Genomic DNA, 56,744 nt, shown 5'->3' with positions numbered 1-56,744 from the left:
TGGGGATTGACGGCAGCCCGCGGCCGACGATGGCGATTCCGCATCTGTTATCGCAAGAGTCCGCCTGTTCTTATCAGGGCTATCTGCTGGCGCTGATGGCCGTGGAGCAAACCCGGCAGTTTTTCCTTAAGCGCGACGGGTATCTCACCGATAACCCGGCCATCGGGCCCGATCTTGCCGCCCATTACTGGCATCCGGGCAATAGCGTCGCCCATGACGATACGCTCAGGAGCCTGACCGGGGAGGGATTTAATCCGCTGTATTTGGCGGCGGCCTGCAACCAGACGGTGGATCAGGCTTGGCGTCAGGCGCAGGAGACCATCGCGCGCGGGATGGCGCGGCCGCAGCCGGCCGCCGATTTTGCCCTGGACGCCGTCATCACCGTTATCGACGGCGAGCGGGTGCTGGCATCCAACGCGCAGGGCGATGAGCAGATGTGCCGGGAGTTTGCCGCGGCGATTCGTCAGGCGTATTGATCCGCGGGTAAGCCGCTGCGATCAGTTTTTATGATAAACCGGGCTGTAGCCTTCGATAGCCTGGTTTTTTTCCGGGGAAAAAACCTGGCGCGGGCAATTGCCGGCGGTACTGGCGGTGGTTTTATTGATGCAGGCGCTGTCCGCGCGCGGGTTGCGCGGCATATCCGGCAGCCGATAGGCGGGCAGGGCGTAAGCCGCAGCGCTGAGCATCACAAGCAGACTGGCAAGGATTGTACGTTTCATAATAATCACGCTGTAAATAATATCATATCGGATGCTTATGATACGCTTGTTACATGGATTTTACAGCCGTGATTATTGATAAATTGCATCAGTAAATTTGATGGACAGTGACCGGCGTGTCTTGACGGACAAAGCGGCCGCCGCCCTGGGGTTAACGCGCGGGGCGATCGTCCGGACGCACTTTATCAAAGCGCTGCTCGTCCGAAATGCCGTAATACGCGCTCGGCCCTCCGGCGCGCAGTATGGGATGCGCGGCGGCGGTTTGGTATACGCCCTGCTCATTAAACAGCTTTTTATCAATATGTACCGCTACGACTTCACCCAATATCAGCCAGCTTTCGATTAATCCGCCCTGGGCGTCCTGCAACTGGATGCATTGGGTTAACTGGCACTCAAAATTGACCGGGCTTTCGGCGACCCGGTGCGCGGCCACCCGCGTGCCCTTGATGGGCGTCAGGCCGGCAAAGCTGAATTCGTCTTGTCCCGCGGGCAGCGAGGCGGAGCTGTTATTCATCGCATCGGCCAGTTCGCGGGTCGCCAAATTCCAGACAAACTCCCCGGTGGCGGTGATATTGGCCACGCTGTCCTTCCAGCCGACGCTGCAAAATCCGATGATCGGCGGATGGTAGTTAAAACCGTTGAAAAAACTATACGGCGCCAGGTTGCGCTGCCCTTGCTTATCGACCGAGGCGATCCAGCCGATAGGCCGCGGACCGATAATAGCGTTAAACGGATCGTGCGGCAGGCCGTGCCCGTGACGCGGTTCATAATAATAACGGGAAGATGAACTCATGGTTTCTCCAACACTATGGACATTTACGCCGGCGACGGGCATCGGCTTCTGTGCCGCCGGTAGCGGGCTTCGCACCGTGGTTAACACGTGGGATCGCGTGGGAAAGGGCGGCAATCCCCGGCGTGGCGAGGTTGCAATAATAGTGTACTCAGGGAGCGCTCAGCGCAACTGGCTGTCTTTACTTCCCCGGCGGTTATAGCCACTGTGGGCCAGCTGTTTTTTATCTTGTTCGGACTGGCAATGCACGCACAGCTGCACACCGGGCAACGCCGCGCGCCGCGCCTGCGGAATAGGTTCGCCGCACTCCTGGCAATGATGGGCGCTTTCTCCTTGCAGCAGAGCGCTGCGCGCCCGCTGCACCGCGTCGTTGATGGTGGAATCGATTTGATCTTGTACCGCGCCTTCCGGCGCCCAGCCGCTTGCCATGGGATCGCTCCTCCCGTTAAGCCGGTGTGAAAAGTCAAAAAAGCCGGCAAGGTCATTACGCTGCCGGCTTTTGCTGCATTCAACTGATTAGCCGGCGCTAGTGCATCGCACCCACCGGCGAAGCAAGGTATTATTCGATATTAGACTCGATAAACCACAAGAATTTATCCAGATCGCGCGAAGCGGCGGTCAAGATATCAGCCGTATCTTCGTCGTCTTCTGCTTCGGAAATCGCCTTGCGGGTGTCGTTCGCCACCACGCCATAACGATCCGCCAGCGCTTTCAGATGATCCTGAACGCTGTGGATATTGGTCGGATAGCTGGTCAGCGGGGTCTTGTCATTGGTGACCTGTACGGTACCCAAGGCGACGCCGCCTAGCTGGACCACGCGTTCGGCGATGGTGTCCTGATGATCCTGGATAACGGTACGGAAACCATCAAGCATTTCGTGTACCGCGATAAAATTCGCGCCGCGCATGTTCCAATGGGCTTGCTTGGTGATCAGCGCCAGGTCGACATACTCGATCACCAGACGGTTTAACAGCGCGATACTGGAGACCTTGACCGACTCTTCCAGATCGTTACGCGTATAAATAAGTTCGGAAGATTTCGTTTTAACCAGTTTAGCGGTACTCATCATTAATCATCCTCTTAATTGATCATTATTAATTTCGTTCAGGCATAAAGTATAACAGCGTTTCGCAATCCTGCATCCTATCACTCATATCGCCGATACCTCTCAGTGTCGCCACCGCTGAACGCATTAAACAGCTTAGCAGGATAAAAGACATCAACCATGAGAGTACTCCCGGCATCACAACCGCGTTTTGTTGTTTCGGGCCGGTAATACAAATGGTTTTCATTTAAAATAATGCCTCTAATAATTATTATAGCAAAAAGTCTCTGGTTCAGCACAGCGTGCCGCAGAAACAGGCGCTGAAAATCAGGCAGAACGGCTTTGAAGGGAGATGCATTTAGTGTTCCAGAATGCCGTAATAACATAATTAAATAGTAGTGGCGGTTTTTATGAGCAGAAAATATGAGGGCGGCGACATGGGTTGTGAAAAAAAATCACGCGCATTGCACGATAGTGGTCTATTTTTTAGTCATTCAGTTCGGATTAATCTGGATATGTTGTAAGGATACGTAAAGTCTGATTTGTGACATATAGCACAAAACATAAGTAAAATGAATGGGATAGAAAGCTTTGAAAACTTATGTTACACGATACGTTTACTTGGACAACATTTATTAAGCAGAGTTTCGTGCTACTTTTTGTTATATTTTCATGGTTAGGACGTAAATTCACATTTGAGGTGGTTATGAACAAAATTGCATGTCTTTCAGCGTTAGCTTGTGTATTGGCAGTAGCGGCGGGTTCGGCGACTGCGGGCGAAAGCACCGTTTCCGCGGGTTATGCCCAAGGTGATATGCAGGGCGTCATCAACAAGGCATCGGGTTTTAACCTGAAGTACCGTTATGAAATGGATGATAGCGCGCCTTGGAGCATGATCAGCTCCTTCACCTACCTGGAAAAGAACCAGGCTGAACAAGGCACCTACGAAAAAGGCACTTACTACGGCATCACCGCCGGTCCGGCTTACCGCATTAACGATTGGGCCAGCGTATACGGCGTAGTCGGCATGGGCGTGGGCCAATTTACCGACAACGCGCAAGACGGCCGCGATTCACACCGCACCAGCGATGTTGGCGTAGCATACGGCGCAGGCTTGCAGTTCAACCCGATGGAAAATGTCGCGTTTGACGTTTCCTACGAACAAAGCCGCATCCGCAGCGTAGACGTTGGCACCTGGATCGCAGGCGTTGGTTACCGCTTCTAATTTCCCTTCTGCGATCGGGCGGCGCCGGTTTTCCGGTTAACGACCCCGGTGTGGACATGATAAGCATGGCTGAGCATTTCAGCCATGCTTTTTTTTTATCCCGGCCGCGCCCTCCCTGCTTGGACGGCGACACTTGTCCCGTATCGCCCATCCACCCTCCGGCCCGTATCAGGGCGCGCATGCTGTTTATCGAGCAGCTGCGTTTTTATATTCTTCCTGCCGCCAGAGCAGTATTTTAAAGAAGGGCAATGGTGAGCCGGGAATAATGGGCTATGGCATGCCACACCGCTATAGTGTCTCTCTTTTATCCTGCCTGACGGGACGCCCTTATTTATCGGTTATGCATTATTAGCGGTCGCCCTGGCGGGATGCTGGCGAAATGACACTGTATTTATCCTGCTCGGCGGGTAAATAAGGTATACCCTTATGATATGACAACCCTGATATTTATTGATGATGTTAATATGACAAAATATTAAATCAAATAATAATGCCTTATATTGGTTAGCGGGCCGAAAGAGGCGCGTAAGTTGCGGCCATCAGGGGCCGTTTTGCCGGCCGCGAACGCGGGCCGCGGTGCGCCAATCGGGCTCGGGGCCGCGTCGGGCACGCCAATTTTAATGCTTATGGCCATGGGTGCACACAGAGAGAGCAATTTTACAGCGGAGTGTGGCATAATGTGGTTAATGTCACGTTTTTAATGAAGAGTACCTCCTTTTGCTAATCTGTAACAACATCACCATGCAATTCGGTAGCAAACCGCTATTCGAAAATATTTCCGTAAAATTTGGCGGCGGCAATCGCTACGGCCTGATTGGCGCCAACGGCTGCGGTAAATCCACCCTGATGAAAATCCTGGGGGACGACCTGGTGCCCAGCGGCGGCCATGTCAGCCTTGACCCGAATGAACGCCTGGGCAAGCTGCGCCAGGATCAGTTTGCCTTTGAACAGTATACCGTGCTTGATACCGTCATCATGGGCCATGCCGAGCTCTGGGCGGTGAAAGAAGAGCGCGACGCCATCTACGCCATGGCCGAGATGAGCGAGCAGCAGGGCTATCGGGTTGCCGATCTCGAAGTTCTGTACGGCGAGATGGATGGTTATACCGCCGAGGCGCGCGCCGGTGAGCTTCTGTTGGGCGTCGGCATTCCTCTTGAGCAGCATTACGGTCCGATGAGCGAAGTGGCGCCTGGCTGGAAACTGCGCGTGCTGCTGGCGCAGGCGCTGTTCGCCAATCCGGATATTCTGCTGCTTGACGAACCTACCAATAACCTGGATATCAATACCATCCGCTGGCTGGAGCAGGTATTGAACGAGCGCAACAGCACCATGGTCATTATTTCCCATGACCGGCACTTCCTGAATATGGTCTGCACCCATATGGCGGATTTGGATTACGGTGAACTGCGCATCTATCCCGGCAATTACGACGATTATATGACCGCGTCCACCCAGGCGCGCGAACAGCTGATGTCCGGCAACGCCAAGAAAAAGGCGCAGATTGCCGAATTGCAGTCCTTTGTCAGCCGCTTTAGCGCCAATGCGTCCAAATCACGCCAGGCAACCTCCCGCGCCCGCCAGATTGAAAAAATCAAGCTGGACGAGGTGAAGGTGTCCAGTCGCCAGAATCCATTTATCCGCTTCGAGCAGGATAAAAAATTGTTCCGCAACGCCCTGGAAGTACAGCAGCTGACCCAGGGTTATGACGGCCAGCCGCCTCTGTTCAGTAAAATAAACCTGATGCTGGAAGTGGGCGAAAAGATGGCGGTGCTCGGTCCCAACGGCATCGGTAAAACCACCCTGCTGAAAAGCCTGGTGGGCGAGCTGCCGCCGGTGGGCGGCACCATCAAGTGGTCCGAGAACGTCAGCATCGGTTATTATGCCCAGGATCATTCCAGCGAGTTCACCGAAAACATTAACGTGTTTGACTGGATGAGCCAATGGAAACAGCCCAGCGACGACGAACAGGCGGTGCGCAGCATCCTTGGCCGGTTGCTGTTCAGCCAGGACGATATCAATAAACCGGTCAGCGTCTTATCCGGCGGCGAAAAGGGCCGCATGATGTTCGGCAAGCTGATGATGGAAAAACCCAATATCCTGCTGATGGACGAACCCACCAACCATTTGGATATGGAATCCATTGAGTCGCTGAACTCGGCGCTGGAACTGTACCAGGGGACGCTGATATTTGTGTCCCATGACCGCGAATTCGTCAGTTCGCTGGCGACGCGCATCCTGGAATTAACGCCGGAAAAAGCGATAGATTTCAGCGGTAACTATGAAGATTACCTGCGCAGCCAGGGTTTAAACTAAGCTGATGACGGTTTAAACGCCGTTTTAAGCGCCGGCCCTGGTTGCGCGGGGCCGTTCCATTTCTCCTATTGCCGCGCAGTGTTCGCCGGAGCAACGCCGCCCGCGCCAAACGCGATTTCCCTCTCAGCCGGGCGACGCCGTCCCACACACGGCGCAATGCGGATCCCGCGGCAGCACCATCTCCCGAAACTGCAGCGTCATGGCGTCATACATGACCAGCCGGCCGGCCGGCGGCTTGCCGAACCCTGTCAGCAGCTTGATAGTCTCCATGGCCTGCAACGAGCCGATAATGCCCACCAACGGCGCCATCACGCCGGATTCCGCGCAGGTGAGGCTGCCTGCGCCGAACAATCGGCTCAGGCAGCGATAGCAGGGTTCGCCGGGCTGGTAGGTAAAGACGCTGATTTGCCCCTCCATACGGATCGCCGCACCGGACACCAGCGGCGTCTGGCGGGTGAAACACAGCCGGTTGAGCTGCTCGCGCGTCGTCACGTTATCGGTGCAATCCACCACGACGTCATGCTGCGCGATAAGCTCGGTCAGCGACTCGTCGTCCAGGGCGGCGTTGCGCGTGGCGATAGTGACATGGGGGTTAACCGACGCCAGGGCAAGGGCGGCGGAATCGACTTTAGCCATGCCGATGCGCCGATCGTCGTGCAGTATCTGGCGTTGCAGATTGGACAGCGCCACAATGTCGAAATCCAGCAGGGTGAGCTGTCCTATGCCCGCGGCAGTGAGATACAGCGCCGCGGCGCAGCCCAGCCCGCCCAGGCCCACCACCAGCGCACCCGCGTTTTTCAGCCGTTCCTGGCCGTCAAAATCAAAGCCGCGCAGCATGATTTGCCGGTTGTAGCGCAGCATTTCCGCATGAGTTAATTCGTCCGCCACGGTCCGGCCCTATGATAACAACAGATGATTAAAGGGTTCGATATCCACCCATTCGCCCACGGCCACGTCATCCTGCTCGGCCGGCAGCACGATAAAACAGTTGGCGGCGCTGAAGGAGCTGAAAACATGGGATCCCTGCGCGCCGGTGCCGGCGACCTCGATATCGCCGCGGGGCGTGGTATGGAACACGCCGCGCTGAAAATCCATCCGGCCGGGCGTTTTTTTAAGCCGCGTCAGCGTTCTGGCGCGCAGCCGGGCGGGTAACCGCCAGTGCGCCCGCCCGGCGAGCCTGGCTATCAGCGGCTGCACCAACTGGTAAAACGTCACCGCCGCCGACACCGGATTGCCCGGCAGACCGCAGAACCAGGCGTGCTCCAGACGGCCGAAGGCAAAGGGTTTGCCGGGTTTCATCGCCAGTTTCCAGAAGCTGATTTCACCCAGTTCTTCAAGGATAGTTTTGGTATAGTCCGCTTCACCCACCGACACGCCGCCGCTGGTAATCACCAGGTCGGCCCGGCTGTCCGCCTGGCGGAATGCGGCGCGCAGGGCCTGGGCGTCATCGGCGATAATGCCCAGATCGATAACCTCGCAGCCCAGCTGGCGCAGCATCAGGCGTACGGCGAACCTATTGGTGTCGTGGATTTGCCCGGCGGCCAGGGGCGCCCCTATGGGCTGTAATTCGTCGCCGGTGGAAAACAGCGCCACCCGTGGCCGTCGCACCACGTTGATGTCCGCTATGCCCAGCGACGCCAGCAGCGGCAGCTCGCTCACCCCCAATGCGCGACCGGCGGACAGGACCTGGTCACCCAGGCGGATATCGTCGCCGATACGGCGAATATTCTGTCCCGGTTTTACCGGGGCGGTAAAACACACCCCATCGCCGGATAATTCGGCCTGCTCTTGCATTATTACCGCCTCCGTCCCGGGGGGAACGGGCGCGCCGGTCATGATGCGCACCACGCTCCCCGGCGGCCAATCGGCCGCGAAGGGCTTGCCGGCAAACGCTTTACCGGCTACCGGCAGCGGCGCGCCGGCGGCGATATCGGCCAGGCGCACCGCATACCCGTCCATGGCGGAATTATCAAACGGGGGAACGTTTACCGGGGAAATTACCGCGGCGGCGGTGATGCGCCCGGCGGCGTCGGTCAGCGCCAGCGTTTCGCGTTCGGCGAGCGGCCCGACCCGGGAAAGCATTTTTTCCAGCGCCTGTTCAAGCGTAAGCAGGGACGAATTCAAGGATGCCATATCAACTCCTGTAGCGTCGGCCGTTAATCCAGCGGCCGGAAGGGCAAGTATGCCGTGGCTTATTATGCCAGAAAACCTATGCCAAAAAATAAGGCGGGGAAGTAAATGCGCAAGGGATTGGCTTTGCCGCTTTTTAGCTAAGCTTAAGCGGCGATTTTACCTAACGAAAGGCCATTATTGTTGATGCCGTCAATAGTGACATTTCCGCTTTACACTGGCGGGCTGGGTTAATATAGTCAAAAATAATAACTAAATAGTTCTATGTCACATTTATTTAATTAACAACTAAAGATTGTCCGGGGCCTTCGCTGCTTCGCCAGCCGGACGCCCCGTCCCTTGACCACCGATTGCAGGGTACGTTATTTGATGAGCAAAGCAGTCATAGTTATCCATGGCGGCGCCGGCGCCATTGCGCGCCAGGCCATGAGCACCGAGAAAGAACAGCACTATCGCCAGGCGCTGGCCGGTATCGTCGAGCGCGGACAGGCTATCCTGGCGGCGGGCGGCGCCGCCCTCGACGCGGTGACCGAGGCTGTGCGCCTGCTTGAGGAGTGCCCTTTGTTCAACGCCGGCAAGGGCGCGGTGTTTACCCACCAGGGCGGTCATGAGCTCGATGCCAGCATTATGGACGGCCACACGCTTGCCGCCGGCGCCGTATGCGGCGTGACCCATATTCGTAATCCCATCCTCGCCGCCCGCGCGGTGATGGAGCACAGTGCGCATGTGATGTTTACCGGCGATGGCGCGGAAGCCTTTGCGTTTGCCCGCGGCCTGGAGCGGGTGGAACCGGAATTTTATTATACCGCCGAACGCTACGCCCAACTGCAGCGCGCCCTGGCCGATGACGCCGGCGCCATTCTCGATCATGATGCCCCGTCAGGCGGCGATCCCCTGGATCCGGACCGAAAATTCGGCACCGTGGGCGCGGTGGCCTGCGATAGTTTCGGCCATCTGGCGGCGGCCACCTCCACCGGCGGCATGACCAACAAACAGACCGGCCGGGTGGGAGACTCGCCGATTATCGGCGCCGGATGCTATGCCGATAACGCCACCGCCGCCATCTCCTGTACCGGCAGCGGTGAAGTGTTTATGCGCGGCGTGGCCGCTTATGACGTGAGTGCGCGCATGGCGTACGGCGGACTGTCGCTCCAGGAAGCCGCCGGGCAGGTGATTTTCGATAAGATCCTGGCTCTTGGCGGCTCCGGCGGGCTGATTGCGGTGGATGCTGCGGGCAACGTGGCGCTGCCGTTCAATAGCGAAGGTATGTACCGCGGCGTCGGTTATGTCGGCGCTACGCCCGATATCGGCATCTACCGCTGATGGTCGATCCTATGGCAACAGGACGCCATCCGGTTCCGTCACCGGCGGCAGCGCCCGGTTTACCGGAGGAACAGGTATTGTCGGTGCGTGACCTGAGCGTGCATTTTTCCCATGAAGGCCAGCGCATCGAGGCGGTGCGGCGTATTTCATTTACCATCAACCGCGGCGAGACCCTGGCGATTGTCGGCGAGTCCGGCTCCGGAAAGTCGGTCACCGCCTTATCGATTATGCGGCTGGTGGAGCTGGGCGGCGGCCGGGTGGACAGCGGCGTCATGCTGTTTCGTCGCCGTGGCGGCGAGGTGCTTGATCTGGCCCGGGCCGGACAATCCACGTTGCGGGGCCTGCGCGGCGCCGATATGGCGATGATTTTCCAGGAGCCGATGACGTCGCTGAATCCGGTGTTTCCGGTGGGCGAGCAGATAGCCGAATCCATCCGCCTGCATCAGGGCAAAGACCATCGCAGCGCCCGGCAGGAGGCGCTGCACATGCTGGATCTGGTGCGCATTCCCAACGCCGCAAGCATGCTCGATCGCTATCCCCATCAACTCTCCGGCGGCATGCGCCAGCGGGTGATGATTGCCATGGCGCTGTCGTGCAAGCCGGCGCTGCTGATTGCCGATGAGCCCACCACCGCCCTGGATGTGACTATCCAGGCGCAAATCCTGCAGTTGATCCGCACCCTGCAGCGTGAAATGCAAATGGGGGTGATGTTTATCACCCATGATATGGGCGTGGTGGCCGAAATGGCCGACCGGGTGCTGGTGATGTATCAGGGCAATGATGTGGAGTCGGCCCCGGTCGACACGCTGTTCGCCCACCCCCGTCACCGCTATACCCAGGCTTTGCTGGCGGCGGTGCCGAAGCTGGGTTCGATGGCCGACAGCGATTTCCCGGCGAAATTTCCGCTGCTCAACCCACAGGACGCCGCGCCTGCGGATATCGAGGCCGCGGCCAGGGCGCCGGATTCTCCCGCGCTAAGCGCGGCCAAGGGGCAAGATACCGTGCCGCCGCGCGCCGCGCCGATTTTGCAGGTCAAGGATTTGGTCACCGGTTTTGATATCCGCGGCGGTATTTTCAACCGTGTCCGGCGCCGGGTGCACGCGGTGGAAAAAGTCAGTTTCTCCTTGTATCCCGGCGAAACCCTGGCGCTGGTGGGCGAATCCGGCTGCGGAAAATCCACGACAGGCCGCTCGCTGCTGCGCCTGGTGGAGAGCCAGAGCGGCGATATTATTTTCAACGGCCGGTCGATTACCGCGCTCACGGGACATGAATTGCAGCATCTGCGCCGCGATATCCAGTTTATTTTCCAGGATCCGTACGCCTCGCTCGATCCCAGGCTCACCGTCGGTTATTCGATTATGGAACCGCTGCTGGTGCACGGCGTAGCGCAGGGCCAGGAAGCGCAACGGCGGGTGGAAACGTTACTGACGCGGGTAGGGCTGCTGCCCGAACATGCCCAGCGTTATCCCCACGAGTTTTCCGGCGGCCAGCGCCAGCGTATCTGTATCGCCAGGGCGCTGGCGCTTAATCCTAAGGTGGTGGTGGCCGATGAATCGGTCTCGGCGCTGGATGTCTCGATACAGGCGCAGATCATTAACCTGATGCTCGATTTGCAACGTGAATTCGGCATTGCCTTTTTGTTTATTTCCCACGATATGGCCGTGGTGGAGCGGGTCAGCCATCGGGTGGCGGTCATGTATCTGGGGCAAATCGTCGAGATCGGACCCCGTCGCCAGGTTTTCGCCAACCCGCAGCATCCTTATACCCGCAAATTAATGTCGGCGGTGCCTGTTCCCGATCCCACGCGCCGCCGGCCGGAACATGCTTTACTGGTAGATGAGATTCCCAGCCCCGTCAGGGCGCTGGGAGATGAACCAATCGTTGCGCCGTTGGTTAAGGTCGGGGAGGGGCACTATGTGGCCCGTCATCCGATCGGCGGCGCCTACTGACAGGGATATTCTTGGAGAGTGCAACCTTATGATAAAAAACACGGTTAAGCGTAATATGCTTATCGCCTCGGCGGTGATGGGCGCGTTGGCATCGGTACCGGCCTGGGCGGCCAAGGACGCGGTGATCGCGGTGGGTTCCAACTTTACCAGCCTGGACCCGTATGACGCCAATGATACCCTGTCGCAGGCGGTGGCCAAGTCGTTCTACCAGGGGCTGTTTGGCTTCGATAAGGATATGAAGCAGGTTAACGTATTGGCGGAAAGTTATCAGGCCAGCGCCGACGGCCTCACCTATACCATCAAGCTGCATAAAGGCGTGAAGTTCCAGGACGGCACTGATTTTAATGCCGAAGCGGTCAAGGTGAACCTGGATCGCGCCAGCAATCCGGACAACCATCTCAAGCGCTACAATCTGTTCAAAATGATCGACAAGACCGAGGTGGTCGACCCGTTAACGGTAAAAATCACGCTGAAAACGCCGTTCTCGCCGTTTATCAATAATTTGTCCCATCCGGCGGCGGCGATGATTTCCCCCGCGGCGCTGCAAAAATACGGCAAGGAAATCGGCTTTCATCCGGTGGGCACCGGCCCATACGAATTTGAGGTGTGGAACCAGACCGATTTTGTCAAAGTGAAGCGTTTTGACGGCTACTGGCAAAAAGACGCCGCCAAGCTCGACAGCATCACCTGGCGACCGGTGGTGGACAACAATACCCGCGCGGCGATGCTGCAAACCGGCGAAGCCAATTTTGCCTTCCCGGTCCCTTACGAACAGGCGGCCTTACTGGCAAAAAGCACGAAGCTGGATGTGGTGTCGGCGCCCTCCATCCTGCAGCGCTATATCAGCCTGAATGTAACGCAAAAGCCGTTTGACGACGTCAGGGTGCGCCAGGCCGTGAACTACGCCATTAATAAAGACGCGCTGATCAAGGTTGCCTATGCCGGTTATGCCGTGCCCGCCGAGGGGCCGCTGCCCGCAGGCATTGATTATGCGGTTAAATATAAACCCTGGCCCTACGATCCGGCCAAGGCGCGCGAACTGCTGAAGGAAGCCGGTTATCCGGACGGGTTCACCACCACTCTGTGGTCATCGCACAATACCAGCACCTTCCAGAAGGCGCTGCAGTTTACCCAGCAACAGCTGGCCCAGGTGGGGATCAAAACCACCGTTACCGCCATGGATGCCGGCCAGCGCGCGGCCCAGGTCGAGGCCAAAGGGGTGAACGAAACCGGCGTGCGCATGTTCTATACCGGCTGGTCCGCGTCCACCGGCGAGGCCGACTGGGCCCTGACGCCGCTGTTCGCCAGCACCTCCGCGCCGCCTGCCATCTTCAATACCGCCTTTTACAGTAATCCGCAGGTGGATAAAGATTTGACCGAGGCGTTGAAAACCACCGACCGCGCCGAGAAAACCCGGTTGTATAAAGACGCGCAGGATAAAATCTGGGCTGACGCCCCTTGGGTATTCCTGCTGACGGAAAAAATGCTGTACGCGCGCAGCAAGAATCTGACCGGTTTTTATGTCATGCCGGACAGTTCATTTGATTTCACCCACGCTGATATGAAATAACCCGGCAGAATGCTGAATTATTTTATTAAGCGCTTATTGGGGCTGATCCCGACCCTGCTGATCGTCGCGGTGCTGGTGTTCCTGTTTGTCCACCTGCTGCCGGGCGATCCGGCCAGGCTGGCGGCGGGGCCGAACGCCGATGCCTCGGTGGTGGCGCTGGTGCGCCAGGATTTGGGGCTGGACCGGCCCTTGCCGGAGCAGTTTGTCCATTTTATCGCCAATGCCGTACGCGGCAATTTCGGCACCTCGCTGGTGTCGAAACGGCCGGTCAGCGCCGAGATAAGTTCGCGGTTTATGCCCACATTCTGGCTGACCGTCGCCAGTATGGCGTGGGCGGTGATCCTGGGCATGGCGCTGGGCATCGTTTCGGCGGTATGGCGTAACCGCTGGCCGGACCGCATCGGCATGACGCTTGCGGTCTCGGGGATTTCTTTTCCCGCCTTTGCGCTGGGCATGCTGCTGATGCAGGTATTTTCCGTCGGTCTGGGCTGGCTGCCCACCGTGGGCGCGGACACGCCGCGGCATTATATCCTGCCCGCCATTACTCTCGGCGCGGCGGTGGCATCCATCATGGCGCGTTTTACCCGCGCCTCTTTTGTCGAGGTGATGCAGGAAGACTATATGCGCACCGCCCGGGCCAAGGGCGTGGGCGAATTCTGGGTGGTGGTAAAACATGGCCTGCGCAACGCCATGATTCCGGTGGTGACCATGATGGGCCTGCAGTTTGGTTTTCTGCTGGGCGGTTCGATCGTGGTGGAGGCGGTATTTAACTGGCCGGGACTGGGACGTTTGCTGGTGGATTCGGTGGAGATGCGCGATTATCCGGTGATACAGGCCGAGGTACTGCTGTTTTCGCTGGAATTTATCATTATTAATTTACTGGTGGACATGTTATATGCGGCAATTAATCCGTCTATCCGGTATCAATAGGGACCGGCGATGAAATTCTGGCGACGAAACGCCGCCCTGGCGGCGATGCCGGTGCTTAATCCTCATCGCGTGCGCACGCCGTGGAGCGAGTTCTGGCGGCGCTTTAAACAGCAGCCGCTGGCGCTGGCGGCCGGGGTATTTGTGCTGCTGCTGATTATCAGCGCGCTGCTGGCGCCCTGGCTGGCGCCGTTTGACGCGGAAAACTTTTTTGATTATGACCGGCTTAACGAAGGACCGTCGGCCATGCACTGGCTGGGGGTGGATTCCCTGGGGCGCGATATTTTCAGCCGCATCCTGATGGGCACGCGCATTTCGCTGGCGGCGGGCTTTTTTTCCGTCTTGCTCGGCATGGTCATCGGCACGGTGATGGGCCTGGTGGCCGGGTTTTATGAAGGCTGGTGGGACCGGCTGATTATGCGGATCTGCGACGTGCTGTTTGCCTTTCCGGGTATTTTGCTGGCTATCGCCGTGGTGGCGATTATGGGCAGCGGCATGGCGAATGTGATTATCGCCGTGGCGATTTTCAGCATTCCGGCGTTTGCCAGGCTGGTGCGCGGCAATACGCTGGTGCTCAAGCACCAGACCTTTATTGAATCGGCGCGCAGTATCGGCGCGTCGGACCGCACCATCCTGCTGCGCCATATTCTGCCGGGGACGATGTCTTCCATCGTGGTGTATTTTACCATGCGTATCGGCACCTCGATTATCACCGCCGCCAGTTTGTCATTTCTGGGGCTGGGGGCGCAGCCGCCGATGCCTGAATGGGGGGCGATGCTGAATGAGGCGCGGGCGGATATGGTGACGGCGCCGCATATTGCCATTTTCCCGAGCCTGGCGATTTTTTTGACGGTGCTGGCGTTTAATTTGCTGGGGGATGGGTTGAGGGATGCGCTGGATCCGAAGTTAAAGAATTAAGGAGAAGGGTGCCCCTGAGGGAATGTGCTTGCGTTTTTGGGGCGTGGGGGAGGCATTGATTGATTTTACCAAATTGGGATGTTTGCGGGTCAGGCAGCGATTTCGCTTGCCGGAGTGGGATGTCTGCGGGTGAGGTGGGGATTTCGCTTGCCGGAGTGGGATGTCTGCGGGTGAGGCGGGGATTTCGCTTGCCGGCGTGGGGATGTCAACGGGTGAGGTGGGGATTTCACTTGCCGCGGGCGGCGGTGTTTTATGGTGCCCCGTGCGGGCAAGCGACGAGGGGCCGGCAGTCGCCCCGGCCCCCTCGACCCCCGGGCTACCGGCAGATCGCACGCCGCTGCGCGGTGCCTTCCGTCCCGGCTCCCGCCCTGCGGCCCGCACGGCACGCGCTCCCGGCGCGGGCCTAAGCTCTCGCCGCATCCCTGCGGCTCGTCCGGTCGTGAACCGTGCCGTCAGCGTGCTTGATGCCGGTCCAACGTCAACGTCAAAATCAACGACCAAGTCAACGTCAAAATCAACGACCAAGTCAAAGTCAATGTCAAAATCAACGACCAAGTCAAAATCAAAATCAAAGTAAAAATCAAAGTGAAGGTGAAGGTCAAAAGCAGGTGGCAATAGAAAATGGCACTATCTATAGCAAGAGCCAGTGCCAAAAATAAATGCCATTGGCAGAAGCGACAGTCAATGATAAAAGCAACTGCCACGGACCATTACCCGCAGTGCCAATCCTTCCCTATTTCCCATCCCAGGCATCGATTCTCTCCTCCCTGATCTTCACCTTGCCCTCATCATTCACCTTAAAGTAATCCTGCGCCATGCCCCCCTCCCAATCGCCATAGCTGGGATTGGGCAGCACAATATATTTGCGCCCGAATTCCTCCTGGTGACGGTTAACAAAATCCCGCCGTTGGGTATTCAGTTTATGATAGGTCTCGCCGCTGAAATCATTCAGGTTATCGCCGACATACACCACGATATCATAGCCCTGTTTTTCCACCGCCGCGAAACGCTCAACCTTATTGGAGCTGCCGCCGGTAGGTTTCAGTAATACTGTTTGCGGGCTGACGTCGGCAAAACCCAACGCCTTGAGATTATCCACCGTGGCGGTGTAGTCAGCCTGCGCGCGGTTGGAGACATAAAAAATACGACCGCCGTGCTCCAGCACATAGTGGGAGAACTCCACCGCGCCCGGCAGCGCCTTGGCCTCGCGCGCCTGGTTCCATTTGCTCCAGGTAGCGTCGGTAAAGGGCTGGTGATGCTTGATCTGCCAGCCGGCATAGGCGCTGTTATCGATCATGGTTTCATCCAGATCCACCACCACCGCCTTCTTCAGGCCGGGGCGGGCCTTGGCTTGGATAAATGCCGTTTCGGCGGTATTAAAAGCCTGGTAGGACAGGGCGCTGATTTCGCCCGATTGCTGCATCCAGTTAACGGCAAATACCGTTTGTTCCGTGAGCTTTTGCTGTGCCGTCTCAGGCGCGGCGGCTTGCTGATGAGGAGCGCAGCCGCTTAGCAGCAGGCTGAGGGTCAAAGCGGCGAACCCGCATTTTACAGTATGCATTGTTTCTCCTTGTCGTATCCCGAAACTGTCTATAACTCAACCCATCGAAGCGGGTAATTTCAGTGTTGTCTGGCAGGGGGTATCAATTTTCAAGATAACTTAGTTATTTATAAATTAATAACATGCATTTTATTAATTATGAAACTAAAAACATCGTGCGATTGGACACGGGAACCACGCGAGGGAATAACGGTAATGTCAGTAAGTGTAAATCCGGCGGTGATTTATCGCGCAACCGGCGGGTCATTTCTACGCTTAAGGGGAACGATAAAATGGAGAGAACACCATGCGTTGGATAACACCTCTGCTGCTGTCGGCCGGCCTGGCGTTTTTCAGCGGCCGGCTCATGGCGGCGGAACTTCAGGTCACCCAATTGCTCACGGGTATGGATCACCCCTGGTCCCTGGCATTTTTGCCGCGGGACGGCGGTATGTTGATTACCGAACGACCGGGACGGCTACGCTACTGGCAGCCCGGCCAGCCCCTTTCGGCCCCCATCGCCGGCGTGCCAAAGGTCTACGCCCACGGCCAGGGCGGGCTGTTCGATGTGGTCCTGGCCCCGGATTTTGCACAGTCGCGGCGCATTTATCTTAGCTATGCCGAAGCGGGCAAAGACGACGCGGGGACGGCGGTCGGGTATGGCCGTTTATCGGAAAATAACCAGCAACTGACCGATTTTAAAGTGATTTTCCGCCAGCAGCCCAAACTGTCCAGCGGCGAGCATTTTGGCGGACGGCTGGTATTTGACCGGCAAGGGTTCCTGTTTATCAGCCTGGGCGAAAATAATCGCCGCCCCACGGCGCAGGATATGACCAAACACCAGGGCAAAATCGTCCGTTTAACCGCCGATGGCGAAATACCGCCGGATAATCCTTTTGTCCACGACGATAATGCCCGTCCGGAAATCTGGTCCCTGGGGCATCGCAATCCGCAGGGAATGGCATTAAATCCCTGGACCGGCATCATCTGGGAGAATGAACACGGCCCTCAGGGGGGCGATGAAGTGAATATCATCACCAAAGGCGCTAACTTTGGCTGGCCGATCGCCACTTACGGCATTAACTACTCGGGTTTGAAAATCCCCGAAGCGCAGGGCGGTGTGGTCGCGGGCACGGTGCAACCCGCCTGGTATTGGCAAAAATCGCCGGCGATAAGCGGTATGGCATTCTATAACGCCGATCGATTTCCGCAGTGGAAGAACTCGCTGTTTATCGGCGCATTAAAACAACAGGCGTTAATCAGACTGACGCTAAAGGGAGACGTTGTGAAGTCTGAACAACGCTTGCTGGAAGACCGCCATGAGCGCATCCGCGATGTGCGCGTGGGACCCGACGGCTTCGTCTACGCGCTCACCGACGAGCGGGACGGTAAATTGCTCAGGCTTGGGCTGGAATAACCACCGGCCTGATAGCCGATGGCTGGGGTCTTTTGAACGGCGTAACGCACGCATGACGGGCAACGGCCGCCACGGGGATCGGGCGCTTCCGGCCGGGCCCGCATCGCGTCATCATGCCGGGGGCGGCAGGCCCGGGTTAGCTCAGCGGCAGCATGACCCGCGTCTTGAAGGCATGACGGGAAGAAATGGCGTCATACCAGGTTTGCAGATGGGTACGTGGTTTGCGCTCGATATCAAGCGTAAACCAGTTATACGCCAGGCATCCGATGGGAATGTCGCCGATGCCGAATTTTTCCCCGGAAAAATAGGGGTGCTTTTCCAGAGCGGTTTCAGCGATATCCAATAATTCCTCGCATCGTTTAATGCCGTTTTCTATCAATTGTTTATCACGCTTGGCCGGTGGCGTGCGGATAAGATTGATATACACCGGCTGTAACGCCGGCGACAGGCTGGATAACGTCCAGTCCATCCATTTTTCGGAGGCGGCGCGTACCGCCGCATCCGCTAATAGCCACTGGTCCTGGCCGAATTTTGCCGCCATATAGCGTACGATGGTATTGGATTCCCAGAGCACCAAATCGTTATCATCATCCTGCAGGCAGGGCACCAGGCCGTTGGGATTTAACGCCAGGAACAGCGGATCCTTGTTTTTACCGTATTCGCCGCCAGCCGGTATTACGTTGAACGCCAGTTCAAGTTCCGCGGCGCACCACAGTACTTTTTTCACGTTCACTGAATTCTCACGACCCCAGATTGTCAACATTGCGCCTTCTCCGTTATATTTTTCTAAATAGTTGGGCAATCTTCAGCGTGGCCTAACAGGGGGTTATGCCGTAAAAAAACCGGTTTACCTGCTCCGCCTTTTATCGCCGTATTAAGCCTGATTTTAGCGCATAAAAAGAAAATGAGCTTTTCCCGGACATATCTTCATGGTTTAACCGGTCTTCATAAATTATAACCTGTAAACTATTGCGCTAATTGATAATTATCTAAACATGCATCTTTAAACGATATTTTGTTTCAAAAAAAAATAGCGCGGCAAGAATCCGCGATGTCCGCCTGGGAATTATGCTTTAATCTTGGGTTTTACGGCCATTGGCCGGGTCCATTCATTTAGGGAAAGGTATCGTTATGACAGTGATAAAAATCGTGCGCGCGGTTTTATCCGTAGGGCTGTTTGCCCTGGGGTTGCAATTGGCCCAGGCGAACAGCGATCCAAAAACCATTGTCTTCGGCGTCGCGCCGGGTCCTTATGGGGATATGGTGAAGCAGGCCATCAAGCCTGAGCTGGTAAAAAAAGGCTATACGGTGGAGGTGCGGGAGTTCAGCGACTATGTGCAGCCGAATATGGCATTGGCCAACGGCAGTATTGACGCCAATCTTTTCCAGCATACGCTGTATCTGGAAAAGTTTGCCGCCGACAAAAACCTGAAGGTGAGTAAACTTATCACCGTGCCCACCGCCAGCATGGGTTTCTATTCGCATAAAATCACCGCTATCCGCGAGCTCAAGAAGGGCGATATCATCACGCTATCAAATGATCCCACCAACCTGGCGCGCGGCCTGCGTTTTCTGGAAAAACTGGGTCTGATTAAAATCAAGGCGGATATCGACCCCACTAAAGCCTCCGAACGCGATATCGCCCTGAATCCGCGCGGCCTGGTATTCAAGCCGCTGGAGGCCGCCCAGTTGCCGCGCACCCTAGACAGCGCCAGCGGCGCGCTGGTCAACGGCAACTTTGCCATTGCCGCGGGCCTGAAGATGTCATCGGCCCTGGCGCTGGAAACGCTGGATGAAAATCTGAAAAATGTCATTGCGGTACGCACCGACGATTTGGATAAACCTTTTGTCAAAGACATCAAGGCCGCGGTGGAATCGCCGGCGTATGCTGCGGTGATTAACCAACCCGGCTCGATGTTCAGCCAATTCCAGAAACCCGAATGGATGCAGGCCGCCCCCCAGGTTAAACCCTGACCAAGCCCCTGCCGGCACTCTTGTCCGGCAGGCGGTTTTCCGCTTTGGATGTGATTTTGGAGTATGCGGATAATGATTCAGTTAGACCATATCAGCGTGGATTTCCCACAGGGAAAGCAACCGGGCGCCCGCGCGGTGGACGACGTCAGCCTGCGGATTAAACGCGGTGAAATCTACGGTATCGTCGGCGCCAGCGGGGCGGGCAAAAGCACGCTGCTGCGCACCATCAACCTGCTCCAGCGGCCAAGCGCCGGCGAGGTTATCGTTAACGACGTCCGGGTCAGTGCGCTTTCCGGCGGCGCGCTGCGCCGGCAACGGCAAAAAATCGGCATGATTTTCCAGCATTTTAACCTGATGCATACGCGCACGGTGGCGGCGAACGTCGCCTTCAGCCTGCGGGCGGCCGGCAAATCCTCCGGTGACATCGCCCGGCGGGTACCGGAAATCCTGGCGCTGGTGGGCCTGGCCGATAAGGCGGCGGCCTTCCCGGCACAGCTTAGCGGCGGGCAAAAACAGCGGGTCGGCATCGCGCGCGCCATCGCTAACCAGCCTGAGGTGTTGCTGTGTGACGAGCCGACCTCGGCGCTGGATCTGGAAACATCGGCATCGATACTGACACTGCTTAAGGAAATCAATGTCCGCCTCGGCATTACCATTGTATTGATTTCCCATGAAATGACGGTCATCAAGACCATCTGCGACCGCGTGGCGGTGATGACCGGGGGGAAAGTGGTGGAGGAAGGGGCGGTTTTTGACATTTTCGCCACGCCCCGGCACGAATTTACCCGGCAACTGGTTTCGCATACCTTTAATCTGGAGCTGCCGCCCCGCTTAATGCAGGATTTACGCGGTACCCTGTTGAAAATATTGTTTGTTGGCGCCTCCGCCGAGCAGCCGGTGCTGTCGGATGTCGCCACGCGTTTCGGCGTGTCGGTGAATATCCTGCACGGAAAAATTGAGTATATCGGCTACCGCGCGTTGGGCGTGCTGGTGGCGCTGTTAACCCATCCCACCCGGCCGGAACAGGTTGCCCTGGCGGTCACCTATATCCAGGAAAATACCGCGCGCGTGGAGGTGCTGCATGGCTGATTTATGGCTCGATCTTTTTGCCGCGTTTGGCGAAACCTTCCAGATGGTGGGGATCGCCACGCTGTTTGCCATTATCGGCGGCCTGCCGCTGGGCTTTCTCATCTATGTCACCGACCGCCATCTGTTCTGGCAAAACCGCGCCCTCTATCTTAGCGGCACGGTGCTGGTAAATATCATCCGTTCGATACCCTTTGTCATTCTGCTGGTGCTGCTGCTGCCGTTAACGCAATTGTTGCTGGGCAACACCATCGGGCCCATCGCCGCGGCCGTGCCGTTATCCGTGGCGGCCATCGCGTTTTATGCCCGTCTGGTGGATGGCGCGCTGCGCGAAGTGGATCCCGGCATTGTCGAGGCTGCCGAAGCCTTTGGCGCCAGCCCGATGCGCATCATCTGCACGGTGTTATTACCGGAGGCGCTGGCGGGTCTATTACGCGGGTTGACCATCACCCTGGTCAGCCTTATCGGCTATTCCGCCATGGCGGGGATTGTCGGCGGCGGCGGGGTGGGCGATCTGGCCATCCGTTTTGGTTATTACCGCTACGAAACCAACGTCATGATCATTACCGTGGTGGCGCTGGTTATTTTAGTCCAGATAGTCCAGGTGTTGGGCGACGCCCTGGCACAACGCGCCGACCGGCGCAGTAAACGCTAAACCGCCGCCCGCCGTCAGGCGGCGGTAAGATAAAAAAATGTAAAAAGAGCTGAAAATTGATCGCCGTTGCGGCAAAGTTGAACTGTTTCGCATAGACTTGATGTGTTTGCACGGCTGACAAACCAGCACACAAATTTAAAACGGGTATGATGATCAGGAACATCGCTATGTTTATGGTTTTGCCCATCATCCCAAGGTATGGCTTTGTCATCAAACTCTGTTGGGATCTCTACCGTGAGTAACGCGGTTACCATTGTTGAAGGGATACTCTGGCCACGCCATGAAGAATGACATTTTTCCACAAAAAAAAACCACCCTGACCCTGGGCGCACTGCTGGTGCTGGCCCTCATCCCCGCAGCCCGGGCCGATACGCCGCCCGCCGCGCCGGAAGTAAACGCCAAGGCGTTTATCCTGATGGATTATCAAAGCGGCAAAGTGCTGGCGGAGTCAAATGCCGATCTGCGTCTCGACCCCGCCAGCCTGACAAAAATCATGTCCAGCTATGTGATTGGGCAGTCCCTGAAGGCCAAAAAAATCACGGAGCAGGATAAAGTCACCATCGGCAAGGATGCCTGGGCCACGGGTAACCCGGTGCTGCGCGGATCGTCGCTGATGTTCCTGAAGCCCGGAGAGCAGGTCTCCGTGGCGGATCTGAACAACGGGGTGGTGATCCAGTCGGGCAACGATGCCAGTATCGCCCTCGCGGATTATGTCGCCGGCAGTCAGGATGCGTTTGTCAGCCTGATGAACAAATATGTCGACGTCATGGGATTGAAAAATACCCATTTCCTCACCGTGCATGGCCTGGATGCCGAAGGGCAATACAGCACCGCGCGGGATATGGCGATCATCAGCCAGGCGCTGATTCGGGATGTCCCGGACGAATATGCCCTGCATAAACAAAAAGAATTCACCTATAACAAGATTAAACAACTCAACCGCAACCGGCTGTTATGGAACAGCAATCTCACCGTGGACGGCATCAAGACCGGTTATACCGATGGCGCGGGCCATAACCTGGTGGCGTCGGCTATCACCCCTGGCGGCATGCGGCTGATTTCGGTGGTGCTGGGCGCGCCCACCGACGGGGTGCGTTTTCGCGAGAGCGAAAAAATCCTCACCTGGGGCTTCAATTTTTATGAAACGCTGACGCTGATTCCCGCCGGCAAACCCTTTACCCGCCAGCGTGTCTGGTTCGGCGATCGCAGTGAGGTGGACTTGGGCGTGGCGCAGGATGCGTCTGTTACCTTGCCTAAAGGCCAGATGAAAAACCTGAAGGCGTCATTTACCCTGGCGTCTCCTCATCTTGAGGCGCCGCTGGCTCGCCACCAGGTGGTAGGAACCATTGATTTTCAACTGGACGGCAAGGTTGTCGAACAACGCCCGCTTGTGGTGCTCGATGAAGTGCAGAAAGGCGGCTTTTTCCGCAACATCTGGGATTGGATCCTACAGACCATACACGGCTGGTTTGGCAAATAGGCCGTCTCGTCTTCCGTTATTATGATGCCTCCCAGCGGGAGGCATTATCCCACCTTATTCCAGCAGCTTATATAGAATCGCCGACAGCGCGATAAAGCCTATGGCCCAAACAAAATAATTGCTGGCCGCGCCGCGATAGCGGGCCATGGCCGGCACCTTGGCTATGGCATACATGGGCAGCAGAAAAAGCAGCATGGCGATAATCGGGCCGCCCAGCATTTCAATAATACCCAGGATGCTGGGGTTGATGGTCGCCACCAGCCATGTCGACGCCAGCATAAACAGCCCCGTCAGCCGGTGCAGTGTAACCTCATGGACGGTTCTGCCCGGCTTGCGCAGCGCCTTATCCAGCAGGCTGATAAAGCCCTCGCTGGCGCCGAGGTAATGGCCGAGGAAGGATTTGGTTATCGCGACAAACGCCACGACCGGCGCCAAAAAACCGATAAAGGGATTGTTGAAGTGATTGGCCAGGAAGGACAGGATGGAGATGTTTTGCGTTTTGGCGTGCGCCAGGTCCTGGGGCGAGAGGCTAAGGACGCAGCTGAAAACGAAAAACATCACCGTCAGCACCATCAGGATGTTGCTGTATAATAAAATGCGCGAGCATTTTTGCTCGGCGTTATCGCCGTATTCCTTTTTTTTCGACATGGCGAAGGCGGAAATGATGGGTGAATGGTTAAACGAGAATACCAGCACCGGCACCGCCAGCCACAGGGTATGCCATAACCCGCCGTTTCCTGTGCCGCGAAGCGGCAGGGCGGTATGGAAAATGTCGGTGCTCCAGTGGGGCATCAGGAACGCGCCCAGGAACAACAGCACCGCGACAAAGGGAAATACCAGCATACTCATGACCTTGACGATAATCTCTTTACCCAGGCGGATGACGGTCATCAGGCCCATGATCAAGATCAACGACAGCAGCGCGCGCGGCGGCGCGGTAAGGTGCAATTGATGGGTAATAAAACTGTCGACGGTATTGGTGATGGCGACGCCGTAGACCAGCAGAATGGGGTAAATGGCAAAAAAATAAAGCAGGGTAATCACCTGGCCCGCCCGGGCGCCGAAGTGTTGCTCAATCACATCGGTAATATCCCGGCACGCGCCGTCGCCCGACAACACCAGGCGGCATAAAGCGCGATGGGCGAAAAAGGTCATGGGGAACGCAATCAGCGCCATGATGATCAGCGGCACCAGGCCCCCGATACCCGCATTGATGGGCAAAAACAGCACCCCGGCGCCGATAGCCGTGCCATAAAGCCCCATCATCCAGACAGCATCCGTTTTGCTCCAGGATGCCGACGCGGTCCGATGGGCCAGTGTTTCCGTGGTGGCTTGAGTTGTATCCATTATATCTCCAAAAAACAAAGCGGAACGAATAATATATAAACTGCAAAGGCTTATTACATAGCCGCTTTTATTGCAATAGCAGTTACGAAAAACAGTAAGAGCGAGTCATCAGGTAAATAATATTGGGCGGTGAGATCAGATGGACATAATATAGAATTTGTTCGGGATATTCATGCGCAATGTTGATTTTTTTGATCTAAGTCGATTATTTAATGGTGCAGTACGGGTTAGGTTAATGCGTAATAATAATAATAACTCCTGCTATAATATTTGTAATGGTTCATTAACGTTAAAGTTATCTAACGCTTTAATATAATAATATTTTTTGGCATCGGCGGCGTTTTTTTCGACCTGCCGCCGTCATGAGATTAATGCCTGCCCAATAGCCTGCACCCCTATAACGCTATTATGCGGCCAAGCACCTAATGTCGGCATTTATTATTGCTGTTATTATGAATTATCTTTTAATTAATTTACTGTAATTGAATTAGTCATTTTTCGTGGAATAATAGGGGATAATACGGCCCCGGCCCAACGACCAGACTAAAAAATCGCTGTCCGGCCTGCAGGTGGCGGCGTCAGCGCAGGGGCGCAGGTTGTAGCGGGGAAACCGCCGCTCGATGCGCCAGGCAACCGTTATGACCGGGGGAATGGCGGACAATAAAAAACCCGAAAGTCTTGAACCTAATAGGCGGGACGATCGGGCTCCTCAATTTGGGGACATCAAAGAAAAGCAGTGGCACATATTCAGACTGCGGCCATAAGCGAAAGTTCTGCGTTAGATCAAAAAAATCTCATTTCCGACCGGCGCCATGAGCGCCGGGCTTATGCGTCGGCGCCCGCGCCGTACGGCAGCAGCCGGCAACGCGTACGGCCGGCGCGGCGCGCGCGGCCGGTGGCTGCTGTTTATGTAAAAAAATTAATGTAAGAGGGCGACGTGTCATCATAAGAAAAAACTGAAATTTTCATTTTATTGCGACGCCGCCATGGATAGAAAGGGTCTGATGGTGGCAAAAAGCGTTTCAGCGCCGCGCCCCGGGCAAAAAAAGAAATTATTTTATTTACCGTAAAAAAGTCAGGTTAATGACAAGGTTGGAAGCGTATCATCGGTTTTATATGTCCATCGGGGTGTGATTGTTCTCTCACAATGAATAACAAAATTTCATTCTTGCGTAACAAATCAGCCACCTTAATAAGCATGGACCATAACTTTATTGTTACCAGCAACTATTTGATAATTATGAGATTATCAAGTATATTCATTAGAATAAAATCTGAGAATACACCATTATTGCCGCCAGGGAAGCGTACCGGGATTTGACGGTTACCGGACGTTTGCCTTTGGCGTTGTTTTTCCCTTGTCGCCGGGAAAATATACGCCATTTTATCGCGGTAAACATTTTTCTGCCGATGACCGGCGGCCGGGATGAATTGGGCGGCATTCATCATCGGGAAACCGCGTTTTTTTTCTATGGCGTTTTGATCACAGCGTGAATTATGGGAGGCAAAAATGGCGCTCTACCGGCATTGGGCTGGAACCATAAGCAGTGCTGTACTGTTCGGCGTAATCTTTGCCAGCCAGGTCAGCGGCTTCGAAGTGATGAAGACCGGGGATCACGGCGCGGCATTTGGCCTGCTGCTGTTTTTACTGCCCGGCATCGTCGGCAGCCTGCTGTTGCATGAGAATAAAATCATCAATCCGATCGTGGGCGCCCTGATCGCTTCGCCTTTTTGCCTGCTGCTGTTTTACCTCGGACATGGTTTATCCATCAGCCTGTGGTATCAGCTTGCCTACATGTTAAGCGCGGTATTTTGGTGCGCCTGCGGCGCGCTGGGGTGTTACTTTGCCGGCGTGATATACAAAGGGGCGGCGCATTGACGGCGGCGTAAAAGAATAAAGCCAGCCCGGGCTGGCTTCCATCGCAGTGATGCAGTAATAAAGCAGTGCGGATTATTGCTGGTAAAGGCTGAGGTTTTCTTTCGCGTAAGCTTCAAAATCAGTGCAGCCGCCGATATGAACCTGATCGACGAAGATTTGCGGCACGGTTTCCACGGGTTTGCCGACGGTTTTCGACAGGTCGGCCTTGGATATGCCTTCCGCATGGATATCGACATAACGGAAAGAGAAGTCATCCCGTTCAGCGGTCAGTTTTTCAGCCAGCTCTTTAGCGCGCACACAATAAGGACAGCCCGGACGTCCAAAAATGACAGCAAACATATACACTCCTTAACGCATAAAAGAAAAAACGAAACGAATCTTTGCACTCGGTTATGCTTTTCGCTGTCAGCTACTATGCCTGTGACCTGCGTCAAAAAAAAGCAGAAAATACCTTTTAGTCCAATGCATCCCGCCTATCTGTTTCATACGCGTGCAAACCGTCTTTGGACGCTAAACTTTTCTCGACCCGCGCCCGCGGGCGGATTATTATGAGCCGGTCCACTATGATCAATCTGGGTAAACCGTGAAAATAGCCATTTTATCCCGGGACGGCACCCTGTTTTCCTGCAGGCGACTGCGGGAAGCGGCCGAATTCCGACGTCATAGCGTGGATATCATCGATCCGCTCTCCTGCTATATGAACATCAATTGCGACGCGCCCGCCATTCATTACCGCGGCAATCGCCTGGCGCATTACGATGCGGTTATCCCGCGGATCGGCACCGCCATCACCTTTTACGGCACCGCGGTCTTGCGCCAGTTTGAAATGCTGGGCAGCTATGCGCTCAACGGTTCTTCAGCCATTACCCGCGCCAGGGATAAACTGCATTCCCTTCAATTGCTGGCGAAAGAGGGCATCGATCTGCCGGTGACGGGCTTTGCCGATTCCCCGGACGATACCGGCGATCTGATTGCCATGGTGGGCGGGGCGCCCCTGGTGGTGAAACTGGTGGAAGGCACTCAGGGCATCGGCGTGGTGCTGGCTGAAACATCCCAGGCCGCCAAGAGTGTTATCGACGCCTTTCGCGGCTTGAAGGCGCAGTTTCTGGTGCAGGAATATATTCAGGAGGCGAAAGGCTGCGATATCCGGTGCCTGGTGGTGGGCAACCGGGTGGTGGCGGCTATCGAACGCCAGGCCGAAGCGGGAGATTTCCGCTCCAATCTTCATCGGGGCGGTTCGGCCCGCAAAATTGTCATTACCCCCCGGGAGAGGGCGGTGGCCATCAAGGCGGTTAGCACTTTGGGGCTTGATGTGGCCGGCGTCGATATCCTGCGGGCGCGGCGCGGGCCCTTGGTGATGGAGGTCAATGCCTCGCCGGGCCTGGAAGGGGTGGAAACCGCCACCGGCACCGATATTGCCGGAATGATGATTGAATACATCGAACAGCACGGCCAGAAAATGTTAAAACCGGGCAATACCTTGTAAATCCACCGTACCCGCGGCAAAAAGGGCATTTTCAGATTTTGTCCCGGGGGGCGGACATTGGTCTGACCTATGGTGATTAATGAGAAAGCTATCTATTAAAAATCAATATGATGTTGTTTGCCGCGCAATAGCGCGCCGCGCGCCGCTACGCCCGGATAACCGGCCGGGCCGACGGTTAAAATAATTTCCTGCGTTTGTCCATGGCACCTTTGACGATTATTCCGTAAGCTATGCCCCGTTTCGCATTTTTCATTTAGAGGTTGGCCTTCATGGATTCACTTGTTGTCCCGGATCTGGACATCCTTAGACGCTGGCTGGAAAAGCTCAGCCTGACGTTTTTCGAGTGTGACTCCTGCCAGGCGTTGCATCTGCCGCATATGCAAAATTTTGACGGCATCTTCGATGCCAAAGTTGATTTGGTCGATAACGTCATTTTATTTTCCGCCCTGGCGGAGGTGCGTCCCACCGCGCTGATAGCGCTGGTGGGGGATTTAAGTCAGATAAATGCCAGTTCGCTGACGGTGAAGGCCTTTATCGATATTCAGGACGATAACTTGCCCAAGCTGGTGGCGTGCCAGGCGTTAAGCATTGAGGTGGGCGTGACCTTTGGTCAGTTTAAACATTTTATGCAGCAGTCCGAAGAACAGATTTCCATGCTGATTCTGGAAGCGCGTGCCAATGATTTGCTGTTTATTGACGGCGAAGAACAGCCCGCCGACGCCAAAAATACCCTTCCGGTTATCCATTGATCTGCCGCCTGCCGCAGGCGGCGTGCCCTCCCGGTACCTTCCCATCATTTATGCTGTCGTTGCGCCCGCGCGAGCGCAGATCCTTTGTCATTTATGCGTCCAATACCAGATTTGTTCACTAATTAGTGAATAATTAATCGATTAAAGCCATTTTTTTTGCGGATCGCTGGCGTCGCAGTGGCGCTGCGGTTATGCTTGCGATGCTGCGCGTGATCCGTCGGACAACCGTTTTCATAACGTTATCTCCCCGCGCGCGTCCGAGGGGGATCGGCTATTCACGGTGCCGCCAACAGCCGCTGCGCTTATTTAAGCACTGTATACCGGCGACGTTATACAGAAATATCTTTTATTGACCGGGATTTGGAGGAAGCAACGGATGTTCACCCAACGTAAAAAATGGTTGTCGGGTATAGTTGCCGGCCTGCTGATGGCTGCGTCCGTCACCGCATCAGGTGCGGAACAAAAAACGCTGCATGTCTATAATTGGTCGGATTATATTGCGCCGAACACCGTGCCGGATTTTGAAAAACAAACCGGCATAAAAGTCATCTATGATGTTTTCGACTCCAATGAAGTATTGGAGGGTAAACTGATGGCCGGCAGTACCGGCTTTGACGTGGTGGTGCCTTCCGCCAGTTTCCTGGAGCGACAGTTAACCGCCGGGGTATTCCAGCCTTTGGATAAAAGTAAACTGCCGAATTATAAAAATCTGGATCCGGAATTATTGAAACTTATCAGCCAGCACGATCCTGATAACAAATATGCCATTCCCTATATGTGGGCTACCACCGGCATTGCCTATAACGTCGATAAGGTCAAAGCCATTCTGGGCGCGGACGCGCCGGTAAACAGCTGGGATCTGGTGTTAAAACCGGAAAACCTGACGAAGCTGAAAAGCTGCGGCGTTTCATTCCTTGATGCGCCCTCGGAGATATTCGCCACCGTCCTCAATTACCTGGGCAAGGATCCGAACAGCGCCAACGCCGCGGATTATACCGGGCCGGCCACCGATCTGCTGTTAAAGCTGCGCCCCAGCATCCGTTATTTCCATTCCTCGCAATATATCAACGATTTGGCAAATGGGGACATTTGCGTTGCCATCGGCTGGGCCGGCGACGTGATGCAGGCGGCAAATCGCGCGAAGGAAGCGAAGAACGGCGTTCATATCGCCTATAGTATTCCTAAGGAAGGCGCGCTGGCGTTTTTTGACGTGCTGGCGATTCCGGCCGACGCCAAAAATACCGACGAGGCCTATCAGTTCCTTAATTTTCTGATGGACCCCCAGGTTATTGCCCAGGTCAGCAATCAGATATTCTATGCCAACGGCAATAAAGCGGCCACGCCGCTGGTCAATGAAGAGGTGCGCAATAATCCCGGCATTTATCCGCCGCCCGAGGTGCGCGCTAAATTATTTAGCCTTAAAGTTCAGCCGCCGCAAATAGACCGGGTTATCACCCGTGCCTGGACCAAGGTAAAAAGCGGCAAGTAATCTGCCCGCCGCAGGGTTGACATTATGCTAACCAACAGGCGGTTTCATACCGCCTGTTATGCTATTTCAGAGACGGTAGACGATTAACGATTATCCGTTTCTTCTGTTCCGGAGAGTCATGTCAGTGAACGATGCTATACCCCGCCCACAGCCCAAAACCCAGAAAATGGTAACGCCATTGCTGGAGATTCGTAATTTGACCAAAACCTTCGACGGCCAGTCGGCGGTCGATGATGTCAGTTTAACGATCTATAAAGGGGAAATGTTTGCTTTATTGGGCGCGTCAGGCTGTGGTAAATCCACGCTGCTGCGGATGCTGGCGGGCTTTGAACAACCCACCCATGGCCAGATTGTGCTCGACGGCCAGGACCTGTCCCATATGCCGCCGTATCAACGGCCCATTAATATGATGTTCCAGTCCTATGCGCTGTTTCCGCATATGACGGTGGAACAGAATATTGCCTTCGGCTTGAAGCAGGATAAACTGCCGCGCGCCGAGATTAAGCAACGCGTGGCGGAGATGCTGGCGATGGTGCATATGCAGGAATTCGCCGCCCGCAAGCCCCATCAGCTTTCCGGCGGCCAGCGCCAGCGCGTGGCGCTGGCGCGCAGCCTGGCTAAACGGCCAAAGCTATTGCTGCTTGACGAACCGATGGGCGCGCTGGATAAAAAATTACGCGACCGCATGCAGCTGGAAGTGGTGGATATCCTGGAACGCGTCGGGGTGACCTGCGTGATGGTCACGCACGATCAGGAAGAGGCCATGACCATGGCCGGACGCATCGCCATTATGAACCGGGGCAAGTTTGTGCAAATCGGCGAGCCGGAAGAGATTTATGAGCATCCCAACAGCCGCTTCAGCGCCGAATTTATCGGTTCGGTCAATATGTTCGACGGCCTGCTGGTTGAGCGTCACGACGATGCGCTCATTATCCAAAGTCCCGGCCTGGTGCATCCGCTGCAGGTGAATTCCGATGTGTCGGTGGTTGACGGCGTGCCGGTGCATGTGGCGCTGCGGCCGGAAAAAATCATGCTGTGCGAGGAGGTGCCCGCGGACGGCTTTAACTTTGCCGTCGGCGAAGTGGTCAATATCGCCTATCTCGGCGATCTCTCCATTTACCATGTGCTGCTGCAAAGCGGCCAGACCATCAGCGCGCAGCTGCAAAATGCGCACCGTTACCGAAAAGGCACGCCGACCTGGGGGGATGAAGTGCGTCTCTGTTGGGATGCGGACAGCTGTGTTGTGCTGACGGTATAGGACAGGGGAACATCATGTCTGCATCTGACGAAAAATTACTGCCCCCGCCGGCCGTCGAGCGGGTCAACACCCCCCGCATCTTGACAAGGCTGCAGATGCGCCATGGGCGCAAGGCGGTGATTTTTCTGCCTTACCTGTGGCTGTTGCTGCTGTTTATGCTGCCGTTCCTGATTGTTTTCAAAATCAGCATGGCGGAGATGGCCCGGGCGATCCCGCCCTACACCGACCTGGTCAGCTGGCTCGACGGTAAGCTGGATATCTCGCTGAACCTGGCCAATTACCTGCAACTGCTGGACGATCCGCTGTATATCGAGGCGTATCTGCAATCACTGCAGGTCGCGGCCGTTTCCACCTTTTTCTGCCTGCTGATAGGCTACCCGATGGCCTGGGCGGTGGCCCACAGTAAACCCTCGACGCGCAATATCCTGCTGTTGCTGGTTATCCTGCCGTCGTGGACGTCATTTTTAATCCGGGTCTACGCCTGGATGGGGATCCTGAAAAACAACGGTATTCTCAATAACGTCCTGCTGTGGCTCGGCGTTATCGATCAGCCGCTGGTGATCCTGCATACCAATCTGGCGGTATATATCGGAGTGGTCTATGCCTATCTGCCGTTTATGATCCTGCCCATTTATACCGCGCTGACGCGGCTGGATTATTCCCTGGTGGAGGCATCGCTCGATCTCGGCGCCCGGCCGATGAAAACCTTTTTCCAGGTGATTGTTCCCCTGACCAAAGGCGGCATTATCGCCGGCTCGATGCTGGTGTTTATTCCGGCGGTGGGCGAATACGTGATTCCAGAGCTGCTCGGAGGCCCCGACAGCATCATGATCGGGCGCATTTTATGGCAGGAATTTTTCAATAACCGCGATTGGCCGGTGGCGTCCGCGGTAGCGGTTATCATGCTGCTGCTGCTGATTGTGCCGATTATGTGGTTCCATAAACATCAGAATAAAACCCTGGGGGATCGGGCATGAATACGCTACCTGTCGTGCGTTCGCCCTGGCGCATCGTGATTTTAATCACCGGGTTTACCTTTTTGTACGCCCCGATGCTGATGCTGGTCATCTACTCGTTCAACAGCTCGAAACTGGTCACGGTATGGGCCGGATGGTCGACGCAGTGGTATGGCGTCCTGGTCAATGACCAGGCGATGCTAAGCGCCGTGTCGCTCAGCCTGACGCTGGCGGCCGCCACCGCCACCATGGCGGTGATCCTGGGTACCCTGGCGGCGGTGGTGATCGTGCGTTTCGGCCGCTTTCGCGGCGCCAACGGGTTCGCCTTTATGCTGACCGCGCCGCTGGTGATGCCGGATGTGATAACCGGCCTGTCGCTGCTGCTGCTGTTCGTGGCGCTGGGGCACGCCATCGGCTGGCCGGCGGAGCGAGGCATGTTCACCATCTGGCTGGCGCACGTGACGTTTTGTACCGCCTACGTGGCGGTGGTGGTCAATTCCAGGCTGCGCGAGCTGGATGCCTCCATCGAGGAAGCCGCGCTGGATCTGGGCGCCACGCCCATCAAGGTGTTTTTTATTATAACGCTGCCGATGATTGCCCCGGCCATAGTATCCGGCTGGCTGCTGGCCTTTACCCTGTCGCTCGATGATCTGGTCATCGCCAGTTTTGTCGCCGGTCCGGGGGCCACCACGTTGCCGATGCTGGTGTTCTCAAGCGTCAGGATGGGGGTAAATCCGGAAATCAATGCCCTGGCCACCATCATCCTGGGCGTGGTCGGCGTTATCGGCCTGATCGCCTGGTGGCTGATGTCCCGCGCTGAAAAGCAACGCCTGCGGGATCGCCAGCGGGCGGCCCGTGGCTGATTGCGCAGATTACTGCTAGTCTTTATCCGTGTGCCGCTGTTTAATACGGCGTAATAACAAGGAGAAAGGCCATGTCGGACATCCTGAGGGATGGCAATACGGGCCCGCTGCATTGGCGTATGCTAAAGCGCGCCGCGGCGGAACGGACGCGCTGGCGCGGTAATGTGCCGGTGGCGGTATTGGTCGCCGGCAGCGCCATCGTCGCCACCCGCTGCCTGGGCATGCTGATGTTGACCAGCAACCTGGGCGTGGAGGGGGTGCGCAGCTTTATCGAGACCAGCAGCCGCTCGTGGGATTTGACGCTGCTGTTTCTGGCAAGCCTAACGGTGCTGTTCGTCGAGTTGCGCTGCGGATTTGCGGTGATGCGCGGTCATTCCTGGGCGCGCTGGTATTTTGCCGGGTGCCAGGGCCTGAGCGCCGGCTATTTGTTCCTGGCCACCTGGAATGGTTTTTATCCTGAAATGTTCGCGCTGCCGGGCGCCAGCGCCGCGGAGATCTCCGGCGAACTGCTGATGCATAAACTGCCGGATATGGTGATCGTGCTGCTGTTATTCGCGCCGATCTCCAGCCGGCGGTTTTTTAAACGCGGCCGGTGATTTTTACCTAAAACCGGTGGTACAATGCGCGCCCGTTTAACCGGCCAGAAAATCTATGCATTGCGAACTCTTCAGCGCGGATCGATGCCATTCCTGCCAGTGGCTGGATAAGCCCTATGCGCAGCAGCTGGCGGATAAACAGGCCGCCCTGGCCGGATTATTGTCGGCCATGCCCGTGGCGCAGTGGCTGGCGCCGGTGGCTTCGCCGCCCGCGGCGTTTCGCAATAAGGCGAAAATGGTGGTAAGCGGCAGCGTAGAACGCCCGGTGCTAGGCATCATGGCGCGGGACGGAGAGCCGCTGGATCTCTGCGCCTGCCCGCTTTACCCCCCCACCTTCGCGCCGGTATTCGGCGTGCTTAAGCACGTTATCGCCCGCGCCGGCCTGACGCCTTATCACGTGGCGCGCCGGCGCGGCGAGTTAAAATTCCTGCTGTTGACCGAAAGCCGGCATGACGGCGGCATGATGCTGCGTTTCGTGCTGCGCTCGCAGGCCAAGCTGGACGCGCTGCGCGCCCAATTGCCCTGGCTGCGGGAGCGTGTGCCCCAGCTTCAGGTGATATCGGTGAATCTCCAGCCGGTGCATATGGCCATTCTTGAAGGTGAAACTGAAATCATCCTGACCGAGGATACCGCGCTGGCGGAACGGCTCAATGATGTGCCGCTGTTTATCCGCCCGCGCGGTTTTTTCCAGACCAACCCGTCGGTCGCCGCGCGCCTGTATGCCGCCGCCCGGCAGTGGGTCGGCGAACTGGAAATCAGCAGCCTGTGGGATTTGTTTTGTGGGGTGGGGGGGTTTGGTTTGCACTGCGCGCGCCCGAATATGCGCCTGACCGGCATTGAAATCAGCGCCGAGGCGATAGCCAGCGCGCGCCAGTCGGCGCAGCTGATGGGGCTGACCCAGGTGATGTTCCAGGCGCTGGATTCCACCCAGTTCGCGCGCTCAAGGGCGGAGGTGCCGGATCTGGTGCTGGTCAACCCACCCCGGCGCGGCATTGGCGCGGATTTATGCCGCTATCTGGAGAGCATGGCGCCCCCGTATATTCTTTACTCCAGCTGCCAGGCGGAAAGCCTGGCCCGGGATCTGCAGGCCCTGCCGGCATACCGTATCGTCAAGGCGCAGTTATTTGATATGTTTGCGCATACCGCCCATTACGAGACGCTGGTTCTGCTGCAACGCATTCCCTCAGTTACGTCGTTCAAACCGTAACGCCCGATGCTCGATCAAACGCATCAGCAGGGTCAGCACGCCGTTAACGCACAGATAGATAATGCCTGCGGCGCCGAACACCATGACGTCGTAGGTGCGACCATACATTAACTGCCCATGGCCCATGATATCCATCAGGGTAATGGTGTAGGCCAGCGAGGTACTTTTAAACACCAGCACCACTTCATTGGAGTAGGACGACAGCGCCCGCTTGATGGCGAACGGCATCAATAAGCGCAGGGATTGCAGGCGCGACATGCCCAGCGCCGCGCATGACTGCCATTGTCCGGCGGGAATGGCGCGCATAGCGCCGGTAAAGAGCTGGGTGCTGTAGGCGGCGCTGTTAAGCGCCAGCGCCACCATGGCGCACAGCCATGGCTGCGAGACCAGCGCCCATAACCAGGGAATGGCGCGCAGGGCGGCGAATTGCCCGGGCCCGTAATAAATCAAAAATATCTGCACCAGCAGCGGCGTGCCGGTGAACAGGGTAATGTAGATTTTGATTAACGGCGTCAGCACCGGCGTCTTCAGGCTGATAACCAGGGTAAACAGCAGCGCCAGCAGCAAGGCTATGATGATGGCGCACAGCGTCAGCGTCAGGCTGGTGGGCAGCCCCTTCAGCAGTTCGGGCAGGTAGGCCAGCATCAGGAATCCCTCGTCTCGAAACGGGTGGAACGGCGCTCGAACGCCCGCAGGATGATCTGGCTGAACAGGGTGATGACCAGATACACCGCCGCCGCGACCAGGTACCAGGTAAACGGCTGCTGGGTGAAACTGACGATACTTTTGGTTTGCAGCATCAGGTCATTAACGCTTATCAACGACACCAGCGCGGTATCTTTCAACAGCACCAGCCATTGATTGCCCAGACCGGGCAGCGCATGGCGCCACATCTGCGGCATCACCAGGCGGAAAAAAACCGTGCTTTTTTTCATGCCCAGCGCCTGGCCCGACTCCCACTGTCCCTGCGGGATGGCTTTCAGCGCGCCGCGCAGCGTTTGCGAGGCATAGGCGGCATACAGCAACGCCAGGGCAATCACGCCGCAGACAAAGGGACTGACGTTAAAGTTATCAATCGGCAGGCGCACCGGAATACGCGCCGCAATCAGGTTGAGGCTAAAGCCGTCGGCAAGTATCACCAGCAGCTGCGAGGCGCCGAAATAAATAAACAGCACCACCAGAATTTCCGGCAGGCCGCGCAACAGCGTCACCACGGCGGTGCCGATAAGCCCCAGCCATCTCCAGCGGACGGATTCCCAGGCGGCAAAACACATCGCCAGAAACAGCCCGGCCACCAGCGCGCACAGCGCCAGGCCGACGGTGGTCCCGGCGGCGCTGGCTATGGGTTGAAGTTCATTCATGAAAGGCGATTACTGCTTAAACCATTTCTGGTAGATAGTCTGGTAGGTACCGTCTTGCTTGACTTTATCCAGCGCCGTATTGAACTGGTCGCGCAGCTCATTATTGTTCAGGCGCATGGCAATGCCCAGGCCGGTGCCGAAATAGGCTTTATCGGTGATTTTATCGCCGACGGTGGCCAGGTCGGCGTCTTTCTTCAGCCATTCATTGACCACGGCGGTATCGCCGAAGACGGCGTCCAAACGGCCGTTTTTCAAGTCCAGGATGGCGTTCTGATAGCTGTCGTAAGGCACGGCGGTGATTTCAGGATGTTTATCCAGCAGGAATTTCTGATGGGTGGAGCCGTTCTGCATGCCGACACGCTTATCTTTCAACGCGGCCAGATCGGCGAATTTGCCTTTTTGCGCCACGAAAATGGCGGAGTTTTCATAATAAGGCTGGCTGAACGTCACCTGCTGCAAACGGTCCGGCGTGATATCCATGCCTGAGATCACCGCGTCGAAACGACGGAATTTAAGGCTTGGGATCAGGCTGTCGAAAGCCTGGTTGGTAAAGGTGCATTCGGCTTGAAGCTGTTTGCAGAGCGCATTGGCCAAATCGATATCAAACCCCTGGATTTTGTTATTGGCATCAACAAATTCAAACGGAGGATAAGAGGCTTCCGTGGCGAAACGAATGGTCTGCGCCGCGGCGGCGGAAAACGTCATTCCGGCCAGCACTGCGGCAATAATCAATTTTTTCATTTTTTTATTCCAACAATTAATGCGACAAATAGTGAGCAAACGCCTCGGTGTGGGGGGTGGCGAAATGCGTGGCATCGCCTTGTTCCACAATGTGGCCGTTTTCCATATACACGATGCGACTGGCAGTCTTACGCGCTACCTCTACTTCATGCGTCACAATCACCTGCGTGATGCCGGTTTGGGCCAGTTCACGAATGATGCTGACGATTTGTGCGGTAATTTCCGGGTCCAGCGCCGCGGTCGGCTCATCAAACAGCAGCACCTGCGGTTCCATCATCAGCGCCCTGGCTATCGCGACCCGTTGCTGCTGGCCGCCGGATAAATGCAGGGGAAAACGATCGGCGAAATCGGTTAAACGCAGGCGATCGAGCAGCTTGTCCGCCCGTTCGTTGGCCACGGCGCGCGACAGGGCGAGCACCCGGCAGGGCGCCTCGATCAAATTCTGCCGCACGGTTAAATGCGGCCAGAGGTTGTATTGCTGGAATACCATGCCGACGTTTTGACGCAGTTCGCGAATGGCTTTCTCGCCGGGCGCCTGGATAAAATCGAAATGGTTGCCGGCGATCGACAACTGACCGGCGCGGGGCATCTCCAACAGGTTGAGTACCCGCAGTAAAGAACTTTTACCCGCCCCGCTGGGGCCGAGCAGCACCAGCGTTTCTCCCGCCGGGCAGTCAAGGGTGATATCAAACAGCGCCTGGGTGGCGCCGTAAAAACAGTCAATGCGGTTTAGTTGAATACTCATGCGAAGAAACTGAATAGCCATTAAGGCGGCAGATGTTAACGTCGACAGCCTGTCGATGCAATCTGCCGCGATTAAAATTTACATTTAGGGGCGTAATAATATCACGAACAGCACAAAACGTCATTCCTCACCGCCGTATTGCCGCGATGTGCTGCATTTTAGCCCAGCGGGCAGCGGGCGCAGCGCCCGCTGGCGCCAGCGGCAGCAAGAACCGCTGGCTACATGCGATTAACGTTCTTCCAGCGTTTGGCGCAGGGTGCCGGCGGGATGGGGAGATAGCGTGCCAAGGTAGCGTACGTCGTCCAGCACCCAGCAGTTGCCTTCGCGGATCATCAGCACTTCATCCTGCCAGCGCACCGATTGGCCGTTGCTGCCCTGGCTGCGGGACAGGTCTACGCGCAGGGGGATATTTTTCGCATCGGTATTGAGGATACGCGAGGCGCTGTGAACCTCGGCCGTGGCGGGTCCGTCGGCCTGGCTGCTGAAGATATCCCCGGGCGGCAAGGCGGTAAGCTTGGCCTGCGCTTTACGATCCGTGGTCAGTACGTGGAACAACCGTTCGCTGAGGTAGGGGCGGTACTGCCCCAGCTGCGAGGCGCTGGGTTTGCCCTGCGGCTGCGCGATGCGCAGATTGTAGAACGCCTGCGCCACCGTATCCGGCCCGCCGTCGACGCAGGGCGCGCTGCGCGTGCCGATATCCTTAAACGCCGGATCGACCTGGGTGCATGCGGCAAGAATCAATGCCAGCGGCAAGAGGGCATAAAGCTTATTGTTCATTATTAACCTTCACGATAGAGGATGGCGATAGATCAGTACCATCGAGTATAATTAAAAATCAGATGGTTGTGTGAGGATCGGCACGTTTGGCTAAAGACGGGGACGCGCCAGGCCCGGTTAAGATGGCGCCTGGCGTTATTCCGGCGGGCAATGGGGTGGGATAGCGGTCTTAAAATCATTTTATCCCAAGGTATTGTGCGGGTGAATATCTTTATCATCCTTGGAGAATGCGCTTGCATTAAACTTCAAGTGGATGTTATTGCTCAATTTTTCCTGATATTTTTTTAATCTGCATTAATTCAGGGCAATCGGCGGGTATTTCATCATTTTTGCCGTCTTGCGGTGGCGCCTGTAAATCATCAATTTCTTTATTGATTAACGCGCCTGTAGCGGTTTTTAATCCTTGGTCTTGTCAAGACCGGAAAATCCCGAGCGCTGCTTTCGCGCCGAGGGGAAAGGATATTTATCAGCCGCGGCATGCGTTGCTGGCGACAGCGTTGAAAATAATTAAATCGTAAACAGGATAGCCGGCCCGATACCTGGCGTATATCATTTACAGCGCGTCACCGTCGGGTGATATGACTCAACAGGATTAGGTGCTTGATGGATATTGGCATGATGAGCAGCGGCGCGCCGGGCTGTCCGGCCGGCGGGCCGAAACCAACAATGCCATGGTGGGCCATGACCCTGTTAATCCTGTGCATCGCCGGCTGCCAGCAGGCAATAACACCGCCGGCCCATGAGGCGGCTTACCGGGTGGACGATTCACGGCGCGCGCATGGCGCGGATGAGCGGGTGCAGTTTTTAGTCATCCATTATACCGCCGAGGATTTTGCCGCGTCGCTGAGCACCCTGACCGCCGAGCAGGTCAGCGCCCACTATCTTATCCCGGCGGTGCCCGGCGGGGCGCCGGGCGTACCCACCGCGCTACGGCTGGTGGATGAGTCCCGTCGCGCCTGGCACGCGGGCGAAAGCTATTGGCGCGGACGCACGCATCTTAACGATACGTCGATTGGCATTGAAATCGAAAACCACGGGTACCGGCGTACCCTGACGGGCGCGCGCGCGACCCCCTATCCCCCGGCGCAAATCGCACTGGTCATTGCCCTGAGCCGCGATATCATCCACCGGTATCATATCCTGCCAGGCAATGTCGTGGGACACAGCGATATCGCCTGGCGGCGCAAACAGGATCCCGGCCCGTTATTCCCCTGGCGGCAATTGGCGGCGGCGGGCGTTGGCGTCTGGCCGGATACGCGGCGGGTAGAGCATTACCTGGCGGGGCGCGACCCCAACTCGCCGGCGGCGATGGCGGGCATAATGACCCGGATGGCGCAATACGGTTACGATGTAGCGCCGCAACTGCCGGCGGCGCTGCAGCAAAAAGCGCTGGCGGCGTTCCAGATGCATTTTCGCCCGCGGGATTTCCGCGGCCTGGCGGACGCGGAAACCGAGGCGATCCTGGATGCGTTACTGGAAATACACGCCGGTGAGCGGGGCGCCGGATAGCTGTGCCTGATGGCGCAGGAATTCCTCCCAGCAGCCCACCACCTTTTCCAGATCGGCGCGGCTGATATTTAAATGGGTGACCAGGCGGGTAACCGTGCCGGCGGCCACCACGATATCATGCTGTTTCATCCAGGGGCCGAGTTTGGCGGCCAATTCCGCCGGCTGGCGGATAAACAGCATATTGGTTTGCGCGCCCGGGGCCACGATCTCAACGCCCAATGCCGATAGCCGCTGTTCCAGCCAGCGGGCGTTATCATGATCCTCGCGCAGCCGCTGCACATTATGCTCAAGGGCGTAACGGCCCGCCGCCGCCAGGATCCCCGACTGACGCATCCCTCCGCCCACCATCTTGCGCCAGCGCCGGGCCTGGTGGATATAATCCGCGCCGCCGCACAGCAGCGAGCCCACCGGCGCACCCAGTCCTTTTGATAAGCAGATAGTCAGCGTATCGCAATATTGCGTGATTTCGCTGAGCGGGATCTGCAGCGCCGCCACGGCATTGAAAATGCGCGCCCCATCAATATGCAGCGCCAGACGGTGGTCGCGGGTAAACTGCCAGGCCTGCCGCAGGTATTCCTGCGGCAGCACTTTACCGTTATGGGTATTTTCCAGGCTTAACAGGCGCGTGCGGGCGAAATGAAAATCATCGGGTTTGATGGCCGCCGCCACCTTATCCAGCGGCAGGGTGCCGTCGGCGTCGGCGTCAAGCGGTTGTGGCTGGATACTGCCCAACACCGCCGCGCCGCCGGCTTCGAAGCGGTAATTATGCGCCTGCTGGCCGACGATGTACTCTTCCCCGCGCTGGCAATGCGTCAGCAAGGCCACCAGGTTGGCCTGGGTGCCGCTGGGGAAAAACAGCGCCGCGTCTTTGGCGCTGAGCCGGGCCCCGTCGGCTTCGAGCGACGCCACGGTGGGATCGTCGCCATAAACATCATCGCCAACCTCGGCTTCCGCCATCAGCCGGCGCATGGCGGCGCTTGGCAAGGTGACGGTATCACTGCGTAAATCAATCATGCTCACTCCGTTACGTTCTTGATACGGGCGTTAACACCTGTGCCCTAATGATGCCGCCGCCCGGCAAAGGGACCCTGATGCCGGGCGTATCATACCGGGCCCTAGCGCAGCCAGTTGGTTTTGGCCAATTCTACCACTTCATCGCCGCGGCCGTTAATGATGGCCCGCAGCATATACAGGCTGAAACCTTTTGCCTGTTCGAATTTAATCTGCGGCGGCATGGCCAGTTCTTCCTTGGCGGTAATCACATCCACCACCACGGGTCCGTCGGTGGCAAACGCCTCTTCCAGCGCGGCGTCAAGATCAGCGGATTTTTCCACCCGGATGCCCTTGATCCCGGCGGCGCGGGCGATGGCGGCAAAATCAGGGTTCTGCAGGTCGGTACCGTCGGTCAGATAGCCGCCCGCCTTCATTTCCATGGCGACAAAGCCCAGCACGCTGTTGTTGAAAATCACGATCTTAACCGGCAGCTTCATCTGCGCCATGGATAAAAAATCGCCCATCAGCATGGTGAAGCCGCCGTCGCCGCACAGGGCGACCACCTGGCGCTTGGGATAGGCCGCCTGAGCGCCCAGGGCCTGCGGCATGGCATTAGCCATGGAGCCATGGTTAAAAGAGCCGATAAGCCGGCGCTGCCCGTTCATTTCCAGATAGCGTGCCGCCCATACGGTCGGCGTACCCACATCGCAGGTGAAGATGGCATCGCGGGCGGCCAGGCGGCTGACCTGCTGCGCCACGTACTGCGGATGAATAGGTTTATTGCCGTTGGGTTTGGCCAGGGCATCGAGATCCCCCCTGGTGGCGTGATAATGCTCCAGCGCCTGATCAAGATGATGGCGCCCGGTTTTCTCCGTCAAGCGCGGCAACAGTACCGCCAGCGTGGATTTGACATCGCCGACCAGCGCCATGTTCACCGCGCAATGGGCGCCCAGGCTGCCCGGATCGATATCAATCTGGATGATATTGGCGTTGGTGGGATAAAAGGCGCGATAGGGGAAACGGGTCCCCAGCAGGACCAGCGTGTCGGCGTTCATCATGGCATGATAACCGGATGAGAAGCCAATCAGGCCGGTCATGCCGACATCATAGGGATTATCCCACTCCAAATGCTCCTTGCCGCGCAGCGCATGGACGATCGGCGCCTTGAGCAGTCCGGCCAGCCTGACCACTTCATCATGGGCGCCGGCGCAGCCGCAGCCGCACATCAGCGTGATATTTTCCGCCTGGTTCAGCACCGCGGCCAGTTTTTCCAATTCGCCCACCGGCGGGACGCTCAGGGACGGCTGCGGGGTATACCATGACGGCTGATAGTCTTCCGGCGCCGGTTTCAGCGCCACGTCCCCCGGCAGCACGATCACCGAGACGCCGCGGTTGAGAATGGCCTTGCGCATGGCGATGCCCAGCACCTGGGGCAGTTGTTCCGGATTGGAAATCAATTCGCAGTAATGGCTGCATTCGCGGAACAGTTCTTCCGGGTGGGTCTCCTGGAAGTAGCCGCTGCCGATTTCGCTGGAGGGAATATGGGCGGCAATCGCCAGCACCGGCACCTGGTTGCGGTGGCAGTCATACAACCCGTTGATCAAATGCAGGTTGCCCGGCCCGCAAGAGCCGGCGCACACCGCCAGCTGACCGGTGACATGGGCTTCCGCCCCGGCGGCGAAGGCCGCCACCTCTTCATGACGGGTGCCCATCCATTGAATGGTGCCCATGCGATTAAGACTGTCGCTCAGGCCGTTAAGCGAATCGCCGGTGACGCCCCAGATACGCTTGACGCCGGCTTGCTCGAGGGTTTTGGCAATGGCTGCCGCAACGGTTTGTTTCATGGCTTTCCCCTTTAAAATGAGTCGGGACTAAGACAAAAAAAATCCCATGCCGGTAAAGCTTAGTCCTTTTAAACGGGGAAGTGCAGTGCCTGGCCGGTCAGGCGGAGAATAGCGCGATAAGAACCGGCGCCAGCAGGCTCAATAAAAAGCCGTGCACAATGGCCGCCGGCACCACTTCCAGGCCGCCGCTGCGTTGCAGCACCGGCAACGTGAAATCCATCGACGTGGCGCCGCACAGGCCCAGGGCGACGCTGCGGCTGCGGCGCATCAGCCCGGGAATCAGCATGATGGCCAGCAGCTCGCGTATCAGATCGTTAAAAAATGCGGCGCTGCCCACCACCGGGCCAAAGGCATCGGTCATTAAAATGCCGGAAAGGGAATACCAGCCGAAAGCAGAGGCCATGGCCAGTCCGGTAAGCAGGGGCAACCCAAGGATCATTGCCGCGCCGGCGCCGCCGAGCATCGCGCTGGCAGCCACCACCAGGGCGATATTGGCGCCGCGCCGGTTCAGCAGTATTTGCCGTAGCGTCATGCCGCTGTTGCGCAACTGCATCCCCACCAGCAGCAGCAGCAGGATCAGGGCGAATTCGCTGGCGCGCGAGGCGACGCTGAGCCAGCGCCATTGGGTCAGGCCGATGGCAAATCCCGCCGCCACCACCAGGCAGAGCTTGAGCGAATCCATGGCCATGCGCAGCCGGGAGGGAGGCGTGTCCTGATGGGTGGGCGCCGGCCAGGGCGCGCGCTTCTCCAGCCACCACAGCGCGGCGCCGTTAACCGTCAGGATGCACAGGGCGCTGATGCCGGCATACCAGGCAATCAGCAACAGGTTGCTGGCCAGGTTATCTAAAAATGCCAGGCTGATGCCCATGAAGAACAGAATGATATAGACCATCGCGCTCAACAGGCGGTTGACGGCCCGCAGCACCCCTTGGCGCAGGCGTGGCAACAGGTAGCCGAGGAGTAAAGGAATGAGAATAATCAACAGGCCGGAATACATAGTGGGGTCACATCCTTTTGTGCGGCGGGGAAAGCTGCCTTAAACTAACCAAAACCGGGATAACTGTAAAGGCGGCGTGGGGCGATGGTGTCTCGCGCGGATGAACGTGATAAGTACGCACGGCGCTGCCGCCTGGGACCAGGCGGCAGCCGGCTAGTCCCTGGCGAAATGCGCGTTGATTTGTCGGGCAAGCTGGTCCAGCAGCTCATATCGACGTCGGTATTCGGCGCGTTTTTTGCTGGGCACTGTTTCCAGAGGCTTGCGCGGGATGCTTAATGGCAGATGGAAATAACCCTGTTCGTCGCGTTGACCATTGAGGGATAGCCAGAAATTGTCGTAGTCAGCGTGCAGGAACCGCCTTTTTTTAGAAGAGTAACGCCGCGCCCGGTACATATGGCTATTATTGCCCACGGCGAGAATGCGCTGGATATCCAGGTTGGCCGCCAGCAGCATTACCGTCTCGAGCGCCAGCCGCTTGGGAAACAGGCCGTGGCAGGATTTTGTGGCGGCATGTATCGCCTCGTGGGCCACCTGCCGCCCCGCCCCCTGCAGGCCGCCGATAAAGAGCGTGGCGCCCTGGCCGGGGGTAATGGCAAAGGTTATCTCGGCCAGCATGACATGGTGTTCATCGGTAAGCAGCACGGTGGCCTCGCCTTCGCGGTTTAAATGGTCCAGCGAGTCGAGGCGCAGGTAAAAACGCCGCCCGTCCCTGGCCGCAAGCTCCGCCAGGATGATGCCTGCGCCCGTCAGGTGTCCGTTGAGCAGGGCCGGGGGGAGATGCGCCTGGGTATAGGTGTAGTGAAACAGCAGGGCGTCCAGCCGTTGTTTACGGCGCATGTTCGCGGCGAGATAGGGGCGGTGCAGCTTACAGGGCAGCCCCGGCTGTGAGGCGAGCATCTGCGGCAACAGCGGGGATTGCGCCAGGTATGCCAGCCAGGGCGCGGAATACGCGAACGTGCAGAGATAGCGGAGCATGAACTTGCAGCGATAAACCGGGCGGGTCCAAGCCGCGCCCGGCATCAGCTTGCCGAAAAACAGGGCCAGCGCCAATTGCCAACCGGTTAATGAATCCGGTTTTTCCAGACTGGATACAAGCTGTGACATATCTGTATGACCTGGTTTAAAACAAAAGCCTATTTCAACAAGGCCTTGTTAAACGGTTGGTCAATATGGCGGGGGGATGAAGAAGAGATAATAACTTGTTTACCATATGTTTATGGTGCAGGGCTTGGACCGCAGGATATCGCGTCAGCCGGGGGTGAAATGGCGGGAGGAGGGAATCAGCGCGCGCGGGGGAAACTTAAGGCGATTTAGTGATTGCTACTGATATAATTATGCTTGCGTCTTAAAAGAAAAATGTTATACCTTGAGTATGCAGGGACCAGCTTGCGAAAAAAATGCCAGCGATTCACTGGCATTTCACTAGCATCCTTAGGCATTAATCGCGAGGCGCGTCATCAGGCAACAGTCTCGGTTTCAACAGGCACAATCAGACTCGCATGGTTCCCCTTGGGACCCTGATGAACGTCGAATCTGACCACTTGCCCGGCTTTGAGCGTGCGATAACCGTCCATTTGGATTGTTGAGTAATGCGCAAATATATCCTCGCCGCCGCTTTCAGGACAGATAAACCCAAAACCTTTGGCGTTATTGAACCATTTTACTTTACCCGTCTCCATGCTTCTACATCCCTCGCAACCGAATCTTATATGTGATGAGGATTGTTGACGTCGTAAGCCTGATTGGTCAAAACAGCAGCGGCTTACGCAAGTACACTCTAGAGGATAGGAAGCACAGGTCAAGAGGATGCTGGAGGAGTTGGCTGATGACATTACTAAACTTTGAAGCAGGTAACGATATTGACGCTTTTTTGACAAAATCTCAAGGCGCCGGTCGCGATCAAAATCCTATTATTGTTATAGGTTTTAGCAGGCGGCGGTTTTGAACATCTAATGGTAGACTGTTAACCATGATGGGGCTGCGCTCCGGGGTAGCCGGCGGTTGCAGCGGTATATCAAGAAAGAGCAACGTATTGACGGAAAGACGATGGGTAACACAAGCGAAAGGCCAGGCGAACAGAATTTTGCCGAAGACCTATTGAAAGATGCGGTAAAACCCCCATCAATGTATAAAGTGATACTTATCAATGACGATTACACTCCGATGGAATTTGTCATTGACGTACTGCAAAAGTTCTTTTCTTATGATGTTGAACGTGCAACGCAACTGATGCTTACGGTTCATTATCACGGCAAGGCTATCTGCGGAGTCTACACCGCCGAAGTCGCCGAAACCAAAGCCGCTCATGTTAATCGTTATGCCCGGGAAAATGAGCATCCGTTGCTTTGTACGCTGGAAAAGGCCTGAACAGGCAATCAATTTGGGGAGGTGCCAATGCTCAATCAAGAACTGGAACTCAGTTTAAATATGGCTTTCGCCAGAGCGCGCGAGCACCGGCATGAGTTTATGACCGTGGAACATCTGCTGCTGGCATTGCTCAGCAACCCTTCTGCGCGGGAAGCGCTCGAGGCGTGCACGGTTGACCTGGTGGCGTTACGCCAGGAGCTCGAAGCATTCATCGAACAGACCACACCGACCTTACCGACCAGTGACGAAGAGCGCGATACGCAGCCTACGCTCAGCTTCCAGCGCGTATTGCAGCGCGCGGTGTTCCATGTCCAGTCATCAGGACGCAGTGAAGTCTCCGGCGCCAATGTCCTGGTTGCTATTTTTAGCGAACAGGAGTCCCAGGCGGCCTATCTGCTGCGTAAGCATGATGTCAGCCGGCTCGACATAGTGAATTTCATCTCCCACGGCACCCGTAAAGATGAAACGCAGGCACCCGGCCCTGAAAATCCGGTTAACGAAGAGCAGGCAGGCGGGGAGGAGCGTATGGAAAATTTCACTACCAATCTTAACCAACTCGCCCGGGTGGGCGGGATCGATCCCCTGATTGGCCGTGAGCGGGAGCTGGAACGTACCGTACAGGTATTATGCCGTCGCCGTAAAAACAACCCGCTGCTGGTGGGCGAATCCGGCGTCGGTAAAACGGCGATTGCGGAAGGCCTGGCCTGGCGCATCGTCCAGGGCGACGTGCCCGAGGTTATCGCCGACTGCACGATTTATTCACTCGATATCGGCTCGTTGCTGGCCGGCACGAAATACCGCGGCGACTTCGAGAAGCGCTTCAAGGCCCTGCTCAAGCAGCTGGAATCGGATAAAAACAGCATCCTGTTTATCGATGAGATCCACACCATCATCGGCGCCGGCGCCGCTTCGGGCGGTCAGGTCGATGCGGCTAACCTGATCAAACCGCTGCTTTCCAGCGGCAAGATCCGGGTCATGGGCTCCACCACCTATCAGGAATTCAGTAATATTTTCGAAAAGGATCGGGCGCTGGCGCGTCGCTTCCAGAAAATTGATATCACCGAGCCGTCGGTGGAAGAGACCGTGCAGATCCTGACCGGGCTTAAGCCAAAATATGAGGCCCATCATGACGTGCGTTATACCGCCAAGGCGGTGCGCGCGGCGGTTGAGCTGGCGGTGAAATACATTAACGATCGCCATCTGCCCGACAAGGCCATTGATGTTATCGATGAGGCGGGCGCCCGCAGCCGGCTGATGCCGGTGAGCAAACGTAAAAAGACCGTTAACGTGGCGGATATCGAATCGGTGGTGGCGCGTATCGCGCGGATTCCGGAAAAAACCGTCTCCTCCAGCGATCGCGATGTGCTCAAGCACCTAAACGAACGCCTGAAGATGCTGGTGTTCGGACAGGATAAGGCCATCGAGGCGCTGACCGAAGCGATCAAGATGAGCCGCGCCGGGCTGGGCCAGGATCATAAGCCGGTAGGTTCCTTCCTGTTCGCGGGTCCGACCGGCGTGGGTAAAACCGAAGTCACGGTGCAACTGGCGAAAGCGCTTGATATCGAGCTGCTGCGCTTTGATATGTCCGAATATATGGAGCGTCATACGGTCAGCCGGCTGATCGGCGCGCCTCCGGGATATGTGGGCTACGACCAGGGCGGCCTGTTGACCGATGCGGTCCTCAAGCATCCGCACGCCGTGCTGCTGCTTGATGAAATCGAGAAAGCGCATCCGGACGTGTTCAATCTGCTGCTGCAGGTGATGGACAACGGTACGCTGACCGATAACAATGGCCGTAAGGCGGACTTCCGCAACGTTATAGTGGTGATGACCACCAATGCCGGGGTGCAGGAAACCACGCGCCAGTCTATCGGTATGATCCAGCAGGATAACAGTACGGATGCCATGGGCGAGATCAAGAAGATCTTTACCCCTGAATTCCGCAACCGCCTGGATAACGTGATTTGGTTTAATCACTTGTCGCCGGAAATCATCCAATTGGTGGTGGACAAGTTTATCGTGGAACTGCAGGCGCAGCTGGATGCCAAGGGCGTGTCGCTGGAAGTCAGCGATGAAGCCCGCGACTGGCTGTCCACCAAGGGCTATGACAAGTCCATGGGCGCGCGGCCGATGGCCAGGGTGATGCAGGAGAACCTGAAGAAGCCTCTGGCCAACGAACTGTTGTTCGGGTCGCTGGTCGATGGCGGTTCAGTCACCGTAGAGCTGAACAAGGACAAGAAAGAGCTGACCTACCATTTCCTCAGCGCGCAAAAACGCAAAGCGGAAGGCGTGGTCCACTAAACCCCGATCAGCGGGTAACGGGCAAGATAAAAAGGCGATGCGCTGCATCGCCTTTTTTTATTCCCCCAGCGGAGCGGCGGCGGACGAGGTCCGGCTGCGCGACAGGGAGCCGGGCCGTGTTCCGGCACCGGCAGGTATCATTATGGAGTATCAGGTCGGCGCGGATAAACGCCCGCACGGCGCATATCGGCGGTAAGGAAGCCTATCAGCGGCTACGGAAGACAATGCGGCCTTTGCTCAGGTCGTACGGGGTCAGCTCAACAGTGACTTTGTCGCCCGTCAGGATGCGGATATAGTTTTTGCGCATTTTACCGGAGATATGAGCGGTTACCACATGCCCGTTTTCCAATTCCACACGGAACATGGTGTTAGGCAATGTATCCAGTACCGTGCCTTGCATTTCAATATTGTCTTCTTTGGCCATCGAATCCTCTAGGTTTAAATACCATAGTTTTTAACCGGCAAGATAATGCCGAAAAACCCTCATTATGTAAAGAAGTGATGAAGAACGCCGCATTATTCACAACGATCGGGGTCGCTGTCTACGCTGCCGGCAGAGAGGGTTTGTGGTTGCCAGCAATGGGGTGCCAGCGTTAAAGGGTGTAACTGACTCAGCAGGGTCAGATAGTCGCGTCGCGGTATTTCCCGTGCGCCTAACGAGGCCGTGTGTGAGTTCAATACCTGACAGTCTATCAGTTTTCCCCCTTGTTGCCTAAAGAAACGGCAAAAAGTCAGCAACGCCGTCTTGGACGCGTTGTCCCGGCGGCTGAACATGGATTCGCCGCAGAACAGGGCGCCCTGCGCCACGCCGTACATACCGCCCACCAGTTCATCGCCCTGCCAGACTTCCACCGAGTGAGCCTGTCCCAGGGCATGCAGGCGGCGATAGGCCAAAACCACCTCGGGGCCAATCCAGGTGCCTTCTATGCCCCGTTCGGCGCAGGCGGCGATCACCTCGGCAAACGCCTGGTTGAGCGTAACGCGAAACGGGCTGTGCCTGAGAAAACGTTTCAGGCTGCGGCTGATATGGAATTCCTCCGGGAACAGCACCGCGCGGGGATCCGGCGACCACCACAAGATGGCATCCCCCGGCGAGTACCAGGGGAAAATGCCCAGTTGATAGGCGGCCAGCAGGCGCTCGGGGGAAAGATCCCCGCCGAAGGCCAACAGCCCGTTGGGTTCATGCAGCGCGGATGTCGGCGCGGGAAATCGTATTGAATCCGGAGAAAGCCGGTACAGTCGCATAGCGCTTATTTTTTATTCTCCTCAACCGTCCGCTTTAGCGATAATTATACGCCACCCGGAGAGTGATAACGAAAATACCGCCCCTTTTCCGCCATCAGCGTCGCATGGGAGCCTTGTTCAGCGATCCCGCCCCGATCCATGACATAAATTCTATCCATCATATCCAGGCCCTGCAGCCGATGGGTGATAATCACCAGGGTCTTGGCCCGGCCCAACTGATGCAACGCGTCCAATACACGCCGTTCGGTGGCGGCGTCCAGCCCTTCGGTCGGTTCGTCGAGCAGCAGCAGCGGCGCGTCGTGGAGCAGGGCGCGGGCGATGCCGAGCCGCCGCTGTTCACCACCGGATAACTGCCGTCCGCCTTCGCCCAGCCAGGCGTCGAGGCCTTGGTTTTCCAGGAGCTTGTCCAGCCCCAGAAGCGAAAGGATATGGGCCAGCCGCGCGTCGTCCGCCTGGGCCGCGCCCAACAGCAGATTGTCGCGCAGCGTGGCGTTGAAAATATGCACCCGCTGGGGCACCACGCTCATCATGGCGCGCAGCGCCGGTTCACTCCAGCGCGCCAGGGATTGACCGTTTAACAGAATTTGCCCGCGGTCCACGTCCCAGGCGCGGGTCAGCAATTGCAGCAGGGTGGATTTGCCGCTGCCGGTGTGGCCCAGGATGGCGATATGTTCTCCCGCGTTTATCCGCAACGACACCCCGGCAACCGCCGGCAGCGGCTGATCGGGATAACGGAAACCGACGGCGTCGAGGACCAGCGCGGCATCGCCGCCGGCCGCCGGTCCGTCGGCCGGGAAAACCACCGCCGGGTCGCGGCCGATGACGTCGGCGATACGTCCGGCCGAGGCGATAACCTGGCCGAGATGCTGAAAGGCGCCGGCTACCGGGCCAAGCGCTTCGAACGCCGCCAGCGTGGTAAACACGAACAACGCAATCAGCGCGCCGGGATGACTGTCGCCGCCGATGCCGGCGGCGGCAAGCCACAAAATCAAGGTGACCGCCATGCCGGTTATCAGCGTCAGCATCCCCTGCGCCAGGGCGGCCAGGTTGGCCTGCTGCCGCTGACGTTGCTGCCAGCGCCGTTCAGTCTCGTCCAATTGCCCGCGGTAGCGCGCGGCGGCGCCGTAAACCGTTAGTTCGGCATTGCCCTGCAGCCAGGTGGCCAGGTGCTGCCGGTAATCGGCGCGCAGCCGGGTCAGCGCTTCCCCCACCGGCTTCCCGGCCCGATAGAACAGCGGAGGGACGATCAGCAGCACCGCCAGCATGATTGCGCCCAATGTCAGGGCCAGGGAGGCGTCGAGCCAGCTTAGCCCCACGGTGACCACCAGAATCACCACAAAAGCGCTCAGCAGGGGCGAGAGGACGCGTAAATAGAGGTGATCCAGGGTATCGACATCCGCCACCAGGCGGTTAAGCAGCTCCGCCTGGCGAAAACCGGCCAGCGCGCCGGGGGAAAGCGGCAGGATTTTTTGAAAGGTGTAGATGCGCAAATGCTGCAAGACGCGGAAAGTGGCGTCATGGCTGACCACCCGTTCCGCCCAGCGGCCGGCGGTGCGGGTTATGGCTGCGCCGCGCACCCCGGCGGCCGGCAGCATATAGTTAAAGCTGTATAAGCCCGCCATGCCCGCCAGCGCCGAGCCGGCCAGGAACCAGCCGGACAGGCTGAGCAGGCCGATGCTGGCCAGCAGCGTGACGATGGCCAGGAGCATGCCCAGGGCAATCTGGCCGGCATGGCGGCGATACAGGGCCAGGAAGGGGAATAATACGCGCATAGTCAGAGTCCTCCGCGACGATAGGCCAGCAGGTCGGCAAAGGGGCCGGGTAAAGAGGCCAACTGCGCATAGCGTCCCTGCTGCACGATTTGGCCGTTGCCCATGACCCAGATATCATCGAAATCGCGGATATCCGCCAGTTGATGGGTGACCAGTATCGTGGTGTGCCGCCGGGATGCCCGGTCCAGCGCCGCCGTGACCAGCTTTTCGCTGTGGGCGTCCAGGCTGGCGGTCGGTTCGTCGAGCAGCATCAGCGCCGGGGATTGCAGCAGGGCGCGTCCCAGGGCGACACGCTGCGCCTGGCCGACGGACAGGCGCGCGGCATTGTCGCCAAGCACGGTATCCAGTCCCTGCGGCAGCAGCGGTAAAAATTCGCTGATATAGGCCTGCTCCACCGCCTGTTTTAGAACGGCGGCATCCGCGTCGGGCCGCCCGAGCAGGATATTATCCTTCAGCGTCGGCGCGGGCAGGAACGGGTCTTGGCTGATCCAGCTCAGTTGGCTGCGCCAATGCGACGGCGACAGGTCGCGCAGCTCATGGCCGTTAACGCGCAATGAACCCTGGTAGGGCAGGAATCCCAACAGCACATGTAACAGCGAACTTTTGCCGGCCCCGCTTTGCCCGACGATGGCCAATCGCCGGCCGGGTTCCAGCGTGAAATTCAGCGGGCCGGCCAGCGCCGTGCCGTCCGGCGCCATGATGACCAGCTGTTCGGCGCGCAGGCCGATGGGGCCCAGGACGGGCGCGGCGAGACCCGCGCCCTGCGACTGCACGTCGGTCTCGAGAAAGGCAACCAGCGATTCCGCCGCGCCCACCGCCTGGGCCTTGGCGTGGTAAAAAGCGCCTAAATCCCGCAGCGGCTGAAAAAACTCAGGCGCCAGTATCAAGACCAGGAAACCGGCGAACAAGGTGACGCCGGTGCCGTAGCTGCCGAAGTGAAGCTCGCCGAGATACGAAAAGCCAAAATACACCGCCACCACCGCAATGGAAATCGAGGCAAAAAATTCCAGCACGCCGGAGGAAAGAAACGCCAGCCGCAGGACTTCCATGGTACGTAAACGGAAATCGTTGGTGGCGCGGCTGATATGCTCGGTTTCCGCCTGCGCGCGATCAAACAGTCTTAGCGTGTCCAGGCCGCGCAGGCGATCGAGGAAATAGCCCGACAGCCGGGCCAGCGCCAGGAAGTTGCGGCGGTTGGCGTCGGCGGCGCCCATCCCCACCAGCGCCATAAACAAGGGAATCAGCGGCGCGGTGCAAAATAATATCAGCCCGGCCATCCAGTTCACCGGGAACACCGCCAGTAAAATCAGCAGCGGCACCAGGCCCGCCAGATACATCTGCGGCAGATAGCGCGCATAATAATCCTGCATGTCCTCAATCTGCTCAAGCAGAAGGCTGCTCCAACTGCCGGCGGGTTTGCCCTGGATCCAGGCGGGGCCCAGCAGTTCCAGCCGATCCAGCACCTGGCGGCGTATTTCCCGTCTCAGCACCTGTCCGGCGATAAAACCGACCCGCTCGCGCAGCCAGCCTGCCAACGCGCGCAGCGCAAACAGCGCCGCCATGGCGATAAACCAGCCCGTAAGCGCCTCGCGCGGCTGCTGCCCGACAATCAGCGCCTGCAGCAGATAAGCCAATACCCAGGCCTGGGCGATGATAACCAGGCCGCTCAGCAGGCCCAGCAGTAAAGAGAAACGAAGCCAGCGCTTTACCAGCGCGCTTTGCGACTTGAGCCAGCGGACAAGCACTTGCTGTCGGTTTTTATTCATTGAAGACAATTTCAGCCGGTGTGATGTGTATGTAAGTCGAAAATCCCATGTGGGGAAGCGAAAAGCCGGAAAAGGGCAGGCGTTCTCCAGCGTGCCGACATATTACCCTGTTGCGGCGGAGGTGAAAATAATAATGACATTTATCAGGGGACCTTTGCCTGCGGGCGCAACGGCATTTCAGCCGACTGGACGGCGCCGTGGGGATATGAAATTCTGCCGCTTTTTCGCATGCCATAAGTTGGGCGTTTTCATGGTATGCCGGGCGCCGGCATGCGACAAGGGGATGGCAGTCGCGCCATCCCCTCCCGGTATCAAATATCACATAAAACAAAAAGAAAGCGTTAACGTTGCAAACAGTGGTTTTGACGTTGTAACGGCATAGCGTGCGCTGGCGGCACAAAGCCCGGCTGGATGAGCCGCCGGGAGCGGCTCAAGCTCAGGGTCGCGCCGGGAGCGCGTCCCGGGCGGTCCAAAAAACGGGCTGGTTGTGGCGACAGGAACCGCGCATCAACGCCGCGCCTCGAAACGCCCTTACCGATCGTTTACCGGCACCAACCCGTCCAGATAACGTTCAGCGTCCAGCGCCGCCATGCAGCCGGTGCCGGCCGAGGTAATCGCCTGGCGGTAGATATGGTCCATCACGTCGCCCGCGGCAAATACGCCCGGAATGCTGGTCTGGGTGGCGTTGCCCGCAATACCGGACTGTACGCGGATATAGCCGTTCTCCAGCTCCAGTTGGTTGCCGAAAATCGCCGTATTGGGATGATGACCGATGGCGATAAATACGCCGGCGACCGCCAGCGTGTCGACGGCGCCTCTGACGACGTTCTTCAGCCGCACGCCGGTCACGCCCATTTCATCGCCCACCACTTCTTCCAGGGTGCGGCCGGTATGCAGCACGATACTGCCGCTGGCGACCTTATCCATCAGGCGATCGATCAGGATTTTCTCCGCGCGGAAGATATCGCGCCGGTGGATCAGATGCACCTCGGTGGCGATATTGGACAGATACAGCGCTTCTTCCACGGCCGTATTGCCGCCGCCGACCACCGCGACTTTTTGCTGGCGGTAGAAGAAACCGTCGCAGGTGGCGCAGGCGGATACGCCTTTGCCCTTATAGGCTTCCTCCGACGGCAGGCCGATATAGCGCGCGGATGCGCCGGTGGCGATAATCAGGGCGTCACAGGTAAATTCACCGGTATCGCCGGTCAGCCGGAAAGGGCGGTTTTGTAAATCGACCTGGTTAATATGATCGAAAATGATTTCGGTGTTGAATTTTACGGCGTGGGCGTACATGCGCTCCATCAGCGAAGGCCCGGTCAGCCCTTCCGGATCGCCCGGCCAGTTCTCGACCTCGGTGGTGGTGGTCAGCTGGCCGCCTTGTTCCATACCGGTTATCAGCACCGGATGCAGGTTGGCGCGGGCGGCATAAACCGCGGCGGTATATCCCGCCGGTCCCGACCCCAGGATAATTAATTTACTGTGTTTCGCCGTAGACATATTTTCCTCGTTTAACTCACCGCTTAGATCCCAACTCGTCGATGATAAGAAAGTTACCAGACAATGAAAAGGATGCAAAAAGTTGTTGGCGATTTTTATCATCGTTATGGACTATCGATAGGCGGATTTTACCATCAATTAGGACATTATCGGGCTAAAAAGAGCCCTTAAGCCCCGGACAACGTGTTTCCGCAGGATTTAATCGGCATGTTGTTCTGATTTTTATCGTTTTACTTTGACAATACGCTGCGCTTTTGCGAAAACATCAGGGTAAGGAAAATGATGCGTTGGTTTCGGACAGGCAGTTAGCAAGGCAGTTGAAACAGTTGGCCCTAAAATAAAACAGACAACGGGTCTTAAAGCAAACCCTGATACATTGAAGTCGGCAGGGGTGTGGCAAGCACAGGGAAGGTACTAAGAGAGACAATAATAATGGTAGACAATAAAAAGCGCCCGGGAAAGGATCTCGATCGTATTGACCGTAACATCCTCAATGAGTTGCAAAAGGATGGCCGGATATCAAACGTCGAACTTTCTAAACGGGTTGGATTATCCCCAACACCTTGCCTGGAACGCGTGCGCCGTCTTGAGCGCCAGGGTTTCATCCAAGGGTATACCGCTTTACTTAATCCACATTATCTTGATGCGTCTTTACTGGTGTTTGTGGAGATTACCCTTAACCGGGGTGCGCCCGATGTGTTTGAGCAATTCAATACCGCCGTACAAAAGCTGGAAGAAATTCAGGAATGCCATTTGGTTTCGGGTGATTTCGACTATCTGCTGAAAACGCGGGTGCCTGATATGTCGGCCTATCGTAAACTGCTGGGCGAGACGCTGTTGCGCCTGCCGGGGGTCAACGATACGCGTACCTACGTGGTGATGGAAGAAGTGAAGCAGAGCAACCGGCTGGTCATTAAGACACGCTAAGTCATAACACAGGTGCAAATTTCACGTTTTATGGTTACACTCCTGTGCATTCATACAGTTTCAGCGCCGGCGGCATGACGGCCGGCGCTGTTATTAAGCTATTATATCGGTTATATCGGCATAGATAACCCTGGAGAGCCTTTCTTGAGCCAGGAATATACAGAAGATAAAGAAGTTGAATTGAAAACGCTCAGCAGCAGTCGCCGGTTACTCGAGGCTGTTCTGATTGTCATGGCGATTTTTGCCCTCTATTTGATGATTTCCCTGGTCAGTTTCAACCCTTCCGACCCCAGTTGGTCGCAAACTGCCTGGCATGGTCCTATCCATAACCTGGGGGGCGGCATCGGCGCCTGGTTTGCCGATACGCTGTTCTTCACCTTCGGCGTGCTGGCCTATGCCCTTCCGCCGCTGATGCTGATTTTCTGCTGGACGTCGTTTCGCCAGCGGGAAGAGCAGGACTATGTGGACTATTTTGCCCTATCGCTGCGGCTGATTGGGACGCTGGCGCTGATCCTGACCTCATGCGGCCTGGCCGCGCTCAATGTCGACGATCTCTATTACTTTGCCTCGGGCGGCGTGATCGGCAGCCTGCTCAGCAACGCCATGCTGCCGTGGTTTAACGGCATCGGCGCCACCCTGACCCTGCTCTGCGTATGGGCGTCCGGCCTGACCCTGTTTACCGGCTGGTCCTGGCTCACCATTGCCGAAAAAATCGGCGGCGTGGTCATGGGTTGCCTGACATTTATGTCGAACCGCTCCCGCCGCGACGAGCGGGACTACGACGACGAGTACGATGACGAAGACCTGGAGGCCGCAGGGGACGACGCGGTCCGCGCCGAAGCGTTGGACGCGCTTGACCCGCTGCTGGCGACCTCCGGCCCTGATGCCGCCGGGACCAAGCCTGATGCCGCTCCCGCGGCTATCGGCACGGTGGCGGGGCCTTCCGCCACGTCCAGCCATCCGGAGCTCGCCGAGCAGACCGGCGACCCGCTGGCCGTCCCGCCGCCG

The 56,744-nt window shown here is 57.2% G+C and carries 53 protein-coding genes (2 of these 53 cut by a window edge); 27 read left to right on the top strand and 26 right to left on the bottom strand.

The features are described from left to right. Positions 1-476, top strand: the 3' portion of a protein-coding gene (locus tag ACL2XN_RS09895; protein WP_410015960.1) for a M3 family metallopeptidase. Its footprint begins 1,378 nt before the window's first position; the window shows 476 of its 1,854 coding nt (coding positions 1,379-1,854); the start codon falls outside the window, past its left edge; its stop codon occupies positions 474-476. Between the two features lie 21 nt (positions 477-497). Here ACL2XN_RS09895 and ACL2XN_RS09890 read toward each other — a convergent pair whose 3' ends face one another. The 4 genes from ACL2XN_RS09890 to dps all read right to left on the bottom strand — a co-directional run bounded on the left by ACL2XN_RS09890 (position 498) and on the right by dps (position 2,575). Next, a complete protein-coding gene (locus ACL2XN_RS09890; RefSeq protein ID WP_410015959.1) occupies positions 498-719 on the bottom strand; it encodes a hypothetical protein in 222 nt (73 codons plus the stop codon). 151 nt (positions 720-870) lie between these two features. After that, on the bottom strand, positions 871-1,512 hold the full coding sequence (locus ACL2XN_RS09885; protein ID WP_410015958.1) for a flavin reductase family protein: 642 nt from the start codon (positions 1,510-1,512) through the stop codon (positions 871-873). A gap of 159 nt (positions 1,513-1,671) precedes the next feature. After that, positions 1,672-1,938, bottom strand: a complete 267-nt coding sequence (locus ACL2XN_RS09880) for a DksA/TraR family C4-type zinc finger protein (protein WP_410015957.1) — start codon at positions 1,936-1,938, stop codon at positions 1,672-1,674. 130 nt (positions 1,939-2,068) lie between these two features. Continuing rightward, complete coding sequence (gene dps / locus ACL2XN_RS09875; RefSeq protein ID WP_410016595.1) at positions 2,069-2,575, bottom strand: DNA starvation/stationary phase protection protein Dps; 507 nt, start codon at positions 2,573-2,575, stop codon at positions 2,069-2,071. A 685-nt stretch (positions 2,576-3,260) separates the two neighbouring features. On the opposite strand from dps, the gene ompX reads away from it, so the two are divergent. Beyond that, entirely contained in the window at positions 3,261-3,779 is a 519-nt protein-coding gene (gene ompX / locus ACL2XN_RS09870; protein ID WP_410015956.1) for an outer membrane protein OmpX, read from the top strand. Between the two features lie 741 nt (positions 3,780-4,520). Next, complete coding sequence (locus ACL2XN_RS09865; protein ID WP_413730966.1) at positions 4,521-6,092, top strand: ABC-F family ATPase; 1,572 nt, start codon at positions 4,521-4,523, stop codon at positions 6,090-6,092. A 123-nt stretch (positions 6,093-6,215) separates the two neighbouring features. On the opposite strand, the gene moeB is transcribed toward ACL2XN_RS09865, so the two are convergent. Further along, positions 6,216-6,953 (bottom strand): molybdopterin-synthase adenylyltransferase MoeB, encoded by a 738-nt coding sequence (moeB, locus tag ACL2XN_RS09860; RefSeq protein WP_413730965.1) that lies wholly within the window; start codon positions 6,951-6,953, stop codon positions 6,216-6,218. A gap of 36 nt (positions 6,954-6,989) precedes the next feature. Further along, positions 6,990-8,225 carry a molybdopterin molybdotransferase MoeA gene (gene moeA, locus ACL2XN_RS09855; protein ID WP_413722360.1) on the bottom strand — a complete coding sequence of 412 codons (1,236 nt, stop codon included), beginning with the start codon at positions 8,223-8,225 and terminating at the stop codon, positions 6,990-6,992. 366 nt (positions 8,226-8,591) lie between these two features. Here moeA and ACL2XN_RS09850 point away from each other — a divergent pair, with 366 nt between their 5' ends. From ACL2XN_RS09850 to gsiD, 5 genes are read left to right on the top strand one after another with little or no spacing between them, the layout of a single operon-like run. Further along, positions 8,592-9,545: an isoaspartyl peptidase/L-asparaginase family protein gene (locus ACL2XN_RS09850; RefSeq protein ID WP_413722361.1), complete on the top strand. Its 954-nt coding sequence runs from the start codon at positions 8,592-8,594 to the stop codon at positions 9,543-9,545. Positions 9,546-9,556: 11 nt separating this feature from the next. Beyond that, entirely contained in the window at positions 9,557-11,494 is a 1,938-nt protein-coding gene (locus tag ACL2XN_RS09845; protein ID WP_413722362.1) for a dipeptide ABC transporter ATP-binding protein, read from the top strand. Between the two features lie 28 nt (positions 11,495-11,522). After that, positions 11,523-13,064 (top strand): glutathione ABC transporter substrate-binding protein GsiB, encoded by a 1,542-nt coding sequence (gene gsiB, locus ACL2XN_RS09840; RefSeq protein WP_410015950.1) that lies wholly within the window; start codon positions 11,523-11,525, stop codon positions 13,062-13,064. A 9-nt stretch (positions 13,065-13,073) separates the two neighbouring features. Next, on the top strand, positions 13,074-13,994 hold the full coding sequence (gsiC, locus tag ACL2XN_RS09835; RefSeq protein WP_410015949.1) for a glutathione ABC transporter permease GsiC: 921 nt from the start codon (positions 13,074-13,076) through the stop codon (positions 13,992-13,994). Between the two features lie 9 nt (positions 13,995-14,003). Continuing rightward, entirely contained in the window at positions 14,004-14,909 is a 906-nt protein-coding gene (gsiD, locus tag ACL2XN_RS09830) for a glutathione ABC transporter permease GsiD (protein WP_413722364.1), read from the top strand. 733 nt (positions 14,910-15,642) lie between these two features. On the opposite strand, the gene ACL2XN_RS09825 is transcribed toward gsiD, so the two are convergent. Further along, positions 15,643-16,470 (bottom strand): 5'-nucleotidase, lipoprotein e(P4) family, encoded by an 828-nt coding sequence (locus ACL2XN_RS09825; protein ID WP_413730725.1) that lies wholly within the window; start codon positions 16,468-16,470, stop codon positions 15,643-15,645. A gap of 286 nt (positions 16,471-16,756) precedes the next feature. Here ACL2XN_RS09825 and ACL2XN_RS09820 point away from each other — a divergent pair, with 286 nt between their 5' ends. Continuing rightward, complete coding sequence (locus tag ACL2XN_RS09820; protein WP_413730724.1) at positions 16,757-17,866, top strand: PQQ-dependent sugar dehydrogenase; 1,110 nt, start codon at positions 16,757-16,759, stop codon at positions 17,864-17,866. 136 nt (positions 17,867-18,002) lie between these two features. On the opposite strand, the gene ACL2XN_RS09815 is transcribed toward ACL2XN_RS09820, so the two are convergent. Next, positions 18,003-18,629 carry a glutathione S-transferase family protein gene (locus ACL2XN_RS09815; protein WP_410015945.1) on the bottom strand — a complete coding sequence of 209 codons (627 nt, stop codon included), beginning with the start codon at positions 18,627-18,629 and terminating at the stop codon, positions 18,003-18,005. A 368-nt stretch (positions 18,630-18,997) separates the two neighbouring features. On the opposite strand from ACL2XN_RS09815, the gene ACL2XN_RS09810 reads away from it, so the two are divergent. The 4 genes from ACL2XN_RS09810 to ACL2XN_RS09795 all read left to right on the top strand — a co-directional run bounded on the left by ACL2XN_RS09810 (position 18,998) and on the right by ACL2XN_RS09795 (position 23,061). Then, complete coding sequence (locus ACL2XN_RS09810; RefSeq protein WP_413722367.1) at positions 18,998-19,840, top strand: MetQ/NlpA family ABC transporter substrate-binding protein; 843 nt, start codon at positions 18,998-19,000, stop codon at positions 19,838-19,840. A 72-nt stretch (positions 19,841-19,912) separates the two neighbouring features. After that, positions 19,913-20,929, top strand: coding sequence for a methionine ABC transporter ATP-binding protein (locus tag ACL2XN_RS09805; RefSeq protein ID WP_413730723.1), 1,017 nt, complete (start codon positions 19,913-19,915; stop codon positions 20,927-20,929). Beyond that, positions 20,922-21,581 carry a methionine ABC transporter permease gene (locus ACL2XN_RS09800; RefSeq protein ID WP_410015942.1) on the top strand — a complete coding sequence of 220 codons (660 nt, stop codon included), beginning with the start codon at positions 20,922-20,924 and terminating at the stop codon, positions 21,579-21,581. Before ACL2XN_RS09805 ends, ACL2XN_RS09800 begins: the two co-directional genes overlap by 8 nt. 280 nt (positions 21,582-21,861) lie before the next feature. After that, positions 21,862-23,061: a serine hydrolase gene (locus ACL2XN_RS09795; RefSeq protein WP_410015941.1), complete on the top strand. Its 1,200-nt coding sequence runs from the start codon at positions 21,862-21,864 to the stop codon at positions 23,059-23,061. Between the two features lie 54 nt (positions 23,062-23,115). On the opposite strand, the gene ACL2XN_RS09790 is transcribed toward ACL2XN_RS09795, so the two are convergent. Together ACL2XN_RS09790 and ACL2XN_RS09785 are read right to left on the bottom strand one after the other, a co-directional pair. After that, entirely contained in the window at positions 23,116-24,408 is a 1,293-nt protein-coding gene (locus tag ACL2XN_RS09790; protein WP_410015940.1) for a serine/threonine transporter, read from the bottom strand. A gap of 1,227 nt (positions 24,409-25,635) precedes the next feature. Continuing rightward, a complete protein-coding gene (locus ACL2XN_RS09785) occupies positions 25,636-25,857 on the bottom strand; it encodes a hypothetical protein (RefSeq protein WP_413722369.1) in 222 nt (73 codons plus the stop codon). A gap of 61 nt (positions 25,858-25,918) precedes the next feature. On the opposite strand from ACL2XN_RS09785, the gene ybjM reads away from it, so the two are divergent. After that, positions 25,919-26,287 (top strand): inner membrane protein YbjM, encoded by a 369-nt coding sequence (gene ybjM, locus ACL2XN_RS09780; protein WP_410015938.1) that lies wholly within the window; start codon positions 25,919-25,921, stop codon positions 26,285-26,287. A gap of 72 nt (positions 26,288-26,359) precedes the next feature. On the opposite strand, the gene ACL2XN_RS09775 is transcribed toward ybjM, so the two are convergent. Next, a complete protein-coding gene (locus tag ACL2XN_RS09775; RefSeq protein ID WP_410015937.1) occupies positions 26,360-26,626 on the bottom strand; it encodes a GrxA family glutaredoxin in 267 nt (88 codons plus the stop codon). A 244-nt stretch (positions 26,627-26,870) separates the two neighbouring features. On the opposite strand from ACL2XN_RS09775, the gene rimK reads away from it, so the two are divergent. The 8 genes from rimK (at position 26,871) to rlmC (ending at position 34,891) form a co-directional block, all read left to right on the top strand. Further along, positions 26,871-27,773: a 30S ribosomal protein S6--L-glutamate ligase gene (gene rimK, locus ACL2XN_RS09770; protein ID WP_410015936.1), complete on the top strand. Its 903-nt coding sequence runs from the start codon at positions 26,871-26,873 to the stop codon at positions 27,771-27,773. 269 nt (positions 27,774-28,042) lie between these two features. Continuing rightward, positions 28,043-28,522 (top strand): YbjN domain-containing protein, encoded by a 480-nt coding sequence (locus ACL2XN_RS09765; RefSeq protein ID WP_410015935.1) that lies wholly within the window; start codon positions 28,043-28,045, stop codon positions 28,520-28,522. A 376-nt stretch (positions 28,523-28,898) separates the two neighbouring features. Beyond that, on the top strand, positions 28,899-30,011 hold the full coding sequence (gene potF, locus ACL2XN_RS09760; protein ID WP_413730721.1) for a spermidine/putrescine ABC transporter substrate-binding protein PotF: 1,113 nt from the start codon (positions 28,899-28,901) through the stop codon (positions 30,009-30,011). Between the two features lie 124 nt (positions 30,012-30,135). Then, entirely contained in the window at positions 30,136-31,269 is a 1,134-nt protein-coding gene (potG, locus tag ACL2XN_RS09755) for a putrescine ABC transporter ATP-binding subunit PotG (protein WP_410016594.1), read from the top strand. A gap of 95 nt (positions 31,270-31,364) precedes the next feature. Next, positions 31,365-32,246, top strand: a complete 882-nt coding sequence (gene potH, locus ACL2XN_RS09750; RefSeq protein ID WP_413730964.1) for a putrescine ABC transporter permease PotH — start codon at positions 31,365-31,367, stop codon at positions 32,244-32,246. After that, a complete protein-coding gene (potI, locus tag ACL2XN_RS09745; protein ID WP_413722371.1) occupies positions 32,243-33,088 on the top strand; it encodes a putrescine ABC transporter permease PotI in 846 nt (281 codons plus the stop codon). Before potH ends, potI begins: the two co-directional genes overlap by 4 nt. A 71-nt stretch (positions 33,089-33,159) precedes the next feature. Then, a complete protein-coding gene (locus tag ACL2XN_RS09740) occupies positions 33,160-33,684 on the top strand; it encodes a YbjO family protein (RefSeq protein WP_413722372.1) in 525 nt (174 codons plus the stop codon). A 55-nt stretch (positions 33,685-33,739) separates the two neighbouring features. Beyond that, the gene (rlmC, locus tag ACL2XN_RS09735) at positions 33,740-34,891 is read left to right on the top strand and encodes a 23S rRNA (uracil(747)-C(5))-methyltransferase RlmC (protein ID WP_413722373.1); all 1,152 of its coding nucleotides are present in this window, start codon (positions 33,740-33,742) and stop codon (positions 34,889-34,891) included. On the opposite strand, the gene artM is transcribed toward rlmC, so the two are convergent. The 5 genes from artM to ACL2XN_RS09710 all read right to left on the bottom strand — a co-directional run bounded on the left by artM (position 34,868) and on the right by ACL2XN_RS09710 (position 38,515). Next, the gene (gene artM, locus ACL2XN_RS09730; RefSeq protein WP_410015929.1) at positions 34,868-35,536 is read right to left on the bottom strand and encodes an arginine ABC transporter permease ArtM; all 669 of its coding nucleotides are present in this window, start codon (positions 35,534-35,536) and stop codon (positions 34,868-34,870) included. The genes rlmC and artM overlap by 24 nt on opposite strands. Continuing rightward, positions 35,536-36,252 carry an arginine ABC transporter permease ArtQ gene (gene artQ, locus ACL2XN_RS09725; RefSeq protein ID WP_410015928.1) on the bottom strand — a complete coding sequence of 239 codons (717 nt, stop codon included), beginning with the start codon at positions 36,250-36,252 and terminating at the stop codon, positions 35,536-35,538. The genes artM and artQ overlap by 1 nt, the downstream gene beginning before the upstream one ends. Before the next feature lie 9 nt (positions 36,253-36,261). Continuing rightward, positions 36,262-36,993: an arginine ABC transporter substrate-binding protein gene (gene artJ, locus ACL2XN_RS09720; protein WP_410015927.1), complete on the bottom strand. Its 732-nt coding sequence runs from the start codon at positions 36,991-36,993 to the stop codon at positions 36,262-36,264. Between the two features lie 16 nt (positions 36,994-37,009). Continuing rightward, positions 37,010-37,738: an arginine ABC transporter ATP-binding protein ArtP gene (gene artP / locus ACL2XN_RS09715; protein ID WP_413722374.1), complete on the bottom strand. Its 729-nt coding sequence runs from the start codon at positions 37,736-37,738 to the stop codon at positions 37,010-37,012. Positions 37,739-37,966: 228 nt separating this feature from the next. After that, positions 37,967-38,515 (bottom strand): lipoprotein, encoded by a 549-nt coding sequence (locus ACL2XN_RS09710; protein ID WP_410015925.1) that lies wholly within the window; start codon positions 38,513-38,515, stop codon positions 37,967-37,969. A gap of 666 nt (positions 38,516-39,181) precedes the next feature. Between ACL2XN_RS09710 and ACL2XN_RS09705 the strand changes: the two genes are divergently transcribed. Then, a complete protein-coding gene (locus ACL2XN_RS09705) occupies positions 39,182-40,024 on the top strand; it encodes an N-acetylmuramoyl-L-alanine amidase (RefSeq protein WP_413730963.1) in 843 nt (280 codons plus the stop codon). Here the strand turns inward: ACL2XN_RS09705 and ltaE are convergent. The 5 genes from ltaE to cspD all read right to left on the bottom strand — a co-directional run bounded on the left by ltaE (position 39,986) and on the right by cspD (position 45,537). Beyond that, positions 39,986-41,038 (bottom strand): low-specificity L-threonine aldolase, encoded by a 1,053-nt coding sequence (gene ltaE, locus ACL2XN_RS09700; RefSeq protein WP_410015924.1) that lies wholly within the window; start codon positions 41,036-41,038, stop codon positions 39,986-39,988. The two genes, ACL2XN_RS09705 and ltaE, sit on opposite strands and share 39 nt — an antisense overlap. 101 nt (positions 41,039-41,139) lie before the next feature. After that, on the bottom strand, positions 41,140-42,861 hold the full coding sequence (gene poxB, locus ACL2XN_RS09695) for a ubiquinone-dependent pyruvate dehydrogenase (protein WP_410015923.1): 1,722 nt from the start codon (positions 42,859-42,861) through the stop codon (positions 41,140-41,142). Positions 42,862-42,958: 97 nt separating this feature from the next. Continuing rightward, positions 42,959-43,858, bottom strand: a complete 900-nt coding sequence (locus ACL2XN_RS09690) for a lysine exporter LysO family protein (RefSeq protein WP_410015922.1) — start codon at positions 43,856-43,858, stop codon at positions 42,959-42,961. Positions 43,859-44,011: 153 nt separating this feature from the next. Continuing rightward, on the bottom strand, positions 44,012-44,962 hold the full coding sequence (locus tag ACL2XN_RS09685) for a VirK/YbjX family protein (protein ID WP_413727003.1): 951 nt from the start codon (positions 44,960-44,962) through the stop codon (positions 44,012-44,014). 353 nt (positions 44,963-45,315) lie between these two features. Continuing rightward, positions 45,316-45,537 carry a cold shock-like protein CspD gene (cspD, locus tag ACL2XN_RS09680; RefSeq protein WP_132922666.1) on the bottom strand — a complete coding sequence of 74 codons (222 nt, stop codon included), beginning with the start codon at positions 45,535-45,537 and terminating at the stop codon, positions 45,316-45,318. A 367-nt stretch (positions 45,538-45,904) separates the two neighbouring features. Here cspD and clpS point away from each other — a divergent pair, with 367 nt between their 5' ends. Both clpS and clpA read left to right on the top strand, forming a co-directional pair. Further along, complete coding sequence (gene clpS, locus ACL2XN_RS09675) at positions 45,905-46,225, top strand: ATP-dependent Clp protease adapter ClpS (protein ID WP_331122169.1); 321 nt, start codon at positions 45,905-45,907, stop codon at positions 46,223-46,225. A gap of 27 nt (positions 46,226-46,252) precedes the next feature. Then, a complete protein-coding gene (clpA, locus tag ACL2XN_RS09670) occupies positions 46,253-48,526 on the top strand; it encodes an ATP-dependent Clp protease ATP-binding subunit ClpA (RefSeq protein ID WP_410015920.1) in 2,274 nt (757 codons plus the stop codon). 205 nt (positions 48,527-48,731) lie between these two features. Here the strand turns inward: clpA and infA are convergent, their stop codons facing one another. The 5 genes from infA to trxB all read right to left on the bottom strand — a co-directional run bounded on the left by infA (position 48,732) and on the right by trxB (position 54,809). Then, positions 48,732-48,950 carry a translation initiation factor IF-1 gene (infA, locus tag ACL2XN_RS09665; RefSeq protein ID WP_002211347.1) on the bottom strand — a complete coding sequence of 73 codons (219 nt, stop codon included), beginning with the start codon at positions 48,948-48,950 and terminating at the stop codon, positions 48,732-48,734. 92 nt (positions 48,951-49,042) lie between these two features. Next, on the bottom strand, positions 49,043-49,771 hold the full coding sequence (gene aat / locus ACL2XN_RS09660) for a leucyl/phenylalanyl-tRNA--protein transferase (RefSeq protein ID WP_410015919.1): 729 nt from the start codon (positions 49,769-49,771) through the stop codon (positions 49,043-49,045). A gap of 44 nt (positions 49,772-49,815) precedes the next feature. Next, positions 49,816-51,543 (bottom strand): heme ABC transporter ATP-binding protein/permease CydC, encoded by a 1,728-nt coding sequence (gene cydC, locus ACL2XN_RS09655; RefSeq protein WP_413722378.1) that lies wholly within the window; start codon positions 51,541-51,543, stop codon positions 49,816-49,818. A gap of 2 nt (positions 51,544-51,545) precedes the next feature. Continuing rightward, the gene (cydD, locus tag ACL2XN_RS09650) at positions 51,546-53,309 is read right to left on the bottom strand and encodes a heme ABC transporter permease/ATP-binding protein CydD (protein ID WP_413722379.1); all 1,764 of its coding nucleotides are present in this window, start codon (positions 53,307-53,309) and stop codon (positions 51,546-51,548) included. Positions 53,310-53,840: 531 nt separating this feature from the next. Continuing rightward, the gene (gene trxB / locus ACL2XN_RS09645) at positions 53,841-54,809 is read right to left on the bottom strand and encodes a thioredoxin-disulfide reductase (RefSeq protein WP_413730720.1); all 969 of its coding nucleotides are present in this window, start codon (positions 54,807-54,809) and stop codon (positions 53,841-53,843) included. A gap of 432 nt (positions 54,810-55,241) precedes the next feature. On the opposite strand from trxB, the gene lrp reads away from it, so the two are divergent. Both lrp and ACL2XN_RS09635 read left to right on the top strand, forming a co-directional pair. Beyond that, positions 55,242-55,736: a leucine-responsive transcriptional regulator Lrp gene (gene lrp / locus ACL2XN_RS09640; protein ID WP_005287608.1), complete on the top strand. Its 495-nt coding sequence runs from the start codon at positions 55,242-55,244 to the stop codon at positions 55,734-55,736. A gap of 144 nt (positions 55,737-55,880) precedes the next feature. Next, a protein-coding gene (locus ACL2XN_RS09635; protein ID WP_413730719.1) for a DNA translocase FtsK 4TM domain-containing protein crosses the window boundary here: on the top strand, positions 55,881-56,744 show its 5' end (the start). The gene runs 2,607 nt beyond the window's last position; the window shows 864 of its 3,471 coding nt (coding positions 1-864); it begins with the start codon at positions 55,881-55,883; the stop codon falls past the right edge of the window.

The sequence above is a fragment of the Sodalis sp. RH22 genome, from assembly GCF_047324165.1.
Lineage (GTDB): Bacteria > Pseudomonadota > Gammaproteobacteria > Enterobacterales > Enterobacteriaceae > Acerihabitans.
The sequence above is the reverse complement of the archived record's forward strand: the minus strand, read 5'-3'. Positions and strand labels throughout refer to the sequence as shown.

Excerpts from the sequence above, each read along its gene's own strand:
- ACL2XN_RS09890 (WP_410015959.1), bottom strand. The coding sequence starts at position 719 with ATGAAACGTACAATCCTTGCCAGTCTGCTTGTGATGCTCAGCGCTGCG.
- ACL2XN_RS09885 (WP_410015958.1), bottom strand. The coding sequence starts at position 1,512 with ATGAGTTCATCTTCCCGTTATTATTATGAACCGCGTCACGGGCACGGC.
- ACL2XN_RS09880 (WP_410015957.1), bottom strand. The coding sequence starts at position 1,938 with ATGGCAAGCGGCTGGGCGCCGGAAGGCGCGGTACAAGATCAAATCGAT.
- dps (WP_410016595.1), bottom strand. The coding sequence starts at position 2,575 with ATGAGTACCGCTAAACTGGTTAAAACGAAATCTTCCGAACTTATTTAT.
- ompX (WP_410015956.1), top strand. The coding sequence starts at position 3,261 with ATGAACAAAATTGCATGTCTTTCAGCGTTAGCTTGTGTATTGGCAGTA.
- ACL2XN_RS09865 (WP_413730966.1), top strand. The coding sequence starts at position 4,521 with ATGCAATTCGGTAGCAAACCGCTATTCGAAAATATTTCCGTAAAATTT.
- moeB (WP_413730965.1), bottom strand. The coding sequence starts at position 6,953 with ATGCTGCGCTACAACCGGCAAATCATGCTGCGCGGCTTTGATTTTGAC.
- moeA (WP_413722360.1), bottom strand. The coding sequence starts at position 8,225 with ATGGCATCCTTGAATTCGTCCCTGCTTACGCTTGAACAGGCGCTGGAA.
- ACL2XN_RS09850 (WP_413722361.1), top strand. The coding sequence starts at position 8,592 with ATGAGCAAAGCAGTCATAGTTATCCATGGCGGCGCCGGCGCCATTGCG.
- ACL2XN_RS09845 (WP_413722362.1), top strand. The coding sequence starts at position 9,557 with ATGGCAACAGGACGCCATCCGGTTCCGTCACCGGCGGCAGCGCCCGGT.
- gsiB (WP_410015950.1), top strand. The coding sequence starts at position 11,523 with ATGATAAAAAACACGGTTAAGCGTAATATGCTTATCGCCTCGGCGGTG.
- gsiC (WP_410015949.1), top strand. The coding sequence starts at position 13,074 with ATGCTGAATTATTTTATTAAGCGCTTATTGGGGCTGATCCCGACCCTG.
- gsiD (WP_413722364.1), top strand. The coding sequence starts at position 14,004 with ATGAAATTCTGGCGACGAAACGCCGCCCTGGCGGCGATGCCGGTGCTT.
- ACL2XN_RS09825 (WP_413730725.1), bottom strand. The coding sequence starts at position 16,470 with ATGCATACTGTAAAATGCGGGTTCGCCGCTTTGACCCTCAGCCTGCTG.
- ACL2XN_RS09820 (WP_413730724.1), top strand. The coding sequence starts at position 16,757 with ATGCGTTGGATAACACCTCTGCTGCTGTCGGCCGGCCTGGCGTTTTTC.
- ACL2XN_RS09815 (WP_410015945.1), bottom strand. The coding sequence starts at position 18,629 with ATGTTGACAATCTGGGGTCGTGAGAATTCAGTGAACGTGAAAAAAGTA.
- ACL2XN_RS09810 (WP_413722367.1), top strand. The coding sequence starts at position 18,998 with ATGACAGTGATAAAAATCGTGCGCGCGGTTTTATCCGTAGGGCTGTTT.
- ACL2XN_RS09805 (WP_413730723.1), top strand. The coding sequence starts at position 19,913 with ATGATTCAGTTAGACCATATCAGCGTGGATTTCCCACAGGGAAAGCAA.
- ACL2XN_RS09800 (WP_410015942.1), top strand. The coding sequence starts at position 20,922 with ATGGCTGATTTATGGCTCGATCTTTTTGCCGCGTTTGGCGAAACCTTC.
- ACL2XN_RS09795 (WP_410015941.1), top strand. The coding sequence starts at position 21,862 with ATGAAGAATGACATTTTTCCACAAAAAAAAACCACCCTGACCCTGGGC.
- ACL2XN_RS09790 (WP_410015940.1), bottom strand. The coding sequence starts at position 24,408 with ATGGATACAACTCAAGCCACCACGGAAACACTGGCCCATCGGACCGCG.
- ACL2XN_RS09785 (WP_413722369.1), bottom strand. The coding sequence starts at position 25,857 with ATGATGAATGCCGCCCAATTCATCCCGGCCGCCGGTCATCGGCAGAAA.
- ybjM (WP_410015938.1), top strand. The coding sequence starts at position 25,919 with ATGGCGCTCTACCGGCATTGGGCTGGAACCATAAGCAGTGCTGTACTG.
- ACL2XN_RS09775 (WP_410015937.1), bottom strand. The coding sequence starts at position 26,626 with ATGTTTGCTGTCATTTTTGGACGTCCGGGCTGTCCTTATTGTGTGCGC.
- ACL2XN_RS09765 (WP_410015935.1), top strand. The coding sequence starts at position 28,043 with ATGGATTCACTTGTTGTCCCGGATCTGGACATCCTTAGACGCTGGCTG.
- potF (WP_413730721.1), top strand. The coding sequence starts at position 28,899 with ATGTTCACCCAACGTAAAAAATGGTTGTCGGGTATAGTTGCCGGCCTG.
- potH (WP_413730964.1), top strand. The coding sequence starts at position 31,365 with ATGCGCCATGGGCGCAAGGCGGTGATTTTTCTGCCTTACCTGTGGCTG.
- potI (WP_413722371.1), top strand. The coding sequence starts at position 32,243 with ATGAATACGCTACCTGTCGTGCGTTCGCCCTGGCGCATCGTGATTTTA.
- ACL2XN_RS09740 (WP_413722372.1), top strand. The coding sequence starts at position 33,160 with ATGTCGGACATCCTGAGGGATGGCAATACGGGCCCGCTGCATTGGCGT.
- rlmC (WP_413722373.1), top strand. The coding sequence starts at position 33,740 with ATGCATTGCGAACTCTTCAGCGCGGATCGATGCCATTCCTGCCAGTGG.
- artM (WP_410015929.1), bottom strand. The coding sequence starts at position 35,536 with ATGCTGGCCTACCTGCCCGAACTGCTGAAGGGGCTGCCCACCAGCCTG.
- artQ (WP_410015928.1), bottom strand. The coding sequence starts at position 36,252 with ATGAATGAACTTCAACCCATAGCCAGCGCCGCCGGGACCACCGTCGGC.
- artJ (WP_410015927.1), bottom strand. The coding sequence starts at position 36,993 with ATGAAAAAATTGATTATTGCCGCAGTGCTGGCCGGAATGACGTTTTCC.
- artP (WP_413722374.1), bottom strand. The coding sequence starts at position 37,738 with ATGAGTATTCAACTAAACCGCATTGACTGTTTTTACGGCGCCACCCAG.
- ACL2XN_RS09710 (WP_410015925.1), bottom strand. The coding sequence starts at position 38,515 with ATGAACAATAAGCTTTATGCCCTCTTGCCGCTGGCATTGATTCTTGCC.
- ACL2XN_RS09705 (WP_413730963.1), top strand. The coding sequence starts at position 39,182 with ATGCCATGGTGGGCCATGACCCTGTTAATCCTGTGCATCGCCGGCTGC.
- ltaE (WP_410015924.1), bottom strand. The coding sequence starts at position 41,038 with ATGATTGATTTACGCAGTGATACCGTCACCTTGCCAAGCGCCGCCATG.
- poxB (WP_410015923.1), bottom strand. The coding sequence starts at position 42,861 with ATGAAACAAACCGTTGCGGCAGCCATTGCCAAAACCCTCGAGCAAGCC.
- ACL2XN_RS09690 (WP_410015922.1), bottom strand. The coding sequence starts at position 43,858 with ATGTATTCCGGCCTGTTGATTATTCTCATTCCTTTACTCCTCGGCTAC.
- ACL2XN_RS09685 (WP_413727003.1), bottom strand. The coding sequence starts at position 44,962 with ATGTCACAGCTTGTATCCAGTCTGGAAAAACCGGATTCATTAACCGGT.
- cspD (WP_132922666.1), bottom strand. The coding sequence starts at position 45,537 with ATGGAGACGGGTAAAGTAAAATGGTTCAATAACGCCAAAGGTTTTGGG.
- clpS (WP_331122169.1), top strand. The coding sequence starts at position 45,905 with ATGGGTAACACAAGCGAAAGGCCAGGCGAACAGAATTTTGCCGAAGAC.
- clpA (WP_410015920.1), top strand. The coding sequence starts at position 46,253 with ATGCTCAATCAAGAACTGGAACTCAGTTTAAATATGGCTTTCGCCAGA.
- infA (WP_002211347.1), bottom strand. The coding sequence starts at position 48,950 with ATGGCCAAAGAAGACAATATTGAAATGCAAGGCACGGTACTGGATACA.
- aat (WP_410015919.1), bottom strand. The coding sequence starts at position 49,771 with ATGCGACTGTACCGGCTTTCTCCGGATTCAATACGATTTCCCGCGCCG.
- cydC (WP_413722378.1), bottom strand. The coding sequence starts at position 51,543 with ATGCGCGTATTATTCCCCTTCCTGGCCCTGTATCGCCGCCATGCCGGC.
- cydD (WP_413722379.1), bottom strand. The coding sequence starts at position 53,309 with ATGAATAAAAACCGACAGCAAGTGCTTGTCCGCTGGCTCAAGTCGCAA.
- trxB (WP_413730720.1), bottom strand. The coding sequence starts at position 54,809 with ATGTCTACGGCGAAACACAGTAAATTAATTATCCTGGGGTCGGGACCG.
- lrp (WP_005287608.1), top strand. The coding sequence starts at position 55,242 with ATGGTAGACAATAAAAAGCGCCCGGGAAAGGATCTCGATCGTATTGAC.